The organism is Microcoleus sp. S13_C3 (genome assembly GCF_036700905.1).
Classification (GTDB): Bacteria; Cyanobacteriota; Cyanobacteriia; order Cyanobacteriales; family Microcoleaceae; genus Microcoleus.
On the sequence record NZ_JAUBPT010000023.1, the window covers coordinates 12,117 to 64,220 of the forward strand.

At 45.4% G+C, this 52,104-nt stretch carries 41 protein-coding genes and 1 riboswitch; of the genes, 16 read left to right on the top strand and 25 right to left on the bottom strand.

Annotated elements, in window-relative coordinates:
- The first annotated feature begins 445 nt into the window (after positions 1-445).
- Both aroF and QUA16_RS09240 read left to right on the top strand, forming a co-directional pair.
- Positions 446-1,336, top strand: a complete 891-nt coding sequence (gene aroF / locus QUA16_RS09235; RefSeq protein WP_333181104.1) for a 3-deoxy-7-phosphoheptulonate synthase — start codon at positions 446-448, stop codon at positions 1,334-1,336.
- A gap of 573 nt (positions 1,337-1,909) precedes the next feature.
- The gene (locus QUA16_RS09240; protein ID WP_333107044.1) at positions 1,910-2,107 is read left to right on the top strand and encodes a heavy-metal-associated domain-containing protein; all 198 of its coding nucleotides are present in this window, start codon (positions 1,910-1,912) and stop codon (positions 2,105-2,107) included.
- Positions 2,108-2,261: 154 nt separating this feature from the next.
- Here QUA16_RS09240 and QUA16_RS09245 read toward each other — a convergent pair whose 3' ends face one another.
- Both QUA16_RS09245 and QUA16_RS09250 read right to left on the bottom strand, forming a co-directional pair.
- Positions 2,262-2,420, bottom strand: coding sequence for a hypothetical protein (locus QUA16_RS09245; protein WP_333181105.1), 159 nt, complete (start codon positions 2,418-2,420; stop codon positions 2,262-2,264).
- Between the two features lie 11 nt (positions 2,421-2,431).
- Positions 2,432-2,839 carry a metalloregulator ArsR/SmtB family transcription factor gene (locus QUA16_RS09250; RefSeq protein WP_333107064.1) on the bottom strand — a complete coding sequence of 136 codons (408 nt, stop codon included), beginning with the start codon at positions 2,837-2,839 and terminating at the stop codon, positions 2,432-2,434.
- Positions 2,840-2,985: 146 nt separating this feature from the next.
- Between QUA16_RS09250 and QUA16_RS09255 the strand changes: the two genes are divergently transcribed.
- Together QUA16_RS09255 and QUA16_RS09260 are read left to right on the top strand one after the other, a co-directional pair.
- Positions 2,986-3,153 (top strand): metallothionein, encoded by a 168-nt coding sequence (locus tag QUA16_RS09255; protein ID WP_333081421.1) that lies wholly within the window; start codon positions 2,986-2,988, stop codon positions 3,151-3,153.
- Between the two features lie 289 nt (positions 3,154-3,442).
- Complete coding sequence (locus tag QUA16_RS09260; protein WP_006631574.1) at positions 3,443-3,703, top strand: DUF7219 family protein; 261 nt, start codon at positions 3,443-3,445, stop codon at positions 3,701-3,703.
- A 276-nt stretch (positions 3,704-3,979) separates the two neighbouring features.
- Here QUA16_RS09260 and QUA16_RS09265 read toward each other — a convergent pair whose 3' ends face one another.
- Positions 3,980-5,056 carry a metal ABC transporter solute-binding protein, Zn/Mn family gene (locus tag QUA16_RS09265; protein ID WP_333107046.1) on the bottom strand — a complete coding sequence of 359 codons (1,077 nt, stop codon included), beginning with the start codon at positions 5,054-5,056 and terminating at the stop codon, positions 3,980-3,982.
- A 90-nt stretch (positions 5,057-5,146) separates the two neighbouring features.
- On the opposite strand from QUA16_RS09265, the gene QUA16_RS09270 reads away from it, so the two are divergent.
- From QUA16_RS09270 to QUA16_RS09280, 3 genes are read left to right on the top strand one after another with little or no spacing between them, the layout of a single operon-like run.
- The gene (locus QUA16_RS09270; protein WP_333107047.1) at positions 5,147-5,866 is read left to right on the top strand and encodes a metal ABC transporter ATP-binding protein; all 720 of its coding nucleotides are present in this window, start codon (positions 5,147-5,149) and stop codon (positions 5,864-5,866) included.
- A 28-nt stretch (positions 5,867-5,894) separates the two neighbouring features.
- Positions 5,895-6,098 carry a hypothetical protein gene (locus QUA16_RS09275; protein ID WP_333181107.1) on the top strand — a complete coding sequence of 68 codons (204 nt, stop codon included), beginning with the start codon at positions 5,895-5,897 and terminating at the stop codon, positions 6,096-6,098.
- Positions 6,099-6,134: 36 nt separating this feature from the next.
- Positions 6,135-6,971, top strand: coding sequence for a metal ABC transporter permease (locus QUA16_RS09280; protein ID WP_333107048.1), 837 nt, complete (start codon positions 6,135-6,137; stop codon positions 6,969-6,971).
- Positions 6,972-7,163: 192 nt separating this feature from the next.
- On the opposite strand, the gene QUA16_RS09285 is transcribed toward QUA16_RS09280, so the two are convergent.
- The 3 genes from QUA16_RS09285 to QUA16_RS09295 all read right to left on the bottom strand — a co-directional run bounded on the left by QUA16_RS09285 (position 7,164) and on the right by QUA16_RS09295 (position 9,608).
- Positions 7,164-8,219, bottom strand: a complete 1,056-nt coding sequence (locus tag QUA16_RS09285; RefSeq protein WP_333107049.1) for a WD40 repeat domain-containing protein — start codon at positions 8,217-8,219, stop codon at positions 7,164-7,166.
- Positions 8,220-8,394: 175 nt separating this feature from the next.
- The gene (locus QUA16_RS09290) at positions 8,395-8,538 is read right to left on the bottom strand and encodes a hypothetical protein (RefSeq protein WP_333107050.1); all 144 of its coding nucleotides are present in this window, start codon (positions 8,536-8,538) and stop codon (positions 8,395-8,397) included.
- Positions 8,539-8,636: 98 nt separating this feature from the next.
- Entirely contained in the window at positions 8,637-9,608 is a 972-nt protein-coding gene (locus tag QUA16_RS09295) for a GTP-binding protein (protein ID WP_333107052.1), read from the bottom strand.
- A 194-nt stretch (positions 9,609-9,802) separates the two neighbouring features.
- Here QUA16_RS09295 and QUA16_RS09300 point away from each other — a divergent pair, with 194 nt between their 5' ends.
- Positions 9,803-10,126, top strand: coding sequence for a hypothetical protein (locus QUA16_RS09300; protein WP_333107053.1), 324 nt, complete (start codon positions 9,803-9,805; stop codon positions 10,124-10,126).
- Positions 10,123-10,509 (top strand): aspartyl protease, encoded by a 387-nt coding sequence (locus QUA16_RS09305; RefSeq protein ID WP_333107055.1) that lies wholly within the window; start codon positions 10,123-10,125, stop codon positions 10,507-10,509. Before QUA16_RS09300 ends, QUA16_RS09305 begins: the two co-directional genes overlap by 4 nt.
- A gap of 48 nt (positions 10,510-10,557) precedes the next feature.
- Here the strand turns inward: QUA16_RS09305 and cobW are convergent, their stop codons facing one another.
- The 3 genes from cobW to QUA16_RS09320 form a co-directional block, all read right to left on the bottom strand.
- Positions 10,558-11,586, bottom strand: a complete 1,029-nt coding sequence (gene cobW, locus QUA16_RS09310) for a cobalamin biosynthesis protein CobW (protein ID WP_333107057.1) — start codon at positions 11,584-11,586, stop codon at positions 10,558-10,560.
- Positions 11,587-11,866: 280 nt separating this feature from the next.
- Complete coding sequence (locus QUA16_RS09315; RefSeq protein WP_333107058.1) at positions 11,867-12,277, bottom strand: DUF1636 domain-containing protein; 411 nt, start codon at positions 12,275-12,277, stop codon at positions 11,867-11,869.
- A gap of 22 nt (positions 12,278-12,299) precedes the next feature.
- Positions 12,300-12,446, bottom strand: a riboswitch (cobalamin riboswitch).
- Positions 12,439-12,900, bottom strand: a complete 462-nt coding sequence (locus tag QUA16_RS09320) for a hypothetical protein (protein WP_333181108.1) — start codon at positions 12,898-12,900, stop codon at positions 12,439-12,441. It overlaps the preceding riboswitch by 8 nt.
- A gap of 243 nt (positions 12,901-13,143) precedes the next feature.
- Between QUA16_RS09320 and QUA16_RS09325 the strand changes: the two genes are divergently transcribed.
- A complete protein-coding gene (locus QUA16_RS09325; RefSeq protein WP_333105772.1) occupies positions 13,144-15,102 on the top strand; it encodes a serine/threonine-protein kinase in 1,959 nt (652 codons plus the stop codon).
- 83 nt (positions 15,103-15,185) lie between these two features.
- Positions 15,186-16,460: a serine/threonine-protein kinase gene (locus tag QUA16_RS09330; protein ID WP_333105771.1), complete on the top strand. Its 1,275-nt coding sequence runs from the start codon at positions 15,186-15,188 to the stop codon at positions 16,458-16,460.
- On the opposite strand, the gene QUA16_RS09335 is transcribed toward QUA16_RS09330, so the two are convergent.
- The 3 genes from QUA16_RS09335 to cynS all read right to left on the bottom strand — a co-directional run bounded on the left by QUA16_RS09335 (position 16,452) and on the right by cynS (position 19,277).
- Positions 16,452-17,036, bottom strand: a complete 585-nt coding sequence (locus QUA16_RS09335; protein ID WP_333105769.1) for a type IV pilin-like G/H family protein — start codon at positions 17,034-17,036, stop codon at positions 16,452-16,454. The genes QUA16_RS09330 and QUA16_RS09335 overlap by 9 nt on opposite strands.
- 55 nt (positions 17,037-17,091) lie before the next feature.
- Positions 17,092-18,474 (bottom strand): ATP-dependent protease ATP-binding subunit ClpX, encoded by a 1,383-nt coding sequence (gene clpX / locus QUA16_RS09340; RefSeq protein WP_333105768.1) that lies wholly within the window; start codon positions 18,472-18,474, stop codon positions 17,092-17,094.
- 359 nt (positions 18,475-18,833) lie between these two features.
- Positions 18,834-19,277 (bottom strand): cyanase, encoded by a 444-nt coding sequence (gene cynS / locus QUA16_RS09345; RefSeq protein WP_333105767.1) that lies wholly within the window; start codon positions 19,275-19,277, stop codon positions 18,834-18,836.
- Between the two features lie 445 nt (positions 19,278-19,722).
- Here cynS and QUA16_RS09350 point away from each other — a divergent pair, with 445 nt between their 5' ends.
- The 4 genes from QUA16_RS09350 to QUA16_RS09365 all read left to right on the top strand — a co-directional run bounded on the left by QUA16_RS09350 (position 19,723) and on the right by QUA16_RS09365 (position 25,899).
- Entirely contained in the window at positions 19,723-20,067 is a 345-nt protein-coding gene (locus tag QUA16_RS09350) for a slr1659 superfamily regulator (protein WP_333105766.1), read from the top strand.
- 158 nt (positions 20,068-20,225) lie between these two features.
- Complete coding sequence (locus QUA16_RS09355) at positions 20,226-22,364, top strand: ATP-binding protein (protein ID WP_333105764.1); 2,139 nt, start codon at positions 20,226-20,228, stop codon at positions 22,362-22,364.
- Positions 22,365-22,908: 544 nt separating this feature from the next.
- Entirely contained in the window at positions 22,909-23,184 is a 276-nt protein-coding gene (locus QUA16_RS09360; RefSeq protein ID WP_333105762.1) for a hypothetical protein, read from the top strand.
- 129 nt (positions 23,185-23,313) lie between these two features.
- Positions 23,314-25,899, top strand: a complete 2,586-nt coding sequence (locus QUA16_RS09365; RefSeq protein WP_333105761.1) for a PAS domain S-box protein — start codon at positions 23,314-23,316, stop codon at positions 25,897-25,899.
- 93 nt (positions 25,900-25,992) lie between these two features.
- On the opposite strand, the gene QUA16_RS09370 is transcribed toward QUA16_RS09365, so the two are convergent.
- The 12 genes from QUA16_RS09370 to QUA16_RS09425 all read right to left on the bottom strand — a co-directional run bounded on the left by QUA16_RS09370 (position 25,993) and on the right by QUA16_RS09425 (position 47,769).
- Positions 25,993-26,454, bottom strand: coding sequence for a VOC family protein (locus QUA16_RS09370; protein WP_333105759.1), 462 nt, complete (start codon positions 26,452-26,454; stop codon positions 25,993-25,995).
- Between the two features lie 631 nt (positions 26,455-27,085).
- The gene (locus QUA16_RS09375) at positions 27,086-27,571 is read right to left on the bottom strand and encodes a glutathione peroxidase (protein WP_333105758.1); all 486 of its coding nucleotides are present in this window, start codon (positions 27,569-27,571) and stop codon (positions 27,086-27,088) included.
- Positions 27,572-27,812: 241 nt separating this feature from the next.
- Complete coding sequence (locus QUA16_RS09380) at positions 27,813-28,706, bottom strand: DUF2382 domain-containing protein (RefSeq protein WP_333105757.1); 894 nt, start codon at positions 28,704-28,706, stop codon at positions 27,813-27,815.
- Positions 28,707-28,927: 221 nt separating this feature from the next.
- A complete protein-coding gene (locus QUA16_RS09385; RefSeq protein ID WP_333105756.1) occupies positions 28,928-29,797 on the bottom strand; it encodes a DUF2382 domain-containing protein in 870 nt (289 codons plus the stop codon).
- A 390-nt stretch (positions 29,798-30,187) separates the two neighbouring features.
- Positions 30,188-30,703, bottom strand: a complete 516-nt coding sequence (locus tag QUA16_RS09390) for a DUF1499 domain-containing protein (RefSeq protein WP_333105754.1) — start codon at positions 30,701-30,703, stop codon at positions 30,188-30,190.
- Positions 30,704-30,771: 68 nt separating this feature from the next.
- Complete coding sequence (locus QUA16_RS09395; RefSeq protein ID WP_333105753.1) at positions 30,772-32,427, bottom strand: adenylate/guanylate cyclase domain-containing protein; 1,656 nt, start codon at positions 32,425-32,427, stop codon at positions 30,772-30,774.
- A complete protein-coding gene (locus QUA16_RS09400; protein ID WP_333105751.1) occupies positions 32,402-34,972 on the bottom strand; it encodes a response regulator in 2,571 nt (856 codons plus the stop codon). The genes QUA16_RS09395 and QUA16_RS09400 overlap by 26 nt, the downstream gene beginning before the upstream one ends.
- Positions 34,969-35,361 (bottom strand): response regulator, encoded by a 393-nt coding sequence (locus QUA16_RS09405; protein WP_333105749.1) that lies wholly within the window; start codon positions 35,359-35,361, stop codon positions 34,969-34,971. Before QUA16_RS09405 ends, QUA16_RS09400 begins: the two co-directional genes overlap by 4 nt.
- 352 nt (positions 35,362-35,713) lie before the next feature.
- Positions 35,714-37,138 (bottom strand): response regulator, encoded by a 1,425-nt coding sequence (locus QUA16_RS09410; RefSeq protein ID WP_333105748.1) that lies wholly within the window; start codon positions 37,136-37,138, stop codon positions 35,714-35,716.
- Positions 37,139-37,145: 7 nt separating this feature from the next.
- A complete protein-coding gene (locus QUA16_RS09415) occupies positions 37,146-41,090 on the bottom strand; it encodes a PAS domain S-box protein (protein WP_333105747.1) in 3,945 nt (1,314 codons plus the stop codon).
- 607 nt (positions 41,091-41,697) lie between these two features.
- Positions 41,698-44,439: a family 10 glycosylhydrolase gene (locus QUA16_RS09420; protein ID WP_445252183.1), complete on the bottom strand. Its 2,742-nt coding sequence runs from the start codon at positions 44,437-44,439 to the stop codon at positions 41,698-41,700.
- Between the two features lie 591 nt (positions 44,440-45,030).
- Positions 45,031-47,769, bottom strand: coding sequence for a DEAD/DEAH box helicase (locus tag QUA16_RS09425; protein ID WP_333105744.1), 2,739 nt, complete (start codon positions 47,767-47,769; stop codon positions 45,031-45,033).
- A gap of 306 nt (positions 47,770-48,075) precedes the next feature.
- Here QUA16_RS09425 and QUA16_RS09430 point away from each other — a divergent pair, with 306 nt between their 5' ends.
- Positions 48,076-49,209 (top strand): succinylglutamate desuccinylase/aspartoacylase family protein, encoded by a 1,134-nt coding sequence (locus tag QUA16_RS09430; RefSeq protein WP_333109555.1) that lies wholly within the window; start codon positions 48,076-48,078, stop codon positions 49,207-49,209.
- 481 nt (positions 49,210-49,690) lie between these two features.
- On the opposite strand, the gene QUA16_RS09435 is transcribed toward QUA16_RS09430, so the two are convergent.
- Positions 49,691-52,072, bottom strand: coding sequence for a phosphodiester glycosidase family protein (locus QUA16_RS09435; RefSeq protein WP_445252241.1), 2,382 nt, complete (start codon positions 52,070-52,072; stop codon positions 49,691-49,693).
- Between the last annotated feature and the right edge of the window lie 32 nt (positions 52,073-52,104).

Here is a 52,104-nt window from a genome sequence, read left to right on the forward strand (position 1 = left end):
TGGGTGGGGGCGGGTTTACGAGATTGTGGATTATTGACGATGATTGTTGGTGAACCCGCCCCTACAAATCTTTTTCTCAAAATAGCTTGACATTCCTACCAGTCTGTGCTAGATTGTCAAATAGTATTGTGTTTAATCCACAAATCGCAGCACTTCACCCATGTTCACAGCCAACAGCTATTTTTATTTTTGGTATCCCCAAGTTCGCCCGGAGTGAATTGGTAATTCACTGTGAACATCCGGGCGAACCGCAGACTAACACCTGCGGTTTTGTTTTTTCTACTTCTTTTCCCAACAACCAATCGAGTACAAGCGAAAACAGCAATGACATTATTCATTAACTGGTACAACAGCTTTTATTTTTGGCCCAACAAAAGTTCTGGGTAAATTGTCGCGCTGTCTTTTCGCACCAACCCGGAACTCCTTAAAAGTTCCGGGTTTTTTGTTGTCAACCACCCACTTAATTTCCCAGGAAAATTCCCTCATGTTAGAAGCCAAACTCGTAACCAAATCTCATCCCGAACACCAAACAATTGTCAAACTCTCAGAAACAGTCTCAGTCGGCGGCCAAGAATTATTAATCATCGGTGGCCCCTGTACCGTCGAAAATTCTGCACAAATGGAAACAGTCGCCCGCCAACTATCCGCCGCCTCCGTACAAGCTTTGCGAGGCGGAGTCTACAAACCTCGCACATCTCCCTATGCTTTTCAAGGCATGGGAATTGAGGGACTGGAAATTTTAGCCGATGTCAGCCGGCGTTACGGTTTACCCGTCGTTACAGAGGTAATGTCGATCGCCCAAATCGATCCAGTTGTCACCTATGCTGATATGCTGCAACTAGGCAGTCGGAATATGCAAAACTTCGAGTTACTAAAGGCGATCGGTCAAGCCGGAAAACCAGTCCTGCTAAAACGTGGCTTATCAGCCACAATCGAAGAATTTGTGATGGCCGCCGAATACATTCTCAGTCACGGAAATCCTCATGTAGTTCTCTGCGAAAGAGGCATCCGCAGCTTCGACAATTACACCCGGAATGTATTAGATTTAGGTGCAGTCGTAGCACTGAAACAGTTAACTCATTTGCCAGTAATTGTAGACCCTTCTCACGCCGTAGGCAAGCGAGAATTAGTCGCACCACTAGCCAAAGCAGCGGTTGCTTGCGGTGCAGACGGATTAATTATTGAATGTCACCCGCAACCAGAAAAATCCGTTTCTGACGCGCGGCAAGCTCTTTCTTTACCAGATATGATTGATTTAGTTGCGAGTTTGCGGGCTGTAGCCGCCGCCGTTGGCCGGTGCATACCAGATACTAAGTCATTAGTCATTAGTCATTAGTCATTAGTTATTAGTCATCAGTCATTAGTCATATTATGTCCGGTCGATTACCCCTAATACGGTAGGGGCGGGTTCACCAACAATATCTGCCAATAATTAACAATCTCAAAAACCCGCCCCTTTAATCGCTCGCTCGGACATGATATCATTTAATACGGTAGGGGCGGGTTCACCAACAATATCTGCCAATAATTAACAATCTCAAAAACCCGCCCCCTTAATTGCTCGCTCGGACATGATATCATTTAATATGGTAGGGGCGGGTTCACCAACAATATCTGCCAATAATTAACAATCTCAAAAACCCGCCCCCTTAATTGCTCGCTCGGACATGATATCATTTAATATGGTAGGGGCGGGTTCACCAACAATATCTGCCAATAATTAACAATCTCAAAAACCCGCCCCTTTAATCGCTCGCTCGGACATAATATCATTAGTCATTAGTCGGCGCCGCAGGACTTGGCTTTGGTAGAGTCAGAATTTATTCGGGCGCACTTTTGCTTGGAAAGCGAAATTAGATTAAAATAAAAGCACAATCAATACTGTCATCTACAATATTTGGCTTTTATTATGGCAATACTACTTAACGTTCCCTCGATCGTCTGTTCCGGCTGCGGTGATACAATTACCAAAGCCATCAAAACTGTTGACTCCGAAGCTACTGTCAATGTGGATGTCGCAGCTAAGACTGTTACGGTTGAGGCTCAAGCTTCTGAAGAGTCAATTACACAGGCGGTTGTTGCTACGGGCCACACCGTCCAAGATTGATATAGCCTTTCTCAGAAAGATGAGGTACTGATGGGCATAGGGCATAGGGCATAGGGCATACCTCACCATGCTTGAGAACCGCTATATCTAGTTGGGTGGGGGCGGGTTTACAAGATTATTGGTATTAGGCCGAGATTATTCGTAAAAGCCGCCCCTACAGAATTTCACATCCATTATCAATGCCCAATGCCCCATGCCCAATGCCCAATTCCCAATGCCCAATGCCCAATGCCCCATGCCCAATGCCCGATGCCCAATGCCCGATGCCCAATGCCCAATGCCCACTGCCCACTGCCCACTGCCCACTGCCCACTGCCCAAAAGATTATTCTTCGTCTAAGTGTTCGGCAACTGCTTGGTAAAGTTCAAAAACGTGGCGATCGAGTAAACTATAAAAAACTTGTCTCCCAACCTTGCGGTAACTGACCAACCGCATCGCCCGCAATGCCCGCAACTGGTGCGATACTGCTGACTCGCTCATACTCAACGCCGCAGCCAAGTCACACACGCACAGTTCTTGTTTTGCCAAAACCGACAGCAGCCGCAGACGGTTCGCATCTCCCAAAAGACTGAAAAACTCAGCCATCCGCTGCGCTTTGGCGGTGTTGAGAACCTGTGTTTGGATGTCCCCTGCCCGCACACTGTCAACCAAGTGCGGTCGATCGCACGTTGGTGTATCGTTTTGTTGGTGAGGCTGACTTATCGCTCCATTAACAGCAGAGTTGGGTGACATCTTTTCCCGGCTAGTTTTAATTCTCATTTTCATTTTAGTGCGATCGGCCAACCTTTTGTAACAAAACTTTTACATTCCCTTGACTTATATCTGAATATGTGTTCATATATAAGTATAGATAAACAAACCCACGAGGACAATCTAAAATGACTACCGCCACCCAAACAAAATGTGCCTGTCCTTCATGTTCGTGCGTGGTCAGCCCCAGCGAAGCCATTGAAAAAGACGGCAAAACATACTGTTCCAGTGCTTGCGCTGACGGGCACCCCAACGGCCAAGGCTGCGGCCACACCGGCTGCGAGTGCCACAAATAAATATTCGGCTTCAGAAAAGGTTAATCACCCACTCTAAAGTCTATCTAAAGGGAGATGCGAACCGCGCATTTCCCAATTTTTTTGCTTTTAGGTTAAAGAAAAGTTAAAATAAAGCTAACTTAAGGTTAAGACTGCATTAATAGACTAAATACAGAGCGAAAAAGCACAATTGCTACTTACGCAATACAATAGAAGCAAGTTAGCGCCGCGATACTGAGTACAAATAGTGCTATTAACAGCAGAGACCGAACCAAAAGTTGAATACCAAAAGTTTAATTAGGAGGGGGCAATGAAAGAGCGGGAAGATTTTTTACATCCTCGCAATCGCTACTACGGTGATTTCACGCCAGAAAACTTGGCGTTTAATGCCAACTTGCAGGAGTTTGCTCAAAAAATAACTTATATTTGCTCGCTGGAAACAGGGGGGAAAATTAGCGCTGAGAAAGCCTATAAAGATATTAAGATGCTTTGGAAAGACCTAAAATCCTCTAAGAAGCAATTGGGAATTGGCCAAAAACCCCCCAGTACCGAGGAGCAAAATTCACCTTAAAATCATCTCAGCCAACGCAGCGTTTGCAATCGAAAACCCCTGCGATTGCAAACGCTGCGTTTTGCTGCGTACCCAGCAAATGTAAGGCAATACGCTTGGGTTAAAACTATTTATTCCGGGCGAGATCCCCCTAAATCCCCCTTAAGAAGGGGGACGCAAGAGTAAGTTCTTGTCCCACCCCCTACTCCCCTTTTTAAGGGGGGTTAGGGGGGATCGTGCTTAACTGAACCCTATTGAAATATAAGGTGCTCGCTAGTAGGCGAACTTTAGAAAATTCTATGGTTTGGAAGTTGGTGCAGTTTCTCCTGCAAAGGAAGTACAATTACCACCGAGACCAGAAATAATCGCGCAAGTATTAGTTTTCAGCATTCCCTGATATGTATCAGCACCCGTGCCGGGGCCGCCCAACTCGTCGCTGTAAAGTTCTTTGTCCGAAATTTCGACATTTGCCTCCCTCGCCACAGTCTCCATCAACTTCGGATTAGTTGTAGTTTCGGCAAAAATTGTCGGCACTCCTGCGGTCTTAATTTCTGAGGACAATTCGGCAATTCTTGCGGCGGTGGGCTGTTCTTCAGTCGTCACACCCTGCAAAGCTCCAGCCATCTCCAAACCGTAAGCATCGGCATAGTAACTCAGAGCATCGTGAGTTGTTACTAACTTGCGTTTTTGGGCTGGAATTGTCGCAATTTGAGCTTTGATCCAAGTATCTATTTTTCGCAACTCATCTGTTAAGCTTGCTGCATTTTTTGTAAAAAGTTGAGCATGGGCGGGGGAAACTTTGATCAATTCATCGCGAATAGTTTCTACCATACGGATGCCATTTTGAGGGTTATGCCAAACGTGAGGGTCAGGGACTTTTTCGCCTTCTGCATGGGGTTGGTTTTCCCCTTTCTCTTCGCCGTGTTCGTGGTCGTCTTTGCCCATCAGCGGTTTGGGAACGGCGAGTTCGTGTACCGCAATTTTGGGTGCGGAATTACTGCTAGATTTAATTAACTTAATGATGCTGGGTTCGTGGTTGTAGCCACCGTATAAAATCAGATTGCCCGTTTCAATCGCTTTGCGGTCTTCCGGCTTAGTTTGATAGGCGTGGGGGTCGTCTCCCGGCTTGATTAGACAGGTGGTGTCGATCGAACTTTGAGCGATTTCTCTAGTTAGGTTGCAGATAACGCCAGTCGTGGCGACGACTTTGGGCAAGTTGGCGGCGGGACTGGCTTGAGTTTGAGTTGGGGCGGGACTCTCTGCCGTCCCATTGCTTGCGTTCTGCCCTCCACTGCAGCCAACCAGCCCCCAGCCAATTGCCAAAACAGCCAGACCGCACAATCTGCCGCTTTTTCCAGCCCAGTTCTTTAACATTTTCACCTTTGGAACGATAATCGTTATTACTTTTTTGAGTTATCCTATTGTAGTAGCTACGAACAAGAATCGTTCTCAAAATCTCGGATTATGTTAGAAGTGCAAGACTTAGCTGTCAGTTATCGAGGTATCTCGGCCATCAACAGCGTGAATTTCCAGTTAGATCCCGGACAATTAACCGGTGTGTTCGGCCCCAACGGCGCGGGGAAAAGCACGATGGTGAAAGCGATGCTGGGATTGATCCCGGCCTGTCGGGGTTTGGTGAAATATCAGGGGCGGTTGCTGAAGGAACAGTTGTCGCGGGTGGCTTATGTGCCGCAGCGATCGCAAATTGACTGGGATTATCCGATTACTGTGTGGAATGCGGTAATGATGGCGCGAACCGTCCAGACTGGTTGGTTTCGCAGTCCCTCGAAGCAGTCGCAAGAATTGGTAAAAGCTGCTTTACTGCGGGTAGGAATGTGGGATTTGCGCGATCGACAAATTGGCGAACTGTCTGGCGGACAGCAGCAGCGGATTTTCTTAGCAAGGTCGATCGCCCAACAAGCCGATTTATTCTTCTTCGACGAACCTTTTAACGCGATCGACAAAGCAACCGAAGAGATTATTTTCGATATTTTTGCCGAACTAAAAGCAGAAAATAAAACATTGCTAGTAATCAGCCACGATTTAGGAGAAACTTTAAAACAGTACGACAATTTATTATTGCTAAATAAGCAGTTAATTGCGACGGGTTCCTGCCGAGAAGTTCTCACCGCAGCCAATATTCAAAAAGCCTATGGATACGATTTAAGTTTAGTTTCAGCGTAAGCAAAAAAAGATTTATCTTTAAAATTGATTGTGGCACGGGCGTCCCGCCTGTGCAATTGAATGTGGCACAGGCGTCCCGCCTGTGCAATTAATTGAGTGTGGCACAGGCGTCCCGCCTGTGCAATTAATTGAGTGTGGCACAGGCGTCCCGCCTGTGCAATTAATTGAATGTGGCACGGGCGTCCCGCCTGTGCAGTTGATTGTGGCACAGGCATCCCGCCTGTGCAATTGATTGTAGTTAAAAAAATCCTATTATTGACCTAATTCAATGTTAAACCTACTAATTGAGCCGCTACAATTCGAGTTCATGCGAAATGCGATCGCCGTCGGCATTTTGCTAGGAATTCTCTGCGCCGTTGTCGGCTCCTATTTAATTGTACAGCAAATGGGAATGATGGTGGACATGATTGCCCATTCAGTATTAGCAGGATTGCCCGTAGCTTTTTCTTTAGGTTTCAATATTTCAATCGGCGCGTTTATATCGGGAATTATCAGCGCCGCGATTATGGCGTGGATTCAGTCCCAATCGCGCCTCAAAATTGATGCAATCATGGCATTAATTTTATCTACATTCTTAGCAATTAGCGTCACCTTGATTAGCCTATTGCGGACAACCAAATTAGATTTAGACGGTTTTTTGTTTGGGAATATCTTGTCAGTTGCGCCTGCTGACGTGCAACAGACTTTTGTCATTACTTTGATGATTTTGGCGACGGTTAAAATATTTTATAAAGAACTGCTATTCTATACTTTTGACCCGTTGGGAGCGCAAGCCGGCGGTTTGGCTGTAAACTGGATTTATTTGGGGATGATTTCGGCGATTACGCTGACGATTGTTGCGAGTTTGCAAACTGTGGGGGCGCTGTTAGTAATTTCGCTATTAATTGGGCCGGGAATCACGGCGTATTTGTTGGTAAAAGAGCTACATTTAATGATGGGATTAGGAGCTATTATTGGGATTACAGCTAGCGTGAGCGGTATGTATCTCAGCTATTATTTGAATATGCCGTCAGGTGCGGCAATTGTATTAGTTGTTTTTGGGTTATTTTTAGTAGCTTTGCTGTTCAGTCCCAGTCAAGGGATTTTGACAAGAAAGAGAGGATAACACTCCTGGATGCACTTCGACGCTTAGAAACCGGGTTTTTTACTCGATGCAGTCTGCAACGAAGTAGACGCTCGAAAAACCCGGTTTCTGGATACCCGTGGGTAAGTCCTAAAGTTTTCAATTGTTTATGTTTTGGTCAAACTGGTGCTTATGCGAACTTAGCGCCCCTCGAACCCTTTGCCGCCCATAGATTTATGACCAAACCAGCAATTCGCCTCCACAGCCGCCAGCGGCGAGAAACTGACCTTCGGGATGCCATGCCAGACAGGAAAAACCGCCCTCTGCGCCTTCTAGAATTTGCAGCAATTGTTCTGCTTCCTCCCACAAACAAACTTGACCGTCTGCGGCGGCAGAAGCTAATAAAAATGTGGTAGGTTGAAAGGCGATCGCATTTACCACATTTTCATGCACTTCTAACCCCCAAGAAACCCAACCGACACTTTCATCATCGTGTTTTTCCCACACTGAAATGCCTTCAGAACTCGCAGCAGCTAACAAAGGCGCACCCAAGGAATTAGTTTTATCCGACCAAGCTAACTGCCGAACTTTCCCCGGAAAACCCTGCATTACCCACGGTTCAAAATTACCCCATTCATTAACAATTAGAGTATTGTCCATATTGCCGCAAGCTAAATATTCCCCTTGTGGCGACCAAGAAACTGCACCGGTTGCAGAGGGTACTGATAAAATTTCCGGGTCTTCGTCCCAGTCTTCGCCATGCCAAACTTTGACACCTTGATAGCCGCTAACTGCCAGATATTGAACCATCGGATGCCATGCTAAATCTAAGATAGATGATGACTCGAAATTCAGCGTTACTTCAACAACATTATCCTCAGCATTCCAGACTTGAACGTAGCGGCCCATACTGAAAGCTAACTGGTTGCAGTTGGGACTCCAAGCTAACTTATCAACCCAGACGCGCTGGTTATCCAAATCAGCAATTAATTCACCAGAATTAACGCGCCAAATTCGCACTTTTCCATCTTGTCCGCCAGCAGCTAGGAATTGACTGTCGCGGGAAAAAGACAAGCAATCGGCTGATTTACCCGTAGCAGTTTGTAGGGTTTGCAAGGAGAATTCATTAACTGCCCCTACTGCCGCCAGCATCACTTCGCCCGCAGCAGAACAGGCTGCTAAAATTTTGCCATCCGGCGACCAAGTAACAGCAGTTACGTAGTCAGACAGCATGGCTTCGGCATGAATTTCCAGGGTTTGTTCACTTTTCTTTGTCTTGTCGTTACCCATATTTATTGAATCTGAGATGTTGTACTATTCTTAAGAACGGGCAAGATGCCCGTTCCACAAAAGATGAATTTTCATCTTGTGGAACAGGCAAGATGCCTGTTCCCTTCCACAAAAGATGAATTTTCATCTTGTGGAACAGGCATCTTGCCTGTTCCATCCCATAAAAGATGAATTTTCATCTTGTGGAACAGGCATCTTGCCTGTTCCATCCCATAAAAGATGAATTTTCATCTTGTGGAACAGGCATCTTGCCTGTTCCCTTCCACGGGCAAGATGCCCGTGCCACAAAAGATGAATTTTCATCTTGTGGAACAGGCATCTTGCCTGTTCCATCCCACAAAAGATGAATTTTCATCTTGTGGAACAGGCATCTTGCCTGTTCCTAAAAAGCTTATTAAAAATGCTTCAAGATGTCAGTTAAACCAGACATTTCCGAAAATCCTCTCGCAATTGATTTTCGTTTAAGTTGCGGCCGATGAATACAAGCTCATTTTTCGGAGTTTCGGTAGCTTTCCAAGGTCTATCCGGTCGGCCATCGAACACCATGTGTACTCCTTGAAAAACAAATCGCTTGTTGTCTCCGGCGACATTCAAAATGCCCTTTGTCCGAAAGATATTCGGGCCTTGAGTTCGCAACAATTCCTCAATCCAATCGCTAAATTTGTTGCCATCAATAGCACCGGATTCGACTATTGCTACGGAAGTTACTGTTTCGTCGTGTTCGTGAGTGTGTTCGCCCAAAAAGTCGGGTTCTATTTCTAATGCCCGGTTCAAATCAAATGCTTTAACGCCCAACAAAGCATCCATTGCTAATTCAGCGTTGCAGGTGCGGTGAATTTTTGCCATTGCATTCATGGCGCGAATTCGCTTTTCTAATTCTGCCAATTCTTCCTCAGTCACTAAATCAGTTTTGTTGAGCAAAACTACATCGGCGAATGCAATTTGTTCTTGAGCTTCGTCTGCGTCCCAGTGCTGCCAGATGTGCTTGGCATCGACTACGGTGACAACTGCATCTAGCAGTAATTTTTCCCGCATATCTTCGTCTACAAAAAAGGTTTGAATTACTGGTGCGGGGTCGGCTAAACCTGTGGTTTCGATGACTATGTGATCGAATTTGTCTCGCCGCTTCATTAAGTTGCCGATAATCCGAATTAAATCGCCTCGGACTGTACAGCAAATGCAGCCGTTGTTCATCTCAAAAATTTCTTCGTCGGCATCAATTATCAGTTGGTTGTCGATGCCTACTTCGCCGAATTCGTTGACGATGACTGCAACTTTTTTGCCGTGTTCCTGTGTTAAAATGCGGTTCAGTAGCGTAGTTTTGCCTGCACCTAAATAGCCTGTGAGAACGGTAACAGGAACTGATTCGATCGCCCCAGCACTCACCATACTTGACCTCGATTATTGTACAATGATAACCATTATCGTTATTGTACACCAGACAAGCTGCTAGTAGCAAGAATATTACAAAATGTTAATAAATAGTTCGCTGGAGACTTTAATGGCTGGTTGTAGGAAAAATAGACAAAATAATACTTGTGGGCTATCATAAATCAATCTATACATTTAATCTAAAAAACACCATGACTCAGCTATCAGAAAAGCGAAAAGCGCTGCGGAATAGAATCTCTCCCGAACAAACTATACCACCCGAAGAATTAGCAAGGCGCAAAGCAGAAAGAACTGAACTCGGTTTGCGCGGCCGAGCAATATTTGAGCGAATTCGCCCGAAACTGATCGACGAGTATTACAATTGGTTTATTGCGATAGAGCCGGACAGCGAAGAATACTTAATTGACCCCAAACTGTTAGGCATTGTCCAAAAAATTAAGGAACAGTATGGCGATAAAAATGTGATGTTAACAACCTTTCGCCTCAATGAAACAGGAACCTGTGGCAGAATATGATATCAGGTTGGTTTGGGGAAAACGGAGAATTGTTTTTTGAGATAGAGTTGATTGCATCTAATGGCGAGATTTTTCCAGTGGAAGTAATGCTAGATACAGGTTTTACCGCAGGCTATCTGGCAATTAATTTTCAAGATATGGAGGCTTTGGAGTGGCAGTTAGTTAAATCTAAATTCAAGCTGGCTACAGCGCGGGGAGATGCTTTATTTGACCTCTATGAAGGTCGAGTAATTATTGACGGTCAAGAGTTTGTTATTCCGGTTCATGTGGGAGAGGAACTCCCGGAGATTTTAATCGGTTCGCAATGGTTAGATAGGATGCAGCTAGTTGTTAATAAATCGATCGGCATTTTGACGTTAGAAACAGTATCGAGTGCAGAATGATTGCAGATCGATCGCCCTTTCTCAAAAAAAGCGATCGCCCGCATTCAACTACAAAAATGACTGTATTTTAGCAGAGTTGAGTTCCCGACCGATCAGCACTAATTTGGTTTGCCGGAGTTCCGAAGGTTGCCAAGGACGATCGTAAAAATATTCTATCCGTGAACCCACACCTTGCAACACCATCCTCATCGGTTTCTTGGGAACCGCCACAAACCCTTTAATCCGATAAATTTCCTCCTGCTGCATCAACGATTGCAGTTTTTTCACCAAAGCTTCAGGTTCAAATTCGCGATCGGCAATAAAGTAAGTCGAGTTAATATCATCATCATGTTCATGTTCCTCCTCAGTGTCGTGGTGACTCGGACGAGACTCCAAATCATCCTCAACCGCCGCATTAAATCCCATTAGCACATCCGGGTTAATTTCGCCACCTTTGCAAGGCACAATTTTCACACTCGGACGTAACTCTTGCTGCAACCAGCTTTGGACTTTCTTGTGAGTTTCAGCATCTACGCGATCGACCTTCGTTAAAAGTACCATATCCGCACAGGCTAACTGGTCTTCAAACAATTCCTCGATCGGAGTTTCGTGATCTAAACTAGAATCAGCTTGTCGCTGTGCCATCAAAGCATCAATATCACCGACAAAAGTACCGCTAGCAATAGCTTCGCAATCGACAACAGCAACAACACCGTCTACAGTAGCACCCGTGCGAATTTCCGGCCAGCGAAAAGCTTGAATCAAAGGTTTAGGAAGTGCGAGGCCAGAAGTCTCAATTAAAATACAATCAATTTGTTCTCTGCGCTTCAACAATTCCTGCATAGTCGGCAAGAATTCCTCTTGAACAGTGCAGCAAAGACAACCATTTGTTAGTTCAACAATATTGCTGCTGACATTTTCTTCTTCATCGCAAACTTGGCAATCGCGCAGCAGTTCTCCATCAATTCCGATTTCGCCAAATTCGTTCACCAGAACAGCAATGCGGCGACCTTGATTATTTTGCAATAAGTGGCGAATTAAGGTAGTTTTGCCGCTACCAAGAAAACCAGTGATGACAGTAACAGGGATTTTGTGCATTGATAATTTTGTTGTTGTTGGTGAAGGGGAATCTCTCGTTTTCTAGTTCCCAAGCTCTGCCCATTGGTGACAACTTAAGCCGACCGTCCGCCAGGGAATGAATTCCCTGGCTGATAGCTAAAGTCCTCTGAAGAGGACTAATGAGTTCTTCAGTCCTCTTCAGAGGACTTTAGCTTTGAGGCAGGGGTTTCAACCCCTGCCGGACTGCTGCCGGAGGGCAGGAGGGCCGGTTTGACGTTAAGTTGTCACCAATGGGCAGAGCATGGTAACGAGAAAGGCTCTAATTTGCCAGCGGTGGAATCTTTGCTAAAACACCTTTTTTCAGAGCTTGAGGACGCTCAGACCAAGGCAACAAACCGTCCGGTTTAGCATAGTATTGACCCGCGCATTCGAGTACAGCCTCGACGGTTTCCGACTCATTTGCTGGTAAATCGCCAAACAGATAAGTGTACTTTCCAACAGCAGCAAAAGACACCGCACAAGAGTGACTGCAAGCACTCATGCACTCAACCTCTTGAATCTCAAACTTATCAGAAAACTCCCAATCTTTAGCGAGTTGCGACAAATTTTCCATAAATTGTTGACCGCCGCTTTTGCCTTCGCGCTTGCCGTTTTTCCAAACACTAGCGCAAGCAGTGCAAACAAATAGACTGTGCTTTGTGCGTACAGTCGTGTTAATTCCATCCATCATCCGTACCTCGCAGATGCGTTCAAAAGTGAGTTAGATATCGGCGGGCATTCTGACTTGAGAAACCACAAGGGTTTCATTACAGTTGCGGGACAGCGCCGGACTTGCACCGAACTTTCCCCGTTTCCTCTAACGGCTGCTCCCCGCTAGAACCGATCGCGAAATCACATCATACCGCACTTGCCGCCTTTTTGGAAAAAAGTTATGTTGGTAATCTCCATCCATCCCAAAAAAAATAACTCTTTGTGGAACAGGCATCTTGCCTGTTGCTGACAGGATAAAACCCCACCAAAAAAAATAACTCTTTGTGGAACAGGCATCTTGCCTGTTGCTGACAGGATAAAACCCCACCAAAAAAATAACTCTTTGTGGAACAGGCATCTTGCCTGTTGCTGACAGGATAAAACCCCACCAAAAAAATAACTCTTTGTGGAACAGGCATCTTGCCTGTTGCTGACAGGATAAAACCCCACCAAAAAAAATAACTCTTTGTGGAACAGGCATCTTGCCTGTTGCTGACAGGATAAAACCCCACAAAAAAAATAACTCTTTGTGGAACAGGCATCTAGCCTGTTGCTGACAGGATAAAACCCCACCAAAAAAATAACTCTTTGTGGAACAGGCATCTAGCCTGTTGCTGACAGGATAAAACCCCACCAAAAAAATAACTCTTTGTGAAACAGGCATCTTGCCTGTTACTGACAGGATAAAACCCCACCAAAAAAATAACTCTTTGTGGAACAGGCATCTAGCCTGTTGCTGACAGGATAGAAACCCCTCAAAAAAAAAATAACTCTTTGTGGAACAGGCATCTTGCCTGTTGCTGACAGGATAGACACCCCTCCCACAAAAACATTACTACAAACTATATGAACGCCTTCACAGATTTTTCTACTCACGGCTATCAGATTGAAAAAGAACTCGGACACAACAGTCTCGGCGGCCGAGTTACATACTTAGCGAAAAATACGAATACTCAAAAATTAGTTGTACTAAAGCAATTTCAATTTGCCCAATTAGATGCTAGCTGGGCTGAATACGAAGCTTACGAACAGGAAATCAAAGTGCTGCAAAATCTAGATTTCCCCGGCATTCCCCGCTATCTCGATTCTTTTCAGACTGACAGCGGTTTCTGCATGGTGCAGGAATACAAAAATGCCCAATCTGCTGTCGCGCGGACGTTTTCGCCGCCGGATATCAAGCAAATTGCGATCGCAACTTTAGAGATTTTAGTTGACCTGCAATCTCAGAAACCGCCGATAATCCACCGCGACATTAAGCCAGAAAACTTGTTAATAGATGACGAACTCAATGTTTATTTAGTAGACTTCGGTTTTGCTCGACTAGGAGGTGGAAATATCGCGGCTAGCAGCGTCGTCAAAGGCACGATGGGATTCATGCCACCGGAACAAATGTTCAACCGACAATTAACAAAAGCATCCGACCTTTACGGCTTGGGGATAACGCTGATTTGCTTGTTAACTGGTACGAAATCTGCGGATATCGGTAATTTAGTTGATGCCAATTATGGTATTCATTTCCGGCATTTAGTACCGCCATTGCAGCAGGGTTGGATGAATTGGCTGGAGAGGATGGTAACGCCGAGATTGCAAGACAGATATCCATCGGCTGCGGATGCTTTAACTGCGCTAAAATCTTTGGATGTCAGCAGCTTGCCGAAAGTGAGAATTGAGCGCGATCGCATTGAATTCACCCCCACAGAATATGGAGAAAAAGTAACACAAATCGTTACCGTTAGCAACCCTATTCCCGATACAATTTTAGCAGGTCGATGGGAAGTAGCACCGCACCCGAACGATCCGCCACATACTCCTTACGACCACCCTTGCATCTCCTTTGAACCGCAGAAATTTGAGGGCAATGAGGTTAGGTGCAAAATAACGGTAGACACGAGCAAATTGTTAGCAAATAAAATTTATCATCGCCAGATGATACTCCACGTTAATTCCGATCCAGATACCCATCAAATTGAGATTCAAGTTAAAACGGCTCCTCTTCCAGAACCAAAGCAAATGCCATATTTGTTTAAAGATAGAGGGAGTTTTATGTTGGTGTTTATCTGCGTCGGTTGGCTGCTAAGCAACCCGATGGAGCGATGGATGTTTTTCACCTTAATAGCTGTGCTACTTCCGGGTTTTGCAGCAGCCGAAAAGACACTATATACAGAAACAGAAAAGAATCGATATACAAAAGGAAATAAAACGGTAAATGGGTTTCCATCTATCTTAGGAGCCACTTTAGGAATTACAGCAATATTACTTGCAGCGATTACTTTTGCATCACTTGGTAGTGGTTTTGGTAATAGTACGGGTAAAGACATCGCTTTACTTGTTGGTTTTGTGATCTCAGCTATAGTTGGTGCTTCAGGTGATTTTGAGAATAGTAGGAGTTTGACAATCCTGGCATTTGTAGCTTGTGGAATTTTGATTGTCTTTTCTTTACCGGCGAGTATGGCAGTGATATTTGTGCTTTTGCTTACTAATTTGGGTTCTTTCAAGGTAGTTTATACCTTAGCTAAAGCCAGAACTTACGAACAGATTAAAAGAGGTTTTTTTAAGAAAGATGCTGTAGCAATTTCATTTCTCACCGCTGGATTTTACATCAGTTTAGGGGTCGTATTTCAACTATACTTAAGGTTGGCCACTGAGATGGGATCGATCGAACCCTTAAAAGTTTTAGTTTTAGCAGCAAGTGCGACTGCCCCTCTCCTCGTCACCGCTATTCCCTTACTTTACTTGATTGTTCTTAAAAGAAACAGAATGATTGCTGCCTACCGCAAATCCCAGCCATATTTAATTAAACCATAATCAACCCTTCCTACTAATAACTTTGGTTCGTATTCTTCAAGAATTTTAAAGACTGAATTTCTTACAACAAACCTTACAAATTTATGAACGCTTTTCCTGACTTTTCCCACTATGGCTATCAAATAAATCGCGAACTCGGACACAATCGCGCCGGCGGGAGAGTTACCTATCTCGCTACCGAAATTAATACCCAACGTTCCGTCGCTGTCAAACAATTTCAATTTGCCCAAACAGGCGCTAATTGGGCTCAATATCAAGCGTGCGAACAAGAAATTCAGATTTTGCGAGAACTGGATCATCCCAACATTCCCCACTATTTAGATTCCTTCCAAACTGCATCGGGTTTCTGCATGGTTCAGGAATACAAAAATGCCGATTCTCTCGCTATTTTGCGCCAGCTAACACCGCAGCGAACCAAGCAAATTGCTATCTCTGTTTTAGAAATTCTCAAATACTTGCAAAACCGCGTTCCGCCAGTGATTCACAGAGATTTAAAACCGGAAAATATCTTGGTGGACGATCGCCTGAATGTCAGCCTTGTCGATTGCGGATTTGCTAGAATCGGCGGGGGAGAAGTGGCCGCCAGCAGCGTTGTTAAAGGCACTTTGGGCTTTATGCCGCCAGAACAAATGTTCAATCGGCAGCTAACTGTTGCATCGGATTTATACAGTCTCGGCGCGACGCTAATTTGCTTGCTAATCGGCATCAATTCTACCGAAATTGGCAGTTTGATGGACGATACGGGGCGGATTAATTTTAAACATCGCTTGACGCAGCTAACTCCAGAGTTTCTTGACTGGCTGCAAAAAATGGTGGAACCGAATTTCAAACACCGCTATCCTTCCGCAGATGCGGCCTTAAATGCTTTGATTCCCCTCGAAGTAGTTCAGCAGCGTAACAACTTAAAACCGATATTGATATCAGTCGGAGTATTAACAGCAATTTCTGCTATTTTTATTCCGCTTTTTTGGAAATCTCCCGAACCTCAAACAGCAGTAGATATCAAACGAGTAATCAACTCAGCCAATTTGAACCCTAAGACTCAAGTAATGTTAACTGACGAATTAGAATCAACGAAACTTAGAGATGTTTGGTCTTTGAAGCAAAAGAAAAAAGTCTATTTTGCTGTAAGTGCTGCTAACTTGCCAGAAGGAGAATATAGAAGTTATTGTAAGGTTGTCAACCCTCAAGGACGATTCGCAGCCCAAAGTCAATCTTATTTAAAAACGACGGGCGATCGATTAAATACTTGGTGCTGGTACAATTTTAAAAAGGATGATAAGCCGGGAAATTGGAAGTTTGAATTTTACTTAGACGGTCAAAAAGTGACGCAAAATAGTTTCAAGGTCTTACCTTAAGATAGTTGTTCCGGGCTGGCAGTGAATTTCTTTGCCGTCAAAAGTTGGCGGATTCCAAGTTTCTGCATAACTTGCATTAATTCGATCGCTCTCGCAAATTGCAGAAATAGTTGTTATGCCACCCTTTTCTTTAAAAGCAAACACTGCGCCAGTGTAGGATTTCCCGGTACTCATATCATTAGGTTTGGCAATCGCGATCGCGCTTTCAAATTGTGCCGGTTGGCGTTGATTGTACGAGGTTTGCACCGGACCCATTGAGGAGACAAGCGTGTAATTATTGTCATCGGTTTGTTCTTTAATTCCTAGACCCAGTTGGGTAATGTTCTCGCTAAATTTACCGTACTCTGCATAGTAAGCTTGCTGCGCTCTATTGATGCTATTAATATATTGTTTTGCTTCTGAGGATTTCGGATCGCTGGAGATGAAAAGTTTATTGAGTTTGAAATCGTAAAATGATGCCATGATGCCACCCATAACCGCGCTGTAAATTGCAATCCTCGGCAGCAAACTGGATACTGGCAATCTCGATTTTTTACTGGCTTTAGCTACATTGACGGACATTTTTTTAACTGTCATAAAGTAAATGTGCCAAGCTTGTAGGGTGCGCCACAAGCACCCTACAAACTATAAATTATGCAGTTTCGTGCTGTTTGTGCCATGCGGGATGCCACAGCAATTCAGCAGTCGATCGCTTCTCGACCATTTCAGGAGTAATCATACAGTTAGCCACATCCTTGCGAGAAGGCAACTCGTACATGACATCCAGCATTAACTCTTCTAAAATGCTGCGGAGAGCTCTCGCGCCGGTTTTGCGACGATAGGCTTCCTGGGCGATCGCCCGTAGCGCTTCCGGCTGGAATTCCAATTCCACGCTGTCCATCTTCAACAGCTTTTGATACTGCTTCACCAGCGCATTTCGGGGCTCAGTCAATATCTGCATCAAAGCTGCTTCATCCAGCGGCGAAATCACCGTCACCACCGGTATCCGCCCCACAAACTCAGGAATCAAACCAAACTTGACTAAATCGTCCGGCTGTACCTGCTGCAAAATATCAGCGGCCCGCTTGTCTTTCGCCGGCAAAGTCGAGTTGCTGTCGCTTTCCGTTGGCTGAATAAAGCCCAAGGATTTTTTACCCAAACGCTGTTCAACTATTTTTTCCAAACCGACAAAAGCACCGCCACAAATAAATAGAATTTTGCTAGTGTCAACTTGAATAAAATCTTGGTAAGGATGTTTGCGGCCGCCTTGCGGGGGAACGTTAACCACTGTTCCTTCCAACATTTTTAGCAGCGCTTGCTGCACTCCTTCTCCCGATACATCCCTGGTGATCGAAGTGTTTTCGCTTTTGCGAGCAATCTTGTCAATTTCATCAATATAAATAATGCCCCGCTGCGCCGCTTCCACATCAAAATCGGACATTTGCAACAGCCGCAGCAAGATATTTTCTACATCGTCGCCGACATATCCAGCTTCTGTCAGTGTCGTCGCATCCGCTACCGCAAAGGGAACTTCGAGCATTTGCGCCAAACTTTGCGCTAACAAAGTTTTGCCACAACCTGTGGGCCCGACTAGCAGGATGTTGGATTTTTGCAGTTCTACATCGCTGTCAGGGGAAGACTTGTCGCTATCTTTAGCTTGGTCAACGCTCAAGCGCTTGTAGTGGTTATAAACTGCTACAGAAAGGACTTTTTTTGCTGAATGCTGGCCGATGACGTGGTTGTCTAAATGCTGCTTAATCTCTGTTGGTTTCGGAATTTGAGCTAAAACAATTTTCGATTTGTTCGATCGACCTGGGCGCCGGGTTCCTTGTCCCTGAGACTCTCGCACCTCTGACTGGGGAATCTGTTGACCAATTGTTTTACTGGAGTCAAAGAACTCCTCCTCTAAAATTTCATTGCACAGTTCCACGCATTCATCGCAAATGTAGACGCCGGGCCCAGCTATTAACTTGCGGACGTACTCTTGCGACTTGCCGCAAAAGGAGCATCTCAGATGGGAGTCATATTTTGACATATTTGCCTCTTAATTTACGGTTGCGGTTGCTTGTTTCGACTGGGGAAGTTGCCGCGGGAGTGACCTTAGCTGTGCCCTAGAAGGGTTTCCCGATCGGACACCCAAGCCAGTCAGTCGATTTTAGATTTTAGATTTTAGATTTTAGATTTACTCCACAGATGAATTTTGGAGCTGAACTAGGGTCTAAAATTTGGGGCTCTGCACGACTTAAGTCGGGGGCTTGTCTCGGTTTTTTGGCGCAGTCAAGCTTCGCGATCTCTGTTTCTAAGTTAACACTTTTGAGGCTTTAGTGATTAGTCATGAGTCATGGGAGCCAATTTGAATTTTTAATTTTCACTTAAAAATAAAGCCGCACGGGCTTACCATTTTTTGTATTCCAAAAATTTTCCCGACATAATTATTTTCACTCGATCGCCTTTTGGGTCTGCTTCTTTCTCGACATCCAAAGTAAAGTCGATCGCGCTCATAATCCCGTCACCAAATTTTTCGTGAATCACTGCTTTGAGTGGCATCCCGTAAACCTGCATAATTTCATAGAAACGATAAATCAGCGGGTCAACCGGAACCGAGGTCTCCAAAGAACCTTTTAACGGAGGTTCACAGAGAACCGCAGCCGTCTCGCTATCTAGTCCCAAAGCCGAGACAATTTTCTCGGCTTCATCTTCTGATGCGGTAGCTTGACGGTAAATAACCGCGGCAATCCAAACTTCGTCGCGCCCCAAAACTTTTTCCAAATCTGCAAAACTAATTCCCTTAGCTTTTTTAGCCGCCAAAAGCTTTTCTGTAATTCCTGAAATTGCCATTAAATATTCTCCCCTTCACTTCTGTGTCCGATGTGAAATATCTCTCACATTTTTGGAATTTTGTCAATACTAAATTGAGAAAAAAATCGAATTGATAGGTCGGAACTTCAGCCCAAGTTGGTCTCGTCAACCCCCACAACTCATACAATTTGAGATTTGAGATTTGAGATGTTAGATTGGCAATGACTTATGACTACCAGGGTTGGGAGCTAGTCAACAGTTGCATTATTTTTGCCAACTCGTATCACAACCGCTAAATCCTAAAATAACTCCTAACTGCCCAGGGGCAATGCTACAGTTGGCAGTATATGTAATAAAAGTTACACGCGCAAAGGCCTTCGGCATTCGGCAAACGGGTAAATTTTGATCGTGCTAGCCTGAAGCTCAATCCTCGCTCACGCAGGCAAAGCCCCTTTACCACTCAAAACCGACAACTGACAAAAGTATGGAGATTCAGACCAAAGATTACACGATCCAGTACAATCGCGCTACGCAAACAGTCACCTGTAGCGGCTCGTTCCGACTCAGCCAGGTGGAAGAATACGCACCGATCGTCGATCTGCTCAACGAAGTGGCTGACTCCTGCCCAAACACGGTGACTCTAGACCTGCGAAAGCTAGAATTTTTAAATAGTTCTGGAATTAATATTGTCTCAAAATTTGTGATCAAAGTGCGCCAGCAAAAAAATATTCAAATGGCCATCAAAGGTTCTAAACAGATCCCCTGGCAGATAAAATCCCTGAAAAACTTGCAGCGGCTGATGCCTTCCTTGCACTTAGAATTGGAATAATATTGGAATAATAGCGAAAAAGGTAGACAGGAATCCCCGGCTAAGTCCGAGAACCAGGATGAGGGTGGCTGAAGTTAATCGGAATAAGTCATAGTTAAACTAGCACAAAACCATAAAAAACTTCAGAACCGACTAAAAATTACCAATTTTCAATTGCTATGCAGGAAGAACCATCGACAGAACAGCTACTTTTCGACGTTCAGCGGCTGAGTGCGGAACTTGAAAACTTGAAGCGCGAAAAGGTTGACCTAGAACTTTTGCTGGAGACTACCACCGAACATTCAGATACGATGGAAGCTCACTTGCTGAGCAAAGCTCAGTTGGCGCTGCGTTCAAGCGAAGAGCAGTTTCGGGCGATCGCCTCGGCAACTCCCGTGCCGATATTAGTTTCTCGCCTCTGTGACGGGTTAATTCTGTATGCGAACGCTCAATTGGCTTCTCTGCTGAACATACCCCTAGAAAAATTGATCGGCTGCAGCACTCCCGACTTTTACTTCAACCCCGCCGATCGCCCAAAGGTACTTGAGGCACTTGCTAAAGAGGGATACCTCCAAAACTACGAAATCCACTGCAAAAAATCAGACGGCACCGCTTTCTGGGCGATGATCTCGGTTCAGTCGCTGGTGTTTAACGGCGAGCCGACAGCATTGTGCGCCTTGTACGACCTCACCCAGCGCAAGGAAGCAGAACAAACCCTCCAAGAGAGCGAAAAGCGGCTCCGCCGCCAGAGTTTGGCTTTGTTGCAGCTAGGTAGGCAGAGGACTCTCAACAGCGGTGCGCTGAATGTGGGAATTCGCGAAATTACCGAGGCTGCTGCCCGCACTTTGGATGTGGAAAAAGTCAGCGTCTGGCTTTACAACCACGGAAGATTTGGAACTCGCTACCCCAGCGATCCCCAGCTAAATTTTACGGAGAGAGTGCTCGCCCACAACCAAACAGAGGCACTCGATACAGAGGCCGGGGCCTCAGAGCAACACGAGGGGGTGAATCATTCTAAGTTTAAAATGCCCAACCTCAAATTAGTTTGTCTCGACTTGTACGATCGCACCCAGGAGAATCATTTGAGCCGGGAGTCCATATCGCCAAGCGATTTAAATTTATCCCTTTTAGATGTTGAGGGCGACGCACCGGGCGAAAATTTGCGATCGGAGAATGGTTTAGAACCTACGACACAGACTCAAAAATCTCTACAAACAAATTTGTCCCACGCATCTTCGCTAGCCGAACATTCCGCTGTGCTGCCAAATGCCAGCAAGCCCAATTCATCCATATTAAATGTAGCAATTAGGCTCGGTGGGCAGATCGTGGGCATCCTCTCTCTCGAACATATCGGTGCCCCCCGCCAATGGGCTCTGGAGGAACGCACCTTCGCCGATTCTTTGGCAAATTTGGTAGCGCTGGCGATCGAAGGATTTGAGCGCCAGCGGGCTCAGGAAGCCCTCTCCAAAGCCAAAGCGCAGCTAGAAATGACCGTCGATCAGCGCACCGCTCAACTCACCACCGCCAATAAACTGCTCCGCATCGAAATTGCCGAGCGCAAAAGAGCCGAAATAGCCTTGCAAGAAGCCTTACACAAAGCTGAAGCAGCTTCGAGAGCTAAAAGCACTTTTTTAGCCAATATGAGCCACGAGCTGCGGACACCGCTCAACGCGATTATCGGTTACAGCGAAATGCTACAAGAAGAAGCACGGGAATCGGGACTCGAAGAGATCATTCCCGATACCCAAAAAATTTATAACGCCGGCAAACACTTGCTGACTTTAATTAACGATATTCTCGACCTTTCTAAGATAGAAGCCGGTCGGATGGAGCTTTATTTAGAAAAATTTGACCTCTGTAATTTAATAGAAGAAGTCGTTGCAACTTTGCACCCTTTGGTGGAAAAAAACCACAATCAATTGCAAGTTTCTTGCTCGGAAAATTTGGGAGTGATGTATGCAGATTTGACTAAAGTCCGGCAAATTCTGTTCAATTTGCTCTCGAATGCCCTGAAGTTTACCGAAGGTGGAACCGTGCTGTTGAGCGCGAGTCGCGAACCAGCAGGTGACAGCGATTGGGTTTATTTGCAGGTATCTGATACGGGGATTGGAATGTCGGCAGAACAGCAGCAGGGTTTGTTTCAACCTTTTATTCAAGGGGACGCTTCGACTACTCGCAAGTACGGCGGCACTGGTTTAGGATTGGCCATTAGCCGCTTGTTTTGCCAGATGATGGGCGGCGATATCACTGTTGAGAGTGAGTTGGGTGTTGGCTCTACTTTTACTGTTCATTTAAAGGCAAAAGTTGATCTTAGTTAGAATCAAGTTGGGCAACTAGCAATGTAGGGGATTTAAGGGATTTAAATGGTGGGGGTTTTGCCAGGAATTATCTACCGGATTTCAGGGATTTAACGAATGGCAAAAGATGGAAGAATTTCCCCATTACCACTTCCCCCATTACCACTTACCCATTACCAATTACCCATTCCATTTTTAATTGTGACACCGATCGCGATCGACCTCTGTTGTCGATCACACACTAGCATTGTTTTTCAGCCTAGAATACCTATATTATCCCAAATTTGTCCTGCCGGCCCGATCGGACGCCTCGCTGCATTTACAAATCCCACCTCAACCTAATTAAAGGGGTGGGGGGTTGCTTCCAGAAAGGCAATTTGGTAAAAGTAATGCTATGGTCGCGAACCAGTAGAAGGCAAAATTTAACAGGAAATCAGCAAGTTTCTAAAGTCTCTGGACGCAGAAACACAATTCTGCTTTTTGCCTTCATACTGTTTCTACTGGCTATATAGCATTGCTGCTGAAAGCAATGCAGAATTTCTCAGAATCAAAGGAGTGCATCTACATGATTAAACCTTGCAGTCAACCGCTAAAAATAAATCCTTTTACTTGTTATCGCGATCCGGCTACAGGCAGGTGGACTACTGTAGTTACAACTGTTCAGAACCCTTGCGAAACAGACTCTAGTTTAAAAGCAGAAGCCGAAGGCGAAAACGAAGGTAAAGCAGAAACTATCCTATCTGCTTCGCCTGCTGTCTCGGTGTCGAAAAAAGTCCTTTCTTTCTCGTTGCCTCAGTTTAAACACCGTGCCAAAAAATCTGCTGTTAGTGTCAGCAGGTAGCTATCGCAGGGGTCTAATCTAGTTTCCACGGTTAGTCCCCCACGAGCGCCCAATAAAAAAACAAACTTATCCATAGCCTAAACTGCCAAAAAGCGATATACTGGCAGCAAAGTTTCTCCTTCAATATCCGTGAAGTATTTGCTCGATCGCTGCCTCCACTTTGTATGGACAGACCGACCAATTCGCCAGCGGGGAACAGTAATCATTGCTATCCCCCTGGTTTTTCTGTTTGCTTCGCTGCTAGCAATTGCCGGCCTCCGGGATAGTGCGATACAGATAAGAAAGCGAGCAGATACTAATAAGGCAATACTTCAGGAAACTAACCGGTTGATCGGCCTGGTGGTGGATGCGGAAACGAGCATTAGGGGTTATGGGTTGACGCAGCGCCGCGAATTTCTATTACCCTACTTAGAAGCAAAGAAGAGTTTGCCTCCGCTGCTGGCTAAACTCAAGGTTATGGTTCAAGAAAACAAACTGCAAGCTCAGCGATTTGAAGCTATAAAAAAAAGTACCGAACAGCATATAAATTTCTTGCAAAACACTTTGAATAAGCTCGAAAGTTCGGCAACAAGGATGCAGTCGCCGGAAAGAATTCAGGTGTTTGCTCAAGGCAAATTGAACATGGATAAGCTGCGTACACAAATTAATACTTTTTCTGCTGCCGGCGAAGCCTACCAGAAAAGTGTAGATCGGCAACTAGGGGACGTGGTAGATTTCATTAATTTTGTGCAAGTTGCGGGTTTGCTTTCCGGCTGTTTGGGTGCAGGGGCTTCCTGGTATTTATTTGATAGTTTAGAGAAGGAATTGAGGAAGCGGGAAGCTGGCTTGGAAGAAAGTAAAAGTCGCATTCAAGCTGTGGTAGACAATGCGGCTGACGGTATTATTACTTTGGATGCACAGGGAAATATTGAGTCTTTTAATAGGGCAGCCGAAAAGATTTTTGGCCAGAAAGCCGATCGAATAAGGGGATCTAACCTGCGGCGGCTGATAGCTCAACCGCTGCCGCACAGCAGTGTGGGGGATTATTCGATCGAATATTTTGTGTTACATCCAGATACTACCCTGAAGACTTACCAGCAAGAAACAGTTGGAATGCGACACGACGGAACGAAGTTTCCGATGGAGTTGTCTGTCAGCGAAATGCGTCTGGCCAATCAACACTTGTTTATTGCGATTTGCCGCGATGCCAGAGGACGGAAAAAAGCAGAGGAAACTCTGCGAAAGCAAGCGCAAATGCTGGATTTGGCCAACGATACGATCGCGGTACTAGACTTGAATGGGGCAATTTCTTATTGGAATTTGGGGGCAAAGTGGCTCTACGGGTGGCGGAAGTCGCAAGCAATGGGAAAAAATATTCACCAGCTTCTACAAACAGAATGGGCCCAACCTTTTGAGGTAATTCAAAAAGTATTTTTCGAGAAGGGTTCTTGGCAAGGAGAACTGGTGCGAACCAAGAAAGACGGCACCAAAATAACGGTGGCCAGCCGGTGGACTTTGCAGTACGACGATCAAGATCAACCGGTGGCTATTTTGGAAATTAGCAACGATATTAGCGATCGCAAACGCTCAGAAATTGCTTTAGCCCAAAGCGCGCAGCGGTTTCGCGCTACTTTTGAGCAGGCGGCAGTCGGCATGGTTCAAGCGACTGTGGAAGGCAAGTTTCTGTTAGTCAATCAAAAACTTTGCGAAATTTTGGGCTACAGCCGGCAAGAATTGGTGGAGAAAAGATTTCAGGATATTACTTGGGCTGCAGATTTGGCAAGCGAACTGGAACTTGTGCGCCAATTGTTAGCAGGAGAAATTGAAAATTTCTCTGTGGAAAAGCGCTACATCCGCAAAGACGGAGAGTTGGTGTGGGCCAACTTGACGGTTTCGCTCCTGCGAGAACAAAATGGCACTCAATTTCTGATGAGTGTGGTAGAAGATATTAGGGAACGCAAACAAGCTGAGGAATCGCTGCGGTTGCGCGCTCAAGAATTGAGGTTGACGGCGCAAAATCTGGCTCAAACAACGAATGTTTTGAAAAAGCGGAATCAAGAATTAGACCAGTTTGCTTATGTAGTTTCTCACGATTTGAAAGCGCCGCTCAGGGCGATCGCAAATCTCAGCAGTTGGATAGAAGAAGACCTCAGCGAGTCAATGACAGAGGATACTCTGCACCAAATGAACCTGCTGCGCGGCAGAGTTCACAGAATGGAAGCTTTGATTGAAGGACTGCTGCAATATTCCCGCGTCGGACGCATTAAAGTAGCTTTAGAAAGGGTAAAAGTTGATAATTTATTAGCCGAAATTATTGATTCTTTGGCGCCGCCGTCGGGATTTGAGGTGAAAGTTGAACCGGGAATGCCAAATTTTGTGACAGAAAGATTGCTGTTGCAGCAGGTTTTTTCTAATTTAATTAGCAACGCAATTAAGCACAACCGAGCTGAATCGGGTCATGTAAAAATCTCGGTTAAAGAGTTAGATGATTTTTACGAGTTTTCTGTAGAGGATGACGGGCCGGGGATTGCTCCTCAATATCACGATAAAGTTTTTGTAATTTTTCAGACATTGGAAGCTCGCGATAAAGTTGAAAATACAGGGATTGGTTTGTCGCTGGTGAAAAAAATTGTGGAAGGTCAAGGGGGCAGTATTTCCCTAGAATCTGCTGAAGGTAAGGGAGCCACTTTTCGGTTTACTTGGCCCAAGCAACCTATTAGCCAAGACGGAAAATAAAACAACTCTAAAGGTAGGAGGTTTACGGATTACCGCAATCAAAAGAGTAAATGTAGGGTGCACGCGGACTACGGAGAACCCGATAGCGAGTGTTTAAACGGCATCACAACGGATTTCGATGATAAATCCATCAGGATCGTAAAAGTAAATGCCGCGTCCTGTAGCGCGAGTGACGGGGCCGCTATCGATCGCAATTTGATTTGACTTTAGCACTTCCAGAGCGCGATCGAACAAATCCGGCTCGATATCGAAGGCTAAGTGGTTGGCGCGGGTAAAAGCTTTCTCCGGGTCTGGGTTTGGCGGTTCCAAGTCGGGCTGCCAAAATAAGTCAATAACAGTACCGTCTGGGGTAACGAAATTAGCGACTTTACCAGCGGCTACCATTTCTGTTAAAGTTGCGGGAATTTCTGCACCTGTTAGTTCGTGCAGCCCGAGAATTGTACCGTAGAAGTGGCGGGAAGCTGTCATATCGCGCACGTTTAAAGCGATATGATGAACGCGGCGCAAATTCCCCGGCGCGAGGGCAATTTTGACGTTGTTTTCGGTAGTTTGCATGATTGTCAATTGCGAATGTTCAAATTGAATGCAGTTTGATTTATTCAGATCGTCTGCTGTAAAATAAGCCTTTTAAGTTGGTAGTCAGGACTTCATCGGGGCGCAGAAACCGGGGTTTTTACCTTGGGTGCGGTCTACAACGTGTCTTTTCGTAAAAAAACCGGGTTTCTCAACAATTGTGAGGATCGCGAATTAAATAACTTACAATTTTAATTATTATTGTGGGATGGGCGTCTCGCCCGTCCAAAAAGGACGGGCGGGACGCCCATCCCACAAACTTGTGGAAGTTATTTAATTCTCATTCCTGAGTAAGTCCTAGTATTGTTATTTTTCTTTGGGAAACGATGCCATGCCTACAAATAGCATGGCCAGACCACCTGCCAGAATTGCGAAGGCAAGTACACCTACAACTAAATCTAATCCCGATGTATTTTCCATTAAATTAAACAGTTCTCCAATTAAATCCTATCATCGGTATTTCTTAATTGCTGAGTGCTTGCAAACAATGGGGAAGAGAAAAAAATAAGCTTTCAACTTATTAGAAAAAAAGCCAATTAATTTCTTCCCTCTTCCCTAAACCTCCATCCGTTAAATCCGTTAAATTCTGTAAACTGCTTAGTTGCCGAACTTTTTATTTGGCCAATTCTCGATCGATAGCAGCGATTAGTTCTGGTGAATCGGGGCCAACACTGCTGCGGAATCTGGCAACCACTTCACCCTGTTTGCTAACTAAGAATTTCTCAAAATTCCACGCAACCTCACCCTTGGGATCGACTGCACTCGTAAGCTTAGCGTATAGCGGGTGCTGCTGAGTGCCTTTAGCGCGTACTTTGTCAAATAATTCAAAGGTGACGCCGTATTTTGTAGTACAGAAATTGACGATTTCGGGATTACTTCCGGGTTCTTGACCTCCGAAGTCGTTACAGGGAAATCCTAAAACACGGAGTCCAGCCGCGCTGTACTTCTGGCTCAATTCTTCGAGCCCTTTGTATTGAGGTGTATAGCCACATTTGGAAGCTACATTAACTATCAAGAGTACCTGGCCAGCGTACTCTCCTAGCTGCTTGTCTTCGCCTGCGATCGTTTTTACTTTAATGTCGGAGATTGTGCTGGGCATTTTCAAATACTTTTAAATTTGACCACCACAATTTTACCGCAAGTCGGTACAATTTTGTCTAGAGGTCGATCGCTAAAAATTTCCATATCCCGGTCGGGGCGGGTTTACGGATCTCGCGCTTATATTATAGATATGGGTGAACCCGCCCCTACCAAAATTACGGTTAATTTACCGAACACGATCTTAGTAGATGGCGGTGAACTTTCTCCCCAGCACGACTCGCCACAGCCCGCTGTTAGATTTAACTCTCTGAGTTGTGTTCCGTCATCCATTTTTGGTAAGTATTCTCAAGTTGCTTGTCTTCCAGAACGAGTTCTAGGCGGACTTTCACGCAACCGTGACGGGGTTGAGAGGCGATCGAATTTAAGATTTTGCTAGCTTTCTGCACAGAGGTAAATTCAGCCTTAACTGTCGGTTCTTCGCGATCGGTCTTAATCTCGGTCAAATCTATACCGGTGATGTTTCCCTCGCCTAAATCTATTTCGGCCAACACCTTCGGATCGTCGCCGACTTGTTCGACAATCAGCTTTTCCCACTGGATAGGCACTTGTACCATCCGAGTTTCAATTTCTTTACGTACTATGACTTCGCCGACTTTGCGCTTGCTGCGATTGATCACCAATCGTTCTTCTAGCAGGCGAATTACTTCTTGATCGACAATATCGAAGTTTTCCTCATCCTGATCTGTCTCGAAATCTGCATTTGTGAGATCGGCATCTGTTAGATTTGACATAACTTTTGAGGGATTTGTTGACTCACTGTTGCTAAATTCACTATCCGGTTCCGAGGCCTTTTCTAAATACGGATGCCCGCCATTTGCCGAAGCTACCGGCAGCAGATCGACTTGCTCCGAATTAATAGTTACAAACAGCGCTTTTTGGTGATAATCGACTTTTTTGAGCAGCTTAACACTTAATAAAAAAATGCGGGGATTGTCGCTACCTAGCCCGGCCACCACAAAGTTTAACTGACCGTTAGCATCAAAATAGACATCTTTAACTTTGCCTACTAAGTGACCTTGGTTGTCTTTGACGGTAAAACTTTTTAGCTTAGTTCTGACCTTTTCAGGCACCCGGTTGAGACGGGTTATTGATTTGGCAGTTGCTATCTTTTCTGCTGAGGCTTGACCGTTCATTTTTTAAACTTTCCTGCTTAGGGATTTTTATTATGAATTGGTAAGGGAAAATTGGGAAAGGCGGGGAAAGTTCATAAACGTTGCCAAAACTAGACAAGTTTTGTACCCTCCCCGCCCCTCACATAGGAATTGCCCGATCGCCACCAATTCCATCAAACCTGCGCGGTGACAGAATTATGTCATTAAGGCGCAATTCCTATGCAATAGCTGTTGCGGTTGGTTTAGATCTTTTTATTTTTATTATCTACAACCGCAGTTCCATCAGTCTTAACGTCTAATTCTTCACGACGCAAGGTTTCTTCGCCCTCAACCGTGCTGCGAACAACTTCTTTTCTGACGTTGACTTCTTCCCGGACGAAAGCTTCCTTGTGAATGTCGGCAGTTTCTTCGTAGACTTCCATGCGTGCAACTTCCCCTGATTGGAAGTCAGCCTCACCGACTGAAACTACTCGACCTGCTTCTACCGGGGTTACTCGATCGATTACAACTCGTTCTTTTTCAATGGGTACTGAAGCTCGCGCTGTTTCAGTTTCCACGCGCTTGCCAACGGCTACTTCGCCTGTTTTTGCGCGGTTTTTGTTGGCAATCAAGCGTTCTTCATAAAGCTTGAGATTTTGGTGCTGCTGTTCGTTGGTTTCGTAGAGGGGGCGGTCGATATCGTAGCTGTAGTTGCTGCGATCGTAGCTAGCAGGAGTTGCAGGAGTTGCAGTGCTGGCTGCGGCAGTTCCTTGATTGCGATAGACGCCTCTTACCTGTTCTTCGCGATCGTAATCTACTGCTTCTAAATCATTGTAAGCAGGCAATTGTTCTGCTTGAGCTTTGCTGCGAAGGCCTGTTGCGTAGACCCGATGGGCTCCGTAGTCGAAGCGAGCCGAACCGATTGGCAACAATACTTTTTTGCCAAAAATCCAAATACCGGTGTCAATTACCAGATAGCGGAAACGACCTGTGTCATCAACCAAAGCATCATAAACGGTGCCTACTTTTTCATCAGAGTCGCCAGCATAAACATCAAATCCCTTGATGTCGTCTCCCGCAAAGATTTCTTCCTGATAATTCGGATAAAATTCTGCTAGTCTTTGAAGTGCCATGTGTTTTTTCCTCTTTGCTCTACTTAAATTAATAGTAGAAATTAAATCGTTGACTTCCCTCTCCCTAAAGTCTGAAGTGTAGAATTTAGGGCGTTTAATACTATAGGAATACTACGGCATCTCTTCTTCTGTGCTAGCGCGCTCAGCTATTTTAAGGATTGTAAAACTATACAATCGTCAATCTTATAACAAGTATTAAAACTCAAAGCCAACCGTAGGGACACGGCATTGCTGTGTCCTACTCCCCCTGCTGGGCACTCCTTTGCGCTGTGCATACTGTTAATAATTGTTAACTAGGTGGTGAAAAATCAACATTACATAGTAATACCCAAATATCAAAGCCCCTCATCTTGCAGGAGAGGGGCTTCCGGAAAGCTAGAAATTTTAAGTTCAGAGTTGATTGAATTGAGTTCTGATAGCTTCTATCCGTTTGCGGTTAACTCCCAAATCCGACTCTCCCAGACGCGAAGCCGATCGCACATGGATGACTTTTGCTGCATCATCTACGAAAAATTCAACGTCATCAACAAACCCCATCAAAGCACTGGTGAACTCCGCATAGAGGTAATTATCAGTTGCCGTGATTATTTTAGTTTTTCCATAGGAGTCGATCGCCCCTTTGAGCTTGGCCATCGCTTCAGCAGCCGACGAAGTGTAAGCCAAAGGATCAATTTTGTGTTCGGCATCTTGACTGAAGCTGCTGACGCAGTTGGGGGAACTCGGGCACGCTGCGAGTTTTCCTGACACAATCCCGATATTGGCAGGTCTGGTTCCAGCAAACATTGTTTTTTCTCCAGGTATAGCGATAAAAGTAGCGATCGACAGTACCGCTACTGCTAGCAGTGATATTAAAATAACCAGGACTCTTTTCAATGCTGTCGGCGATTTTGTTTCTACTGTTTGCAAAGGATTAGCCCTCGAGAAAGTGCAAATTAAATCTAATTTTAATATTAATTGAAATTGACCTCGAAAAATCACAAAGATTTACTTTTTTCTTCAATTAACCAGTAAGTCAGCATTCTTCCTTTACCTTTAATCGGGATATAGCCTCGTTCTTCCAAAACAAACTGCTCTTTCAAACGCTCGTAAGTCGGCGCCGTCACTTGAATTTTACCAGGCAATCCATTCGACTCCATGCGTGAAGCAACATTAACAGTATCCCCCCACAAATCATAGCTAAATTTGCTAATACCAATAATTCCCGCCACCACCGAACCGCTGTGAATTCCGATCCGCAATTGAAAACTTTCTCCCATTTTGGCATTAAACCTCCTCAAAGCGGCCTGCATCTCCAAAGCTAAAAGTGCGATCGCCTCCGAGTGATCCTCCTGCGGCGTCGGCAAACCCCCAACCACCATGTAAGCATCCCCAATAGTCTTAATCTTTTCCAACCCGTGCAACTCAGACAACCTATCAAACTCCGAGAAAATCCCGTTCAAAATTTCCACTAACTGCGTCGGAGTTTTGTGAGCCGAAAACTCTGTAAAACCCACCAAATCAGCAAACAATACGCTCACATCATCAAAATGATCTGCTATCAACTTTCGCTCTTTTTGCAAGCGATCCGCAATAGGTTTCGGTAAAATATTCAGCAGCAATTTCTCTGTTTGTCCTTGCTGCAGTTTCAGCGCTGCTTCAGCTTGTTTTCGCTGAATCAACGAACCAAGCTGCGTAGCAACGGCGCTCACTAATTCCAACAAGCGCGGCTGACATTTCAGGACTTTTTCGCGATAAAAAATCAAAATAGCTAACACTTGATTGTCCGCCACAATTGGCACCCCAAAAGCCGCTTTCAATCCCACATTCCGCGCAATTTCCGCTCGTAAAAAAACTTGTTCCGGTGCAGTAGAAACATCCTCGATCCATTCTGACTGCTGGGACTGCCAAATCCTACCTGGGAGTCCCACACCTGGAGCAAAAGTCAACTGCCAACTTGTTTGTCGGAATTGGGCAAAACTCAAGTCACTGACGTACCTGCCTGTAGCGCATTTTAAAAAGCCCTCACTGCAAGGAATCCAAGCTTCGCCCAGATTCCATTCAATAGTTTTGCAAATTAAACCTAAAATCACATCTATAGCCGACTCAAAATCCTCAGATTTGCTAATAGCTTGAGTCGCCTGCAGCAGCAATCTCGTTTCCATTTCAACCTGGCGGCGTTCGGCGATTTCCTGGTGTAACTGGACGTTTTGAGCGGTCAATTTTTGATTTTTTTCTTGCAATTGGATTTGCAATGAACGCACAGTAAGTTGATTGCTCACTCGTGCCAATACTTCTTTCACCTGAAAAGGCTTTGTGATATAATCCGCTCCGCCAACTTCAAAAGCTTTTGCTTTATTTATTCCTTCTTCTAGGGCGCTGAGAAAAATGATGGGGATTTCCCTAAATTGCGATGCTTTTAATTTTTTACATAGTTCATAGCCGTCAATATCCGGCATCATAATATCGAGTAAAATTAAATCTGGTGCGCTAGATTGAATAGCATCTAACGCCGCAAAACCATTAGTAACAGGTCGAACTTTATAGCCAGTTTTGTGCAAAATTCTAATCAACAAACGCAGATTATCTGGCGTATCGTCAACTACTAAAATATCGGCTTGATAGTTTTCAGTTTGTTCCGCCTTCATCTGCATGATCTGATTCCTCCGCCTCGGCAATTAAATTGAGAATTTTCTGGTAATCAAAATTATCGAGATGACCCTGGAGAATTTCCGCCAATTCAGGATGAGGCTCCCTTATTTCGTCGATTGTCCTGACAATTAAGTCAAAATCAGCACTGCGGATTACCTGCTTCATGTTGTCTATCCATTCTGCTGGAAGTCTAGGTAAATAAGCAAGCGCAGCATTAGGGAGCGAGTCGGATAAATTATTTCGATCGCCTATTGAGATCAAGTCCGTTGAGTTAGAGTAGACATACTTCACCCCCAGATGTTTGGTGAGGGTATCAAATATATCTATTTTGCGGAAAGGTTTGCTAATAAAATCGTCGCAGCCGACCAATAAAGCAAACGCTTGCCTTCCTTCAATTGTACTAGCTGTCAAAGCAATAATCTTTGGAATCGGGGAGTCGGGATGGGAAATATTCATTTCGCCCTTTCCTTGCTGCTCTTGCTCTCTCTGCTTGATTTTGGCCTTAATTTGTTTAGTAGCTTCGTAGCCGTCCATCACTGGCATTCGCACATCCATCAAAATTAAGTGCGGATGCCAATTTTCCCACATTTCTATGGCTTCCTGGCCGTTGGTGGCTTGTTCCACCCCGAAACCTAAAGGAGAAAGCATTTTTACTAAAAGTTGGCGGTTGTCTTCGCGATCGTCCACAATTAAAATCCGGTAGCACGGTTGATTGGGTTCCAACCCAGTAACTTCGCGGTTAAGTTGCGGATCTGGACGATCGGCAGCAGAAACCGCACCGACAGGAATTTCAAATTTAAAAGTGGTGCCGAGTTCCAGTTGACTTTCTACGACAATTTCTCCTCCCATCAGGCGGACAAATTGACGGCTGAGCTTCAATCCTAAACCCGTGCCTTTCTGAATTTTTTGACCGGAAGCTGTTTGCACAAAAGCCTTAAAAATATCGCCCAATTCTTCGGGAGCAATGCCAACTCCTGTATCTTCAATTTCAAAGAGCAGGAAAAAATCCGGCACAGTTAAATCATCAGCCTCATCGCTCCATTCCACCTGGGCAAAATCACTGCTATTTCTCGCAAAATCCCGAATACTTCTTGTGGTATCAAAGCAAGCTGTGGGACTCTCCAATAAATCCAGAAATCCCGATCTTTCTAACTTTATAACTCTTAAGATGATGTCGCCTGTTTGCGTAAACTTAATCGCATTACTCAGAAGATTAATCAGCACTTGGCGCAGTTTAATATCATCGGTACGCACGTACTGAGGAACGTCAGCATCGCGCTGGAAATGCAACTGCAATTCTTCATTATGTACCCGCAGTTGAAACATATCTTGCAAATCGTCAAGCAAGCGGTAGAGGTCAAAATTTTTCGGGTTGAGTGTCATCCGCCCCGCTTCGATTTTTGACAAATCTAAGACTTCATTGATCAAGGTGAGCAAATGTTCGCCACTACGCCGAATAATTCTCATATTTTCTCGGTTTTCGACAGTAAGATCCGGGCTGGGTTCCATGATTTGTGCAAAGCCGAGTATAGAATTGAGAGGGGTGCGTAACTCGTGGCTCATATTGGCAATAAACGTGCTTTTAGCTTTGTTTGCTGCTTCAGCAGCTAAGGCGGCTTGTTGCAGTTGTTCTGTGCGTTCGTCAATTTGGGCTTCTAAGGTGTGGTGGTAATCTGCTACTATTTTTTCGGCTTGTTTGCGATCGCTAATATCTTGAAAAGCTGCGATCGCATAAACAATATTTCCGCTAGCGTCAAAAATCGGCGTGGTATTGATCTCGATCGCAATTCTTTTGCCATCTTGACGGATTTCTACATCGTCAACCTTAACAGATTCTCCTTTGATGGCCCGCAAAATTGGCAGATTATCCGGCGGGTAAAGCTCATCAGTATTGGCAACATAAAGTTGATAAGTGGCAGCTAATTGTTCCGCAGTGCTTTCCGGGATAGTGTCTGCACCCAGCAAATCCCGCGCTGCCTGGTTGAAATAGGCGATCGAGCCATCGGGATGATAAACAGATACCCCCACTGGCAAAGCTTCTAAAAATTGACTCAGGCGGCTTTCACTCGCCGACAGGGCCTCATTTACTAGCTTTAACTCCTCGTTTACTTCTTGGCGCTTATGAATTTCATCTGTTAACTTTTGATCTTGCAAATAACTGTGAACTGCTTCTACAACCGTTAATTTTAAGTCTTCATTTTGCCAAGGTTTAGGAATATAACGGTACAATTTCGCATACTTAATAGCATTACTAAGGGCTTCCAAATCTGCTTGCCCAGTTAGCATAATAGTCAGCGTCTCCGGCGAGCTTTCGTGAATTCTTCTGAGCAGTTCATCCCCTTTAATATCCGGCATGATATAATCGGAAAGCACCAAAGCAATCTCGTATTCATCAGCCTGCAAATCTGCCAGCAACTCTAAAGCATCAGCCCCCCCTTCAGCGGTTTCAATTATACACCGATCGCCGATCGCCTTTTTCAGTTCAATCTTTAAACTGTTCAAAACGTCAGGTTCATCATCAATACAAACAATCACAGGTTTTTTCATAACTTAGCCAGCCCAGATTTTATAGTCTCTATTAAGTCTTTGCTTTGCCAGGGTTTGTACAAACAACAGTATAAATCTGCTTCTTCTACTGCCCGCTGAACTGCCGCTGCATCCGCTTGACCCGTCAACATCACCTTAATAATTTTAGGATATTTTTGGTGAACTTTAATTAAAAGTTCGTCACCTTTAATTCCCGGCATCAGCCAATCAGAAACAACCACAATCACCTGAGCTTCTTCTTGAAACTCCTCAAGTATATCTAAAGCTTCATCACCACTTTCAGCTAATTCATAAAAGTAATCATTCTTAAATTCATTTTTTAGCTGGATCTTGAGAGTATTCAAGATATCTGGTTCATCATCAACGCAAAGAATTATAGGCTTATTCATCTTTTGCTCTCTGCTTAAATTTTAGTAGGTTTACCGACATGACTTGCTTTTACGTTATAGATTTCGGGCAAAGATGCAGGATATCTGTCCCCTATCTTATTTTAATAGGGCTTCCGAAGATCAACCCGGTTTCTTGTAATAAATCTTGTATTTGTCAGCGAGACAGCGACGAATGTCAATCGATTTTAGATTTTAGATTTTAGATTAAAGAATTGAAGCATTGACCCCACGGATAAATTCGGGCGTTTGTTTATCGGATACAGGTTTTTTATTTCTGGACGGATGAATCCGGGGGCTTGCATCCTGGATGCTTTCCGTCAGAGGGAATCAGCCTCCTGCAGGTAAGTTTTGTTTAATAAATTGGCAGCGAGACTGTAAAAGTTGTCTGCCCCGGTACAGAATCTACAGCAATTGTGCCTTCGTGTTTTTCCACAATTTTTCTCACAATATCCAATCCCAAACCGCTACCTTCGCCCGCCGATTTAGTCGTAAAAAATGGCTGAAAAATTTTCGGAATAACTTCTGAGGGAATACCTTTACCGTTATCCGTAAACTTGAGTAAAATATTTGCCTCTTGCTGCCGAGTTTCAATCGTCAAAATACCTTGATAATCCATTGCTTGCAGGGCATTATGAACGAGATTCGTCCAAACTTGATTTAAGTCATCGGGATAGCACATAATTTGGGGTAAATCTCCATAATTTTTAACTACTTCTATACCGTGTTTCAGTTGATTTTGATAAAGAGTTAACACCGTTTCAATGCCATCGTGCAAGTTCGCCTGGACTTTTTCTGGTTGGCTATCAAAATGAGCGTAAGTTTTTAATGCAAATACAACTTTCCCAGACTTCGCTGTCGCTCTTTGGATCAGGCTAATACTTTTTTTAAAGCTCGCAAACTGGTAGGCACTATTTAAAACTACTTCGCAATCCGGCGATTTAAAAAGCGGCAAGAACTCTTTGATGTTTTCGTAGATTTCCATGTCAACTAAAGTATCCGCAATTTCATCAGATTTTTCAACCGATTCTGCCATCAAATCCCCCCTCAACTGCTGCTTAAATTTCCGTTTCTCTCTGCTTGTGAATAAAACTTCTTGATGGGTGGCTCTGTACAGTAAAGCTAAAAAATAAGCTTTGCTTTCCTCAGAAAGTTCTTGATAAATTTGAAGAAAATTTTCTAAAAACTCGTCGGAAAAATTAGATATATTATTAACAGAAGAACCTATAATGCCCAGGGGGGTATTGATTTCGTGGGCAATGCCGGCAATCAGTTGTCCCAGGGCTGCCATTTTTTCCGATTGGATCAAATGCTCTTGGGTGGCTTGCAGTTGGTGGATCGCCGTTGCTAAATCTTGATTTTTTTCTTGCAAAGTTTGTTGCAGTGAACAAATTTTTAAATGAGTTTCTATCCGAGCTAAAACTTCTTCAACCTGAAACGGTTTAGTAATAAAGTCAACTCCGCCAACTCCAAAAGCTTTAACTTTATCCAGCACGTCATTGATCGCACTAATAAAAATAACAGGAATGTCTTTTGTAATTTCAGAAGCTTTGAGTTGCTGGCAAACTTGATAGCCGTCCATTTCCGGCATCATAATATCCAGCAGCACTAGATCCGGGGGTATTTTTTGAGCCGCAGACAATGCTAGCTTGCCATTGGGTACCGGGCGCACTTGATAGCCTTTTTCGCTCAAAATTCCTGCCAGCAGCCGCAGGTTTTCTGGCGTATCGTCCACTACTAAAATATTAGCTCTATTGGTTTTAGGTGAAGTTGAAATCATCGGGTATTTACTGTTTCTGGCTGAGTTCGATTATGTTCAAAATTCTGTCATATTCAAAATTATTAATGCAATCTTGAAGCTTGCCCGCAAGAGAGGGATTGACAGTGCCGATTTGTGCGATCGAAGTTGCGATCGCCTCCATGTCCACACTCAAAATACTTTGCTTGAATAGGGCCATCCAGTCTGGAGAAAGAGAGGCGAAAGCCTGCGGTGTCAGCACCTCCTGACTTGACTCCTCTACACCTGCGGCACTTACTGCGGTTGGATCTTCATAAATATAGCGTACTCCTAAATGTTTTCCCATTGCCACAAAGATATCCTCCTCTCGGAACGGTTTCCGCATAAAATCATCGCAACCCGCCGAAAGAATCACCGCCCGTTCTTCCTCCAAAACGCTAGCAGTTAGGGCCACAATCGCCGTTGCTTGCCCGCCAGTTGTAGTTTTAATCTGTTTCGTGGCGTCATAGCCGTCCATGACAGGCATTCTCATGTCCATCCAAATCAGATGCGGTTCCCACTCCATAAAAATATCAACCGCTTCTTTACCGTTATTCGCTTCTCTCAACTCAAATCCCAGTGGACTGAGAAGTTTTACCAACAGTTGGCGGTTCAAAGGTTTGTCGTCCACAATTAGCAAGCGATAACTTGGCTGGTTCGGTTCGAGGGCAACAACTCGGCGTTGAGTTTTTTTGCTTTCAATATCACTAGCTTCAACCAGATGAACTTGGATGTCAAACTGAAATACTGCACCCTTCCCGATCTCGCTGCTAACAGTAATTTCACCTCCCATTAATTGCACAAACTGGCGGCTAATAGCTAAACCTAAACCAGTTCCTTCCTGAGAATCTTTACCGGTTTTAGTCTGCACGAATGCTTCAAACAACTGATGGATTTCATCAGCAGCAATGCCTGCACCAGTATCTTGAACTTCAAAATGCAGCCAGTAGCGGCCCGGCAATTGATCAGTGCTGTTTTTATGTATATTCCGTTTTCCTCCTTTGACTTGCATCGACACTCCCCCTTCTGAAGTAAATTTAATTGCATTATTGAGCAAATTAATTAAAACTTGGCGCAATTTAACTTCATCAGTACAAATGTAATGGGGAACTTCGGCGTCTCTCTCGAAGAGTAATTGCAAACCTTTTTGCTCAGCTTTGAGAGCCAACATATCTTCTAAATCGTCGATTAGTTGGTACAAGTCGAAGCTTTTTTCATTAATCGTCGTGCGTCCGGCTTCGATTTTTGACAAGTCTAAAACTTGGTTAATTAAAGCCAGTAAATGTTCGCCACTCCGCAGAATAATTGCAACATCTTCTTGATTTTCAGGAGACAGAGTTTTACTGCGGAGCATGACTTGAGCAAAGCCGATGACCGCGTTCAGGGGCGATCGTAATTCGTGGCTCATATTGGCGAGAAAGGTACTCTTCGCTTTGTTTGCTGCTTCGGCCGCTTCTTTCGCCTGCTGCAGTTTAATTTCCGCTTGTTTGTTATCAGTAATGTCTTTAATAAAACCTTCGTAGTAAAGTAGATTTCCTGCTTCATCGCAGGCAGCGCGACTATTTTCCGAAATCCAGATTATACTGCCATCTTTGCGGTAAATTTCCGATTCAAAGTTTGATAGTATCCCGTACTCGTTCATCAGCGCTGCAAATTCTTCGCGGCGGTTCGGTTTCACGTAAAGCTGGTTATGGAAATTCGGCTGTGCTGCTATTAATTCAGCCGGCGAGTCGTAACCGTAGATGTTAGCTAAAGCGGGGTTAGCGCTGATATATTTCCCGTCAATAGCAGTTTGAAAAATTCCATTCAAAGCATTTTCATAAATGTTGCGGTACTTTTCTTCTGCTTCCCGGAGGGCAGTTTCTGCTTTTTGGCGCTCGGTAATATCGCTAGAAATCGACAAGAAACAAGCTTCTCCGTCAATATCGATGGTTTCTATCGACAGCAGTGCCGTTCTTTCTGTACCACTTTTATTGCGAAACCTCAGCTCATAGTTGTGAAGAGCCGTCTTATTCTTTAACATTTGAATCATGCGATCGCGCTCTCCCAAACTCGCCCAGAAATTGAGTTCAACCGCTGTTTTTCCAATAATTTCTTCGTGACTGTAACCCATCATCCGACAAAAGCTCTCATTGGCTTCTATGTGGCGACCATCGCTAATTCTAGTCAGGGTAATCGCATTAGGACTTAAACGAAAAGCTTTAGAAAACTTTTCTTTTGCCTTGGCAAGATCGGCGGTACGTTCTGCAACTTGCACTGCTAAATTGTCGTTGTATTCCTTTAATAATTTCTCGGCTACTTTGCGTTCTGTAATATCTTGAAAAGCGCACATCCCGTAGATAATATTTCCTTGAGCGTCATAAATAGGGGTTCCCCAAACCTGCAGGGGAACAGTTTTGTCAGTCGAGGAGATTTCAATATCATCAACAGTTACACTTTTACCCTGCAAAGCATTTAAAATTGGGTCGCGTTCCGCCGGATAAATTTCCTGAGTACCCGCTAAATAAACTCGGTAGGATTGACGTAAACTTTCGGAATTTGTTGGTAAAATTCCTTGAGATAAAAGTTGCTCTCCGGTAGGATTAATGTAGTAAGGTTGACCGTTGGGATCTGCAATAAAAATCCCTAGCGGTACTGCATTGAAAAATTGTTTTACTCGGTTTTCGCTTTCCGAGAGAGAAGTAAATGAATGCTGCAATTGCTCGGCCATGCTGTTAAAAGCAGTGGCAAGTTCTCCGAGTTCATCTTCGCGATTCAGAGTGAGTTTTGTATCCCATTCATTCCGGGCCAAAGCTTTCGCCGCCGCATTCAATTTTAAAATCGGCTGAACTACCCATTTAGCAGTAAGAATCCCCAGGATGGTCGCCCCCATCAATGCTGCAAGCGACAGTAAAAAAGTCGTGCGCGTGTTGAGGTTAATTTGCTCCATAAAGTCAGACTCTGGTACAACTACTACAATCAGCCAATCCAACCCTCGATCGTCTTTAAAAGGAGCTACCTGAATAAAATTTCGCTGGCCATCAACATCAAAAGTAAGTTGTTGAGAATTATTAATTTTAGCTAAGCTATCGTAGGATTTCTCTAAATGTTGTGCAGTTTGGCGAATTACCGAATTCTCGCTTTCTGAAGCTTTAATTCGTCTGGTTTCTTTACCTTCCACCACAAATTCTGGACTCGATGTTGAAGTAGCAATTAACACCCCCGATCGCTCCATCACAAAAGTTTGCCCCGACTTGCCAATTTTGAGGCTAACCAGAAATTCTTTGATTCGGGAAAAGAGCAAATCGCTGCCAGCTACTCCTAACAATTTGCCAGCGTCGTCGTAGATAGGCAAAGCAGCAGTAATTGCCAGTTCCCTCGTCAAAAAATCTGTATAAATTGGAGTCCAAATTGGTTTTTTAGCCGCAGCCGCAGCTATGTACCAAGGGCGAGTTCGCGGGTCGTAAATATTGGGTGAAATTTGCACTAATTGAACGCGGTTTCCCTGAGAGTCCGCAGTATATCGAGATAATTTATTGCCAGTAGAGCTGTCAGCAGCCGATATCAAAATCCCATTTTTAGTGCGGATTGCTCCAGAGTGTTCTCCATTTTCTTTGCCTGTGTAAATGATGCTGATAGAATCAAAATATTGAATTTGTTCGAGGAAATGATGTTCGAGTTTTTGCTTTTCTTCTAGGTTCAACTGCCCCAGTTTTATGCCTTGAACGTTCAGGTGATTGACAATGTGGGGAATTGACATATAATTTTCCATGCGGTCTTTGATGCGATCGCTAATTTCTCCCCGCAACTGAGCGGCCACATCGTTGACTGCCCGCTGACCGTTTTGGAAAGATAGCCAACCTACAACTCCTACCGTGCCGACAATTTGCACTAAAAAAGGAACCACGAGCACCGTTTGTAATGGAACTTTGCCGATAATTTTTGTAACCAAACGATTGAGGGGTTTAGGAAACATATTCGTCCTAAAAGTAATTTAAATTGGCAGTTGAAATTAGTAGATTTTATAATCTAAGAGGGATAGACCAGCGAGTAATATCAAACCCGGTTAATCACTAATTATCAAATTGTTTGAGCTCGACCTTTAAGAGTTTTGAGGCCTTCCGTCCTCACTAAGTAGGTGCAAATAAACATTACATGGTTCCGGCGGGTGAGAGGACTCATCTACTCGCTTCGATCGTGGATCTTAACTCAACCCTCCCTGATAAGATACTATGGTTATTTGGCGATGACCTACTTACAAACTTAAAGTTCGCGATCGCACTTCGACTCAAGACAGCGGGTTTCGGCTTGCCTCAAACACCGGGTTTTCTACTGCATCTGCGGGATCGAACGAAGTATTGCTGTGAAAAAACCAAGGTGAGGATTACCAGTGGATCGCGAACTAAATTAATTAGAGTACGATCGCCCAAATGTTAAGCTAATCCGCATTTAAATTGCATAGTAAAATAAATTTTTCCTCTTGTGGGGTGGGCATCCTGCCCGCCATCAACATACAAATTAAATGCACAACAGCTTAGCACGATCGCACTATCCACAGCAGCACACACCCGAAAAATATATATTTACCTGCGATTCAACTCCCTCCTTTCGCCGTAACGTAAAAGCATATCCAAACTCTCCAAACGATTTTGCCAAGTTTGCACTTGATAGCTATTTTCCGCAGAATGCAAGCGCATCGAAGATTGAAATTGAGATTGAAAACTCCCCAACAATCTTTTAGCAGTTGCTAGACTTTCTCTAGAAGGGTTTGCCGCCAACTTGCTCAAAGCTTGCGCCAATTCATCCGCCCGACTTTGCAAAACTTTTAGTTCAGATTCCGACACCCGCAACTGATTGTTAGCCAACAAAAAACTCCATTCCTGCTTGAGAGCAGTATACCGCGAAGCCGCCGCCGCAAACGGCTGTCGGTAAGGAATCGGCTCTGCAGCAGAAGTGGAACGCACTGGCGTGCCTTGAGTGCGGTTAAAAAAGCCCTGCATCCCGCTGCTGATACTTTCCACCGCAAAAATAGCATAGCCCCCAGTCGGCAAATCGCGCAAAGCTTGAATTTGGTCGATCGCCACAACTTCCGGGAGAGTCAACAACTTAACCGACGGAGAAATCAAAGCCGAACCGAGCATTTGTTCCTTTACCAGCGGTTCCGTAATGCGCTGAAGCCGGTTCGTATCCAAAGCATAAGTCATCGGCACAATCAAATCTACAATGCCCTGACGAGCCCAAACTTCCCAATTTTGCTGAATTTTGTAAATCCGCTGACTTTCCGGGTGAGGAAACACCGCCACCGAAAGAATTGTGCGCGGATAATTCTGCCGCAAAAGCTGAGAAACTTCAGCTACAAAACTATTAATTTGATTAGTTTTAAACTCAACCCACTGCCGCCACAAACTGCCGTTGCTGGGGGAAATATTCACCGGATCTACACCAGTCAACTGCTTAAATTGCTGCCTCGCCGCAATACCGTAACCGTAAGTAAAATTCGCATTGTCATCTTGAAAAGGATAGCGAATATAGTCTAATTGCACCCCATCTACTTTGTAGTTATTGGCAATTTCGCTGACAATTCGCAGCAAATAATTCCGCGCTTCCGGGTTCGCAGGATCGAGATAAAATTTACCATCATTAGGATGTTGCCTGCGTCCTTTATTGTCAATATTTGCCCAATCTGGATGGGCGGAAAGCACCGGGCCTGGATAAGAACTAGGCTGGCCAATTAAAGTATTGTGGCGCTTATTTCCTGTGGCAAAAACCCAAACCCAAGCGTGCAGTTCGATGCCTCGCTCGTGGGCTAATTTAACCGCAGATGCCAGCGGGTCCCAGCCAACAGTCAGGGGATTTTGTTGCGGTGCAACTTGACTGGGATAAATGGTATATCCGGCATTCAATGTTTCAAAGAAAACTGTATTGATACCGGCGGCGGCGAGTCGATCGAACACTGCCGCCAAACCCTGTTCAGATCGTGCGGCGACGATCGTCCCGCGATCGAGCCAAACCGCCCGAATTTCCGCCCCAACGCGCTGCCCTTCCTTCGGGTAATTTTCCCACAGCAACTGCCGCGCTTCCACCCACTGCTTTCTAGCCGCCGCGTAGTTTTGCTGTTCCAGGAGTTGGTCAAAAGTTTGCAAAACCTGCCGCGCTTGGGCGATCGCCCGTCCCCTGATCGCTTGCAGAACAGGGGGGCGGCTGGCTGCCGGGCCGCCTCCGCCCTGTTCTGCAGCCACCAGTTGAGGGGAGGTAGCAGCATTAAGATTGATGGCGGTATTGGCTGAATTAGATGCTGTCAGGGCGCTTTCAAACCTGCCGAGGAGGTTAGTGAGTTCTTGGCGCATCAAGTACGCTTCAATGCTGACGATCGGCTTATTGGAATTGGGCTGCACGTCCAAACCCGCCGGCGCCGACTGATCGGAAGGGTCTGTAAAAGTTGCAGGTACTGGATCGGGAAGCGATCCAGAGGGAGAAAGTCGGCTCAGCGGGGTAGTACGCGGCAAACTAGGGCTGTTTCTACTGACTCTGGAGGGGGGACTTGGCAGTGGGGTCCCGGCAGCAGTGGGCGGCGCTACAGGCTGCGAAGCGATTGTGCCTCCCCAGCGGGCGATCGAGGCTTGCAGCCAAGCCTTATCTACATTTGCCGAACCGTCGCTACCCCAGCGCCAGCCGAGATAGGTAGCGCGATCCGTGGCGATGGCTGCGGAGGAACCGGAACTATCTTTCCAAGTAGCAATAGTTTGACTGTTCGCATCAGCCGGAATCAAGACACCGCCTTGGACTGAGGCATTTTTTTGTTCGGGTGGCATCCAACTGCTAGAAGTAGTGCAAGCCAGATCCCGACAGCGGCTGCGCGGTTGCGGCGTCGCCGGTTGGGTTAACGGAAAAGCCCAATAGGCCCCAAGGAGCGATCGCAAAGATTGGCGCACCAAAGCCGGGGAACTGCGGCCGACTGGGCCCGAAGCAATCAAGCGGCCGCCTTGGGATGCCCAAGCTTCTAAAACTTTAATTTGCGTCGGGCTCAAAGTTTCAATGTTGGGTAAAAACAGCACGTTAACGCCTGTTAAATCCGCCGTAGTTTTGATTTCTTCGAGATTGATTGGTTTGTAAGCAATGCCGCTTTCCCAGAGGCGCGTGGTAATCTTTACCCAGTCGGGAGAATTCTCGGAACTGCGAACAACGCCCAGAACTACTTCTGCGAAACTCGGAGAGGGAAATAGGATGAAGAGATTGAGTAATGTACTCGCTAGAGTTCCAATTAAGACTCTTTGCAAGAAAGTGAAAAAGCGAATTTTTTGAACCTGGGAGCAGGCATCAGGCATTTGAACAGGCTTTTTGATTTGTTGCATAAATATGAGAATTACTCACCACAGCGCTAAAGAAAAATTTAATAACAATTAAGAGCGAGCGCTCGATCCGCACCATACAATTTTCTATCCTGTTCTGCAACCTGAATCAGGAAAAAGTGCGATCGATCGATTTTAGATTTTGGATTTTGGATTTTCGATTAAAATGTGGGTGCATTTGCTTGAAAAACCAAAAATACAATTTAGATGCGGGACAGTTGACAGCCCGTTGGTGTCAACAAACACGTTAAACCGACCGTCTCTCTTGTTTGTAGCGAAGTCTAGATCCCCCCTAACCCCCCTTAATAAGGGGAGTAGGGGGTGGGACAGGAGTCTGCTCAAAGTCCCTCTTATTAAGGGGGGAAAAACAGAGACCGGACAAATGCGGTGCAAGGGGACAGGAGTATGCTCAAAGTCAACCCCTACTCCCCAACAATCAGGGGGATTTAGGGGGATCTAGACTCGGCTACAACCCTGATTTAGACATGGTTTCAGGCTTAACTTGACACTAATGCCAACAGTCAACAGCCAACAGTCAACAGTCAACAGCCAACAGTCAACACTTTTCTAAGTTGCAGCTTCATTCACCGGGAATCGATCGATTAACTGCATCGCCCGACAAGCATTCCTCCGCAAAGAATCCGAAACATGAGGAACATGAGGAATCTGAGACAAGAAATCCAAAGTCCGGCGCAAAATCCGCACCACATCCCCTTCATCCAAACTCGTATGGCTAATCAGTTCCAGCCATTCAACGCCCAGAGCCCACTGCTCAACCAAAGTCACTAAATCCCGTTCCAGCCAAATCGGGATCGCAGCTTCGTGGCGGTACTGCACTTGAAACAATCGGCGGCGCAGGCCTTTTTGTAGATTGTCCAAAGGTGCCAAAACTTCCGGCGATAGCGAGTAGTGAGTCCAACTGTCCGGCCTGGAAACTTCTGTAACTAATGCCGCGCAAGCAGCAGCGAGGTGGTGGGGGTCGAGTTCGTCAAACTCTGCAGACATCAGGGACAAACCCAGCCACAGTTCGTTATCGCCGCGAATGGCGGCGCAAGCTTGGCCCAAGATTGTGGGTACCAACCTGTCGGAGGAGTCATCTCGGTTTCCTGTTGCCGAAACTACTCTTTCCAAGCAGCCAAAATTCAGCAAGATGTCGATTAAGTTGAGAAATTGCTCCCAGTAGCGAGCTCGCTGCTTTTCTAAGTCTTGTTCGCTTTTGCGAACTTCTTTTTTCAATTCTTCCCGGCGGCGCTGGCGTTTGAGCAAAGTACCGGGATTGCCCCATTCTAGAACCGGGTGAATTTCTAGCTTAGCTTCTACGGCTGCGATTTTCCGCTGTTGCTCGATCGCCTCTGGGCTCGGTTCTGGTGCGGGCAATTCTGGGATCGATGCAGCAATTGAAGCAGTTTCTTCATTTGCCAAGCGGCATTGGCCGAGTCTCAGGAGCATTTCCGACGGCGGGTTCAAGGTATCTGCAACGCTCAAGCGGGGTAATTCGGCGTGCAGGGTAGCGACATCGCTAATGGCGACGACATACCAGCGGTTATCTTTGCCCAAGCACACCAAATTTGGTGCTTGGCCGGAACCTGCGATTTTGGCAACCAATACGGCGGGTACAGGAGTTGTGTGCGATCGTTTAGCTGTCGGAACGTGCTTACCTTTGAGACTCAGAACCGTGCCGAGCACTGCAAAAGCCACAGCTACGGACATCTCCTTAAATCTGGCTTCTTCAGCTTGCTGCAAGAGAATTTTGAGCAAACGTTTATCTTCTTTGAGTCTTGCCTGCAATTTTTCGTAATGGGCGAGCTCTTTTTCCAGGGTGGAGACATTTCCTCCCGCCGCCAGGGACTGTTCAAGCACCGCCAATTCTGCTTGCAATCGGTCTAATTCTTCTTGCTGTGGCTGCAAGTACAAGGTAGAAAGGTATTGACCAAAACTCCGCTCTACCAACTCTTGAGCTTCGTCGAGAGTGTGTGTTTGCAGCAAATTCAGCACCATGCCGTAGCTGGGAGTAAACTGACTGGCGAGGGGGTCGGCTTTGGCTGTTGCCAAATACGAGGCTTCTTTTGCGCCTTCAAAGCGCGTCTGAACTGCGACCACGTGCCCCAGCTTGTCCATGCCCCGCCGACCCGCCCGACCGGCCATTTGCAGGAATTCTGAAGCGTTTAGCAGTCGGTGTCCCTTGTCCGTGCGCTTGGACAGGGTAGAAATGACTGTGGTGCGGGCGGGCATATTAATCCCGGCTGCTAGGGTTTCGGTGGCAAATACAACTTTAATTAAACCTCTGCCAAAAAGTTCTTCTACTAAACCTTTCCAAGCGGGCAAAATCCCTGCGTGGTGGGCGGCGATGCCTTTTAAAAGTGCTTCTTTTTGACCGAAGCGTTCTGCTTCTGGGTTTCGCTGTAAAAAATCATCGATGATGCGTTTGAGTTCGGCTGTTTCGGCTTCGTTAACCAGGGAGAAATTGCCGACTTCTGCGACTGCTTGGTCGCACCCGCGACGGCTGAAGATGAAGTAAATTGCTGGTAGCATATCTCGCTCGTCCAACCGAGCCAAAACATCGGTCAAACTCGGAGTGGGGATGCTGCCTCTTTCTACTTTTTGCCCCTTCTTTTTGGGGACTAACCGGACATTCGCTCTTTTGCCGGTGTCGTCTAGCAGGGGAAATATCCCTTTTTGGTTGGCGAAGTGGAATTGCAGCGGTACTGGCCGAAAGTCTGAGTAGACGAGCTCTGTGGGCCCGTGGACTTTGTTAATCCAGTCTGTGAGTTGGTCGCTATTGGCAACGGTTGCTGAGAGGGCGAGGAGTTGAATTTCGCTCGAACAGTAGATGATGGATTCTTCCCAGACGGTACCGCGCTGGCGATCGTTCATGTAGTGACACTCGTCGAGCACCACGGTTTCGACTCCGGTGAGGGAAGTACCGACTTCTCCGATCGGCGTACCGTAGAGCATATTCCGAAATATTTCGGTAGTCATCACCAAAATCGGCGCATCTCGATTGACGGAGATGTCGCCCGTCAGCAAACCTACGCTGTCGTCTCCAAATTGACTGCGGAAGTCGCGCAGCTTTTGGTTAGAGAGAGCTTTGAGAGGAGTGGTGTAGAAGACGCGCCGCCCTCTGGAGAGTGCTTGATGGATGGCGTATTCCCCGATTAACGTTTTCCCAGAGCCTGTGGGAGCGCACACGACAACGGATTTACCTGCATCGAGGGCGGCGATCGCCTCTCTCTGAAAGTTATCTAGCTCGAAGGGAAATATGGTCTTCAGATCCAGCTCTGGGCGGTTCTGGGCAGTGTCTGGCACAAGGATTATTATAAGGTTTCAGGGTAAGTATGCTTAAATCTTGCTGAAAGCAAGTCAGCAGAGGACTGTATTGATTTTAGACCAACGCCCGCAAATCGGCTATGAAGTCATTAGTCATTAGTCATTAGTCATTAGTCATTAGTCATTAGTCATTAGTCATTAGTCATTAGTCATTAGTCATTAGTAACAATTACCAGTTACCAGTTACCAATGCCCCATGCCCCATGCCCCATGCCCCATGCCCCATGCCCCATGCCCCATGCCCCATGCCCCATGCCCCATGCCCAATTCCCCAAGTTTCCTTCTATGATTCCTGTTATTTCGACTATTCCTGTGGTGCAGCTTGCTTCGGGCGATCGGCTTTCAATGCAAGTCTATCAGTTCCAAGGTGCGATTCCCGGCAAAAAAGCTTATCTCCAATCTAACCTCCACGGCGCTGAGATTAGCGGTAATGCTGTGATTTACCAATTAATAGAGTTTTTAATATCTTTGGACAGCAGCCAGTTAAGCGGGGAAATTTGGCTGGTTCCTGTTTGTAATCCTGTGGGTGTCAGTCAGCGATCGCACCATTTTTCCCCTGGTCGTTACAATCTTTATGATGGGGTAAATTGGAACCGGATTTTTTGGGATTTTGAAAAACAAGGGGAAGATATTCTGGGTTTTGCTAATTCTCACATTCATCTCGATGCCGATACTGTCAAAGCTAATTACAGAAAAGCGATTGCTTTGAGTTTTGCGAAAGAGTTGGCAAAAATTAACGCTCCTAGTTGCGCCCCCTACAGCCAACTTTACCGATATCAGCTACAATCTTTGTGTTTGGATGCTGACTATGTGCTGGACTTGCACAGTTCTACGAATCAAAGTTTAGATTACCTTTACTGTTTTAATTCCCGCGAGGAGAGTGCGAAAGCTTTTTTGCTCGATCGGGCAATCTTGATGAACGAGTACGACGGCGATGCTTTTGACGAGGCGTTTCTAAAGCCTTGGCTGGCTTTGGAGAAGATTTTAGCAGAGTTGGGAAGTGCGATCCAATTTGACGTGGAAGCTTGGACTTTAGAATTAGGTTCGGGGATGGAAATGAACCCCGATTCGGTGGCGAATGGCTTGCGGGGCATCAAAAATTACTTAGCAAGTAAGGGTTTATTGAAACTAGATGGATTTCCTCTCCCGGAAACTGCCGCCCATCAAGTTATTTTCACCCCCAAGAATTCGGCGCTCAAATACTACGCGCCGGCGGGCGGGATGATTCAAAATCGAGTGCAATTGGGGAGTTATGTCAAAAAGGGCGATCGGCTTTATCAAATTCTCAGCTTTAATAAGAATGGGGAATTTCCGAGTTTAATTGATGTTTGTGCTGAGTCGGATGTTTTCATTTTTGATGTTTCGACAAATCAGTCAGTAAATCAAGGAGAGTATGTGTTGTCTGTGATGGCAGATTGAGAATACCAAGAAACCCGGTTTCTTGAAGAAAGAAACCGGGTTTCAGAAAACCTATTGGTAGTCGAACCATAATTTACGATAGACTATTGAATAGGGCTTGTTTAAATTCCGCTGCACTTTTATAATAAATATCAGGATTGTCAATTAAAGCGCGATCGATAACTGTGGCTAGCGGTTGAGGAATCGCAGAAGTGCGTTAGCGAAGCCCTCGAAGAGGATCGCGCACAGGAACCGCATCATTTTGTAAAACCGCCAAAAACGGGTCTTGATCCTGCAAATTGCGCGGGGAATATCCCGTTATCATCACATACAAACAAGCCACTCGATTTGCGATTTTGGATTATAAAAACTTCTACTCCCCCCCTGCCCTAGCCCCCTTAATAAGGGGAGGACAAGAGTTTGTAACGTGCGTCATTGCAGAGATTATCGATTTTTGAGCAGATAACGGACGCTGACGCACCCTACAATTTAAGGTGACGGTTTATGGTTGAATAAAAATACCGATCGCATTATGAACTCTCGCCGCCGTTGACGGAGATCGATCGAGCAAACTACCTCCCAAATACAAACTCGTCGAACTTCCCCCATCCAAATTTAAAGCATCCACAGCACCCATTTGCTGCAATATCTGCGCCAGTTCTGCGAAATTTGGCCCCGCCCCGCCCGCGCGATTGTGCACGGCTACAATCAGCAAATTCCCCGCAGCATTTCGCCCGATCGCACTTCTAATTGCTGTCTGTCTAACATACGCATCGCTAAACCCTTCCGCCTTCGCATCCAGCACAACTTGACTGTTTTGTACCAACACCGGCCCGCCGCCGAGAATGTAAGGAAAACGGTTAAAATCCGCAGGAAAAGTGTTAGTTTCTAAACGCAATAAAGTGCCGATAGAGAGTTCAGATGCAGGGAACAAATCGGCACGCAAAGCCAAAATATAACCGTTAGCTGGAATGGGAAAACTTGTTGTTCCCACCGCACCTCCGGGGGATTGACTGACAACTCTATCGCCCGCAACTGTCACAACTATTTCATTGCCCGACAACGGAGTATAAGTTGTTCCCCAATCCGAATTGTAGCGACCGATTCCCGGTTGTACGTAGGCACTATTGAGATGAGAAACGGGCAAAGATTGATTTGCCGGAGTTATCACAGTTTCTTGCAAAGTTAAACGATCGATCGCAAATTCTCCCCGATCGTTCCAGGCGATCGCCCCCCGGTTCAAAATCGGCCCGGAAAGCCATTTATTGTCCCGCCGAATTGCTCCTAAAGCTAAGCGATTAATTCGATTGAAAAAACCTGCATTAATCGCCGCAGCCGCTCCCGACACTTCTGCTGTTTGCAATAAAGGTGCAGTGCCTTGATCGGCAGGCGGATTGCTGAGAATTGGTCGAATTTTTACACCAGCTTGACGCGGATTAACTTCTAACCAAACTACTGGAAAACGATCAGTTCCTAAATTCTGATACTGCTGCCGCCACTGCACACCGGGCGCCCAAACAATGTTTTTTTCTACTAACGAATCTGGCCGAATGTCGATAACTAATCGATTGGGATTTCCCAGGCTGAAAACTTGCGGCCGCCAACCCAAAGGAATCGTCACTTTAACTTTGGTTTGAACGCCGTCAGGTTCTACTTTTAGTGATAGCAATTGTTTGCTGGTTGAGAAAGTCTGCTGAAGTATGGCGGGTGCGACTTTGGCATCGATCGCGATCGACCATTCTTGACCGGCGATCGGCGCTGCGGGCGTTATTTGCAGCGGCAGGGCGGGTTTGGTCGGGTCGTCTGGTGTTTCGAGGTTTGGCGCTGTGCGGAGGCTTGGGATTGGGATAGCGGGCTTTGTGGGGTCGTCCGGGGGGTTGGGTGTGGGTGTCGGCGACGGGATTGGTTTATTGACAAAGTTAACTTGCCAGGGGGCGGGTCGATCGATATCTACTACAATGCGATCGCCCGATTCTATTTCTGCTTGGCGAATTCCGGTAACACTTGCAGTTTTAGAAGTAATTTTTAGAATATTCCCATCAGCAGATATCTCCCAGCCCGCAAGTCTAGCAAAATCGGTAACATCTAAGTAACGATAGGGCCCTGTTGCCCGCGCTGCTAAGCTTTGAGCGCCGGTTAAAGATACCGAAAACCACTGCACCGGTTGTTTGGCACTGTCGGCGCTGCTAAGCAAATCCACTCCCGCACTTTGCATCAATCCAACATCAGCAATCCAAGTTCGGAAATTCCCAGAAGTGCTGTTTGCCGGCTGCTGAGTCCAACTTAGGGGGAGAATGCGGCCGTTTAGGGACACTTGGCGGCCTTGTTTGATTATCGAAGATGGCGGTACAGATTGAGCCAAAAACCTATACTCCGATATGGGTTGAAACCCCTGTCTCATAGCTGAAGTCCTCTCAAGAGAACTATCGGTCAATATTTCAGTCGGTTTTAACTGAGATGTTGCACCATTCTCAATTACTTGTTTAGCAACAGGCAAGATGCCTGTTCCACAAGAAAATTCACTCTTTGTGGAACGGGCATCTTGCCCGTTCTTGAGAATGGTGCAAGATGCAAGTTTTAACTGAGATGTTGCACCATTCTCAATTACTTGTTTAGCAACAGGCAAGATGCCTGTTCCACAAGAAAATTTACTCTTTGTGGAACAGGCATCTTGCCCGTTCTTGAGAATGGTGCAAGATGCAAGTTTTAACTGAGATGTTGCACCATTCTCAATAAGGTTTTTATGAACAGGCAAGATGCCTGTTCCCCAAGAAAATTCACTCTTTGTGGAACGGGCATCTTGCCCGTTTTTGAGAATGGTGCAAGATGCAAGTTTTAACTGAGATGTTGCACCATTCTCAATAAGCTTTTTATGAACAGGCAAGATGCCTGTTCCACAAGAAAATTCACTCTTTG

Bases quoted from the DNA above. Each gene is read 5' to 3' on its own strand.
- QUA16_RS09240 (WP_333107044.1), top strand. From the start codon at position 1,910: ATGGCAATACTACTTAACGTTCCCTCGATCGTCTGTTCCGGCTGCGGT.
- QUA16_RS09250 (WP_333107064.1), bottom strand. From the start codon at position 2,839: ATGTCACCCAACTCTGCTGTTAATGGAGCGATAAGTCAGCCTCACCAA.
- QUA16_RS09255 (WP_333081421.1), top strand. From the start codon at position 2,986: ATGACTACCGCCACCCAAACAAAATGTGCCTGTCCTTCATGTTCGTGC.
- QUA16_RS09260 (WP_006631574.1), top strand. From the start codon at position 3,443: ATGAAAGAGCGGGAAGATTTTTTACATCCTCGCAATCGCTACTACGGT.
- QUA16_RS09265 (WP_333107046.1), bottom strand. From the start codon at position 5,056: ATGTTAAAGAACTGGGCTGGAAAAAGCGGCAGATTGTGCGGTCTGGCT.
- QUA16_RS09270 (WP_333107047.1), top strand. From the start codon at position 5,147: ATGTTAGAAGTGCAAGACTTAGCTGTCAGTTATCGAGGTATCTCGGCC.
- QUA16_RS09280 (WP_333107048.1), top strand. From the start codon at position 6,135: ATGTTAAACCTACTAATTGAGCCGCTACAATTCGAGTTCATGCGAAAT.
- QUA16_RS09285 (WP_333107049.1), bottom strand. From the start codon at position 8,219: ATGGGTAACGACAAGACAAAGAAAAGTGAACAAACCCTGGAAATTCAT.
- QUA16_RS09290 (WP_333107050.1), bottom strand. From the start codon at position 8,538: ATGCCTGTTCCACAAGATGAAAATTCATCTTTTGTGGCACGGGCATCT.
- QUA16_RS09295 (WP_333107052.1), bottom strand. From the start codon at position 9,608: ATGGTGAGTGCTGGGGCGATCGAATCAGTTCCTGTTACCGTTCTCACA.
- QUA16_RS09300 (WP_333107053.1), top strand. From the start codon at position 9,803: ATGACTCAGCTATCAGAAAAGCGAAAAGCGCTGCGGAATAGAATCTCT.
- QUA16_RS09305 (WP_333107055.1), top strand. From the start codon at position 10,123: ATGATATCAGGTTGGTTTGGGGAAAACGGAGAATTGTTTTTTGAGATA.
- cobW (WP_333107057.1), bottom strand. From the start codon at position 11,586: ATGCACAAAATCCCTGTTACTGTCATCACTGGTTTTCTTGGTAGCGGC.
- QUA16_RS09315 (WP_333107058.1), bottom strand. From the start codon at position 12,277: ATGATGGATGGAATTAACACGACTGTACGCACAAAGCACAGTCTATTT.
- QUA16_RS09320 (WP_333181108.1), bottom strand. From the start codon at position 12,900: ATGCCTGTTCCACAAAGAGTTATTTTTTTGGTGGGGTTTTATCCTGTC.
- QUA16_RS09325 (WP_333105772.1), top strand. From the start codon at position 13,144: ATGAACGCCTTCACAGATTTTTCTACTCACGGCTATCAGATTGAAAAA.
- QUA16_RS09330 (WP_333105771.1), top strand. From the start codon at position 15,186: ATGAACGCTTTTCCTGACTTTTCCCACTATGGCTATCAAATAAATCGC.
- QUA16_RS09335 (WP_333105769.1), bottom strand. From the start codon at position 17,036: ATGACAGTTAAAAAAATGTCCGTCAATGTAGCTAAAGCCAGTAAAAAA.
- clpX (WP_333105768.1), bottom strand. From the start codon at position 18,474: ATGTCAAAATATGACTCCCATCTGAGATGCTCCTTTTGCGGCAAGTCG.
- cynS (WP_333105767.1), bottom strand. From the start codon at position 19,277: ATGGCAATTTCAGGAATTACAGAAAAGCTTTTGGCGGCTAAAAAAGCT.
- QUA16_RS09350 (WP_333105766.1), top strand. From the start codon at position 19,723: ATGGAGATTCAGACCAAAGATTACACGATCCAGTACAATCGCGCTACG.
- QUA16_RS09355 (WP_333105764.1), top strand. From the start codon at position 20,226: ATGCAGGAAGAACCATCGACAGAACAGCTACTTTTCGACGTTCAGCGG.
- QUA16_RS09360 (WP_333105762.1), top strand. From the start codon at position 22,909: ATGATTAAACCTTGCAGTCAACCGCTAAAAATAAATCCTTTTACTTGT.
- QUA16_RS09370 (WP_333105759.1), bottom strand. From the start codon at position 26,454: ATGCAAACTACCGAAAACAACGTCAAAATTGCCCTCGCGCCGGGGAAT.
- QUA16_RS09375 (WP_333105758.1), bottom strand. From the start codon at position 27,571: ATGCCCAGCACAATCTCCGACATTAAAGTAAAAACGATCGCAGGCGAA.
- QUA16_RS09380 (WP_333105757.1), bottom strand. From the start codon at position 28,706: ATGAACGGTCAAGCCTCAGCAGAAAAGATAGCAACTGCCAAATCAATA.
- QUA16_RS09385 (WP_333105756.1), bottom strand. From the start codon at position 29,797: ATGGCACTTCAAAGACTAGCAGAATTTTATCCGAATTATCAGGAAGAA.
- QUA16_RS09395 (WP_333105753.1), bottom strand. From the start codon at position 32,427: ATGCAGATGAAGGCGGAACAAACTGAAAACTATCAAGCCGATATTTTA.
- QUA16_RS09400 (WP_333105751.1), bottom strand. From the start codon at position 34,972: ATGAAAAAACCTGTGATTGTTTGTATTGATGATGAACCTGACGTTTTG.
- QUA16_RS09405 (WP_333105749.1), bottom strand. From the start codon at position 35,361: ATGAATAAGCCTATAATTCTTTGCGTTGATGATGAACCAGATATCTTG.
- QUA16_RS09410 (WP_333105748.1), bottom strand. From the start codon at position 37,138: ATGATTTCAACTTCACCTAAAACCAATAGAGCTAATATTTTAGTAGTG.
- QUA16_RS09415 (WP_333105747.1), bottom strand. From the start codon at position 41,090: ATGTTTCCTAAACCCCTCAATCGTTTGGTTACAAAAATTATCGGCAAA.
- QUA16_RS09420 (WP_445252183.1), bottom strand. From the start codon at position 44,439: ATGCCTGATGCCTGCTCCCAGGTTCAAAAAATTCGCTTTTTCACTTTC.
- QUA16_RS09430 (WP_333109555.1), top strand. From the start codon at position 48,076: ATGATTCCTGTTATTTCGACTATTCCTGTGGTGCAGCTTGCTTCGGGC.